The organism is Vibrio sp. 1CM24A (genome assembly GCF_023161725.1).
Taxonomy (GTDB): Bacteria; Pseudomonadota; Gammaproteobacteria; order Enterobacterales; family Vibrionaceae; genus Vibrio; species Vibrio coralliirubri.
Window position 1 is genome coordinate 634,388 of record NZ_JALNTS010000001.1, and the last position, 57,671, is coordinate 692,058.

A 57,671-nucleotide genomic window follows, 5' to 3' on the forward strand; every position below is an offset into this window, starting at 1 on the left:
ACCTACTTTGTCTGCACCATAGGTCGCACTATCAATGGCTAGTGCTGCACTTTTTAACGCAGGGTTATTGTCGAGAGACTGCTGATACAGCTCGCTTAAGCTGACACTTTCAGCCAATGCTCCGTAGCTCGTTAATGCTCCGGCCACCAGCACAGCTAGCGCCGAGAACTTCATAGAAGATCTCGGCGTTCTGCGATTAACGGCAACCGAACTTGGAAGCATTGAAGTTTGTTTTTTCATGGAATGACCCACCAACACATCAAATGGATGAACGGACTTGCGCCCTTTTGAGTCAAGTTTTGCGATTTAGGGAGTTGAGCTGTAGCGCCGTCGGAATCAAACTTGTTCTAAGTCATGATTTACTGGCAAATACCGAGGGTTTTGTGTCGGGTTCCACATAGAATTTGGATTTAATTAATTACTTATTAAATAGATTTAAATCAAAATTAGTCATAGCACCCACTGATAGAATCACCTCATTACCTATTCACTGAGTTAATCTCGTAAATGTCCGATTTGATTTGCACTCGTGGCTACATCACTTGGTTTCACCTAGAAAACGGGTTTGGTTTTGCTAAACCTGATCACGGTGATATTGATGTACTCATTCACATCAGTGTCATTGAATTTGATGGTGAAATTAACTTAGAGGAAGGTCAGCGACTTTATATGGAGCTTGAGGAAGTAAAAGGTAAGCCTCACTGGAATGCCGTCAAAGTGCTACCTCTGGCAAAACCATTCTCCGCATTTGAGTCAGTATGATGAAGACTCATCAACGAGGTCGCCCTACGCTGTCGCCAGTTGTGAAGCTTGCTAAACACGTTATAAAAGACTATCAAGATTACGTGAGCCTTAACCTTCGTTACCAAGCTCAGTTTCGTCAACACTACCCAGACCACAACGCAGAGCAGTTGGCTCTCATTGACGCCGACATCATCAGCGCCTCCGAGGAATATAAGATTTGGAGCAGTATTGACAACCTAATGCTGTCTGCGCAACGTCATTCTGATCCGATCAAGCAATGGCAAAGCATCCAAGAGAAGGTATTAGGTAATGTGCAGCAACTTATTAGCCTGTATCAGCTTCGGATTAGATCGCTTCCGGCGCAGCCAAGGTCAATACTTGTGTGTGATTTCGCGGATCAGCTTTGGCTCCATGAGCAAGCTGTCACGCAAAAAGGAATCTCACAAAAGGGAATATCTCAAACAGTAATCTCGCAAACAGTGAACCCTTGGCTCGAAAGTACATTAGTTAAGGCGACTGGCTTTCAGCAAGATGATTGGTTCTATACCGTTACCGAAAACTTCAAATCAAGCATCAGAGAGCTCAACGGAGCTTTGTTGAATGATTCAAAGAGTCTCAATCATTTCTGGAGTGACGATACTTCGTTTGTGCTTGAGCGCATCAAGCATCAAAGAAAGGTCATTCGCTTACTGATGCTGCATATTATTGACAACAAAATTGATTCGCTGCTACCAAGGCAAGCACAAAGCAGCGCGGGCAGGCCAACACTCCCCTTGCCTGTGCAATTAATGCGACAAGAGCAAGCGCTTCAAGATACGCACCTCGAATACAGACAGGCGTGTCATGCACACAACCAACCGGCACTAAGCATCGAAACACTGGCCGCCAAGGCGCTCGAGAAGAACAGCAAAGCAACAACCCAAACAAAAGCCGGTAGAAAACCAATGAGCGAACTGCAAAAACTCGTCAATCAGAGCCTAGTATTAGAAGATCAGATACTGTGCCAAGAACATCAGCTTAATGAGCGCACCATCGATTGTTCAAAATTGAAATCTAACCAAAGTAGCGACGTTGAAAGTGGCTCGGCAATAGATAAACCCGTTAAGAGAGGACGCCCAACACTCTCGCCTCAACACCAAATAACTCGATTAAAAGCCAAACTCGACAACATAAATCAAGCTATTGAACAGTTGAAATCAAAAACTAAGTCAGCAACCGCTGATACGATAGTGAGAAATATTTTGCAGTATCAAAGCCTTTGGCTGACCAATAAAATAGCGCACGCTGACCGCATATTGGCGATACAAGAGAGTCCACTTGAGCTTGCTCGGCGTCGCAAGTGGGATCAAAAGTTACTGACGATACGATCCACCTTAAGTAAGATTTAGACTTAACCTTGAGTGAGCTACGATGAGTTTCTACCTATTAAATCAAAATCTGCTTTTTAACAGTCAAAGCGGAAAGCTGTTAAACCTGGCGTCTTTGCAAGAGACACAACTGCGTTCCAATGAATGGAAGTTGCTGTCACTTTTCATTGAACATTCAGGTTCTGACCTCACATCAGCGTTTATTCTTGAGGCCATTTGGGAAAGTACGCGTGCAAAATCGAGTGTCGCCACCGCGGTAAAAAACTTGCGGGCCCAATTGGGAGATTCTAGCGAACAACCAAAGTTCATCCAAACTCAAGTGATGAAGGGCTACGCCTACATCGGAGAAACTCAAGCGCTCACTGAAACAGAATACCAATCATTGATTGCTCGCCACGCTTCGTTATGGTCAAAAACAGCAAACTGGGTTCAACATAACAAAACCTTTTTTATTCATAACCTTATCAGGTTCGCATGTGTTCTGTTTATCGGCTGGAACTTAGTCGGCTTATACCATAACGGCGCATTCAGTCGCCTAATCGCAGAGCCGACCATCGCGCCACCTATCCCGATGTTAATCCATCAAAACGCTGAGACGCCAAGTGATCAAGACATTCAAATCTGCCAATCGCTACTGATTGAAGCTCAACAGAGTGCGCTCTTCGATACTTTACCCTTTCATCGTGAAAGCTCTGCCCCGTCACTGCCGAGATTGTTTTGGCGAGATCACAATAAGGAGGTGCTTGTATGTCATCTATCACCACTAAAATAATCACAAGCGGTTTCATTATTGTGGCGCTGATTTCTTACGTCATCAAAGACATCTACATTTCTCAATACAGCCCAGAATCGGTGTTTGTCGATCAGTATTGGTCGTATAAGCACAGAAGATACCCAGGTCAATTTGGTTACTTGGCTCAGTTATGGGATATACGCGTCGTCGAGACAGAATCTGAAGTCCTCATGACTAAAGACAAGTCTTACCACGCCATGCACTTCAATTTTTTCGCCCCATCAGGTTCCGTTGCTCAGGTGACGGTGAAGTTCGACACTGAGTGGCAACGCTTTGAAAACAACCATATCCAATTTGATGTGATTGCAGACTCAATTCGTTTAGAAGAAGCATCAAGGAAAATTGATCAAGAAAAATTCCACGCATTCTCAAGAGACATAATCCTCCGTATGTTCTCAACGCCAAGAAAAATCATCTCTGTATCGTCACATGAAATCATCACTGAATTGCCGTATATAGGTTTGGTAAGGCAGATAAAAATAGACACACCGCATTTGCTTGAAGCGCATTAATCGAACTCGAAGAATAAACTTGGTTTGGCTCGCGTGGAAGTTGAAACTAGAAAAGTACTGCATACAAAGTAGGAAGTAGTCACTGCCATACATTTGGGGAGCTTAAAGTAATTTTGATATCATCTTGATGCTCAACATAGTCAGGGCATACTCACACATTTTCACCGACGGCAAACATAGCAATTGCAGTCATTGCCTCCCCCTCAAATAGATAAAAATCAGCATTACATTTTCAATTATGTCTTTTAAATCATTAAGTTGACAATTGAAAACAGAAAAGGATGAGAAAATCTCATCCTTTTCATCTGCACAACGAAAGCGTAATAAATTGAAACTGCTTAACCTCTTTACTCAAACAGATGGTTGTTCTCTCGTCCGTAATCTACGCACCAACTTATGATTTGTTGGAATATAGGATGATTGTCTTTACCATGAGAAAAGAACACATTTAGACCAAACATCCCTCCTCGCCCTAACTCCTCAAGCTTCAACTCAACGACTTTACCCGACTCTACTAGGGGTCTCATATAGTGCTTCGGCATCACCGCCCAACCGCCAAATTTCAACAACTCACAAAGTAGATCACTATTACTAACGGTATGTAAAACCGGCGATATTCTTGCCGAGGCGATATCCAAAGTAAGCATATTCTCGGTGATGTACTGAGTCTCTAAACGCAGGTGGTTCAGTGTTAGATTTGGCTCTCTAACCAACGGGGAATCACTTCTCGCAAAACACGCGAGTTCCACATCCCCAATCGATTTCCAAGCAATAGGCTGCTCTGGGTACAACGACGAACGGTTTGGCATAATCGCGATATCCGCTTCGCCGTTATCAAGCATCTTTAATGCACGCTCACGAGTGCGATGTTGCCAGTTAACGACCACTCCCGGGAGTGTTTGCTGCACCTTCGATTCAATCGAAGTCAGCAAGGCCAGTGGCGTGATCACATCGTAAACCAAGTTTATGGTGTGCACGTCGTTCTCAAATAAGCCTTGGCTTTGCACATACAGATCACGGTTTTGACGTTCAACGGTTTTAGCTCGCGGATACAATTGTTTGGCTTGATCGCTCGGAACCGCCTTTCTTCCTTGTATATCAAACAACGGATAGCCCACCATATCTTCGTACGCCATCACATGCTCACGCACCGTTGTCCTTGATTTATTGAGTATTTTTGCTGCTTGGCTATAAGAGCCTTGCTCATAAACCGCAATGAAAGCACTCAACTGTTCTAATGTATGCATATGATTTCAACCTTTCACTTGATAGGGAAAGCCTAACAAAACTGACTTTGTTGTTCGAGTTTACTGGTTAATTATATGAGCCATACCTTGTTCCTATACAAAGAGACGTTTATGAAAAAGCTAACATTAAGTGCATTAAGCATTGCATTAGTGAGTCAGTTCTCAGTCGCCGCCCCTGATGTTATCTTTACTAACGGTGATATCGTCACCATGACAGGCAGCGCTGAGCGCGCTCAAGCAGTAGCCGTTAAAGATGGCAAGATTGTCGCGGTCGGTGACACCCAGCAGCTATTAAGCTCAAAGGGCGACAATACTGAAATACGCGATCTCGCTGGCAACACCATGACACCTGGCTTTATCGATTCTCATGGCCACTTTGCACAGTATATTCCGGTCATTAACTCACCTTACGTTTACCCTTCACCTCTCGGTGAAGGCAACAGTATTTCTGACATTCAGCGTATCATTAAAGATCACATGTCGGACCCTAAACTCGATCCAGAAAGACTTCACTTTGCGATTGGTTACGATGACGCAGCCGTTGAAGAAAATCGCCATCCAACAAGATGGGAACTGGACGAAGTGACTGGCGAATACAAGTTGTGTGCACTCCATATTTCAGGGCATTTCTTAACCTGTAATTCAAAAGGTTTAGAGGCTATGGGTTACAACCAAGAGTCTGAAAACCCACCGGGAGGCGTATTACGACGTGATGAAAATGGCGTACTAACCGGGGTACTCGATGAGTCCGCAACCTACCCAATGTTCCAACACATTGCGGTTGCTGATATGGAAGAAGCTCTGACCAATGTGAAACTTGCTCAGGATATGTTCCTTGCTTATGGCATCACAACAGCGCAAGAAGGCAAATCGAACACTCAACTTACTCACACTCTAAAAGCCCTTGCCGACCAAGGCGCCTTCTACATGGACGTCATTACTTACCCTATGTGGAGCGAGTTTGAAGGTTCAATCGAAGTCATGCCAATCGGTGAGTATCACAACGGCGTGAAAGTTGGCGGGATGAAAATTACCACCGATGGTTCACCTCAAGGTAAAACTGCGTATTTGTCGACTCCGTACTGGGAGCCGCCACACAGCCATGCTTACCACTATCATGGCTACCCAGTCTTATCTCAGGAAGAAATCAACCAATGGGTCGATCTCGCTTACAGCCATAACGCACAGGTGATTGCGCATACCAATGGTGACGCTGCCGCTGATCTTTTCATTAATGCGGTTGAACACGCAGCCGAAAAGCATGGTGAAGCCGATCGTCGCCCAGTCGCAATTCACGCTCAAACCATTCGATTAGACCAAGTAAAGAGAATGGCGAAACTTGATGTGATTCCTTCTTTCTTTGGCGCGCATACCTTCTTCTGGGGAGATTGGCATAAACGCTCTGTGCTTGGCCCATGGCGTGCCGCTAACATCTCACCAATGGGATGGGCAAATGAGTATGATTTGATGTTCACAACGCACATGGATGCACCTGTGCTGTTTCCTGATCAACTGTTGAACATGTGGACCAATGTGAATCGCGTAACACGAAGTGGTGAGACTCTGGGTGAGCATCATAAAATTGAGCCATACCAAGCACTAGAAGCGATTACCATCAATGCGGCTTACCAGAACTTTGAGGAAGACTCTAAGGGAAGCATCGAAGTTGGAAAGCGTGCTGACTTAGTTATCTTAGCGGAGAACCCACTCACCGTTGACCCTATGGATATCAAAGACATCAAGATCTTAGAAACCATCAAAGACGGCAATACGGTTTACGTTAACCAATAGCCTACTTAATTCCCCCAGCTGAGATTATCCTTGGCTGGGGTATCACGACAAAACAACACTTTTTGTTTCTATTTCGATTTCTATTTTTCGTTGATGTGCCCAAATCTAAATTTGAGCCTATAGATTCTTGATTGCGTAACCCTTCAGTACTTCAACCAAACCTTTATACACATTGGTATTTTCAAAACTCGTTGGATAGAAGAATGAGAGCCCGAACTTCGCGCTGTGTGAAAGCAACTCATTGAACTCGATTCGGCGTAGCTGCTTCGTATTCACCGCTTCGGTCGCTAAGCTTTTTGGAAGTAACGCCCAGCCATTCACTTTCACTAACTCCAATAACATATCGTTATTACTAACGGTGCGAAAATACGGTGATATGCCCAACCACTCTGGCATGGTTTTGCTTTGGTTTTCACTGATGTATTGCGTTTCTAATTGAAGATCTTCAAGTCGAATCTCACCGATTTTGAACAAAGGACTATCAATCCGTGCGTAGGCAGCAATATCACCGTCACCAAGTTTGATGGCGCTGATTGGGTATTCCGACATGTTTTCCATTCGGTGCTGCATGATCGCAACTTTGTTGTGCGCTTGTGTCACATCAACCAAGATCTCATCTCGATTTCGATGCAGCCAATTGAGCACCATGTCCGGGTGAGCCTTCAAAACATGCTGTTCTATCTCCACCACTAAATCGTTGGGCATCAGAGTATCGTGATAAAAATCTAAACGGGTCAGCTCTTGTTGATAAGCATTCATCATTCTTAGATGCAATCGCTCACTGTTTTGCACCAGTAATTTTGATTGCTTATAAATAGAACGTGCAAAGCTGGTTGGTACTGCCTTTTTTCCTTCAATCGTAAATAAAATGGTTCGATAGCTGTCTTCTAGCGCTTTCACTTGTTCTCGAATGGTCGTTCTATCTTTACCAATCGCTCTCGCAGCCTTGCTATAGCTCTGTTCGTCATACGTCGCACAGAATGAGTTTAAGTGTTCATAAGAAAACATCCCTACCACCTTAGATAATTAATGTTTGGTTTTACCCATCATTATGCGTTATTAGAAACGTAATAACACTGCTAAATTAGCAACAAATGTGAGGCGAAGAGAGTTTTCACTCTGTATTTGAACGATAAAATTCGCTTCTCTATGTATTGGCAGTAAGCCCAGAAGTTAGCTATACACACTTATTTGAACAGAGTTACGCATTGCTAATGATGGGTTTACCGCCTCTCTTTTCTTATCACTTATCCGTGAATACAAAGAACTGACTTTCTAAGCGCTCACAGGAAGATTGATTTTCCAAAGCGCGATGGTCGACTGAATCCTCTCATAGAACAAGGCCGTTAGTTGAGAGCAATAGGATCCATTATGAAAAAGCTACTTCTCTCAACGGTTATTGCTGGCCTAGTCACCACACCTGCTTTCGCCGAAACCTCTACTAGCCCTATCACGCTCTATGTATCGAACGACATCATTACTCTTTCAGATCACGATCATAGCAACGTAGACGCTATCGCAGTTCAAGACGGTAAAATCCTCGACCTTGGCGATCAAAAAACACTCACCACTAAGTACCAATCTAAAGATGGTTTTACGATTGATAAATCATTTGAAGATCGCGTTCTTACACCGGGCTTCGTTGAACCTCACGTTCACCTTTGGCTGATGGCGTTATTGATCGGCACAGACTTTATTACTCCTGCTGATTGGGATTTACCGTGGGGCAACGTTGAAGGCGTAATAGGCCATGATAACTACTTAGCCCGTTTAACAGAGCTAGAAAGTGAACTGGCAGAAGGCGAACCATTGGTAAGCTGGGGCTACCATCACTATTTCCACGGCAATGAAATGAGCCGTGAGTTGCTGAATAACATTTCTGAAGACCGACCAATTATCATTTGGCATCGTAGCTTCCACGAATTGTTCTTCAACGATGCAGCGATGGAAATGCTAGGTTGGTCTGAAGAGGACTGGACTGGCGAAGGCTATAACTACGATCAGCTAGACTGGGAACGAGGCCATGCTTATGAAGCTGGAGCTAAAATCCTTCTCAATGATGTAATGGGGTTCTGGGTAAATAGCGGCATTTTTGCAACCGGGATGGAGCGAACCAAAGATTACATCCACTCTGGTGGTATCACTACCGCGATTGACCCTGGTGTTGTTGCAACACCTGAGATGTTCGAGCAAGTAGTCGACATTCTTGAAGACGGTAACTTCCCAATGGATTACTGGTTAATGCCAGCTGGTAACTTTACCTACATGATGGCAGAAAACGACCCAGCCAAAGGTAAAGCGATTGCCGAAGGTTTGACTCAGCACCCGTCTTATCAAGGCGAACAGATCAAATGGCTACCTAAATTCGTTAAGTTGTTTTCAGACGGCGCAATGTACAGCCAGTTAATGCAACTTAAAGATGGTTACACCGATGGTCACTCAGGTGAATGGTTGCAAGAGCCTAAAGATCTTGAAGCAAGTATGCGTCCTTACTGGGAAGACGACTACACGATTGTTATCCATGCCAATGGTGATCTAGGCTTTGAGACTGCACTGAACATTGTCGACAAGCTTAACAAAGAAAAAAGCAGAGACGATCACAGAACCAGCTTCCATCACCTAGGTATTACCGATAAAGACGACATCCCTAAAGCCGTTGAACTTGGCGCAAACTTTAGTGTAAACCCTTACTACACACATATTCTGGCTGAGCTTTACTCTGAACAAGGTATCGGTCAAGAGCGTGCAGAAGTGATGGCGCGTGGACGTTCATTCATCGATGCGGGTGGTATTTTATCATTGCACTCAGATTCACCAATGGCACCAGCGCAACCACTAGGGTTAGTTTGGGCTGCTGTAAACAGAATCGGTCTGTCTGGCAAAACGGTAATGGGACCTCAAGAGCGCATTACGGTTGATGAAGCAATGCGCGCAATCACGATTGATGCAGCATACACAGCACGTCTAGAAAATGAAGTGGGTACTATTGATATCGGTAAAACCGCTAACTTTACGGTACTCGACGACAACCCATACACGGTAAAACCTGAAGACATCAACAAGATAAAAGTTGAAGCAACGATTTACCAAGGTATCCCTGCTCCTGTAAAAAACAGCAACTCTGGTTTAGCCATGACTGAGCAAAATATGAAAGTTGTGAATGTAATCAACAGATACCACAACGCTCATGGTCATCACCACCATCATGATCATGACCACGATGTGTGTGCGACAAGCTTGTACTTCCAACATGCTCTTACGGCGATTCAACAGAAATAACGTAGGTACAATAACGATGAACATTGCTCTAAGCTGAGCGAAAGCATCTCAATAGCTTAAGCTTCATTGTTCTCAAAAAGTGATAGTGTGACCTCAGCGTCCGCTATCACTTTTTCTTTTTATGATGCATGTCTACCGATTCCGCTCTACAAAAAGCCCTTATTCAAATGGCCCTATACAAAACTCTCTAAACCAATCCGACACGCTCCCGAACCTTCAACCCCCTACCTCACTGATTTCCACATCCCAAACAAATATCCCGACACTTGGCAGATCATCGAGAACGTTTGCCGTTTGGTGACGTAACCTATTAGCCAGAACATAGCTCAACAAGTGCAGATTTCTAAATACTGGCTCTGGCGAATTGAACTCATTACATGAACAAGTGTGTTCGTCACACTTGGTACTTGGTACTTGGTACTTGGTACTTGGTACTTGGTACTTGGTACTTGGTAGGGAAAGATAAAAACCCCGCAACTCCTCATCAACAGTGCCACCCTATTAGATCCTTGCAGAGGCAAAGACTTTTGCATCACAGATAACTCGTCAAAATGCGTAGATCATTAGTCACCTTTCCTCTATGTCCGGTCGAGTACACACCTCCTCGTTTTAACTGGCTAACCTCTTTCGTGTCATCTCATCTCGCCTCATGAGAGCCACAAAAATCTGATTTAATTACGCTGTTTACCACCGTAACTGCACCATTCTCCATCCACCAATATTTTCTTTTGTTCTCCTTTAATGACACCGGTATTGAAACGTCTATCAAGCAGATGAAATACAATGAAAAATCATTAAATACAACAACTTAATTAAAACATAAAAACTTCAAAATTAGTTTTATCATCACCAAAATCGATAACATGACCCAGTCAATTACAACTCAGGTCAATACTATGTCTACCATTTGGGAATTAGATATGGGTTATCTAGAGTCACTTGGCAAGGAGCTACGCGGATACATTAAGGATGATGAAGTGACGGTATTACCCCAGCTTAGAACGCAATATCTTGCCGAGCTAAATGCAGTTATTGAAAAGATGGTTTCGTCTTCAGCGAAAACAGATCAAATGGAGGCATTGGTAAAGGTTTGCCAGCATATTGTGACAACGGTCAACACCTCTCGCTATCACCGACTTAGCCAGTGTATCGAGCGTATTCACTCACTCGTCAACAAGTTGCGCCACCAGCAGAACGCGGACTCTCAGCCTCTTAACGCTGATGCATTGTTCTTACTCGCGCAAAACCATGGCATTGCGATCTCAAGACACGACCTCAACGACGGTAAAGCAAGTTCGGTGTCTTTCGCTTACCAGCAAGGTTACCTATCCATTTCCGAAGCGTTTGATGCTTTGAGTGCACTGTTTAAACATCAACGCCATTCACGAGCGGCCAACATGCTGAACCGTCCTGCTTATCTATCTCAATGCGCCTAGCCAGATTACGTTCTAACAATAAGATTTAATTATGAAATATTTATCATTACCCTTTTGTTTAGCTCCACTTTTTTTATCGTCTTTAGCTAATGCAAGCCAGCCATACTCAGATACATTAACTGGTGATTGGGGAGGTGAACGCAGTAGCATTAAAGACAGCGGACTCTCGCTCGATGCTGAATACACCAACGTTTACCAATCGGCAGTTTCTGGCTCACCATCAAATTCAAATGAATTCACGCACCGTTTTGATTTATTGGCTGGGCTTGATACTGAAAATGCTGGCCTATGGAAAAACGGCACCTTTCGCACCCAGTTGATCTATCTAAACGGTGATGCGAACGACTTTGGCTTCTCCAGTTTGTCAGTACCTAATTCAGCCCATTACTCAGACAGCAGCAGCCCTTTCTTTTCATCCTTGTATTACACACACAAATTTGATGACAACACCAACCTCCTTGTTGGTAAGATCGACGCGTTTGAGCTACTACGAAATGCACCGTTTTACGGTGGAGCAACTCGTCATGGATTCATGAACATTGCTTTTTCTGCTCCACCAAGTGGCGTGACTCCCCCATCATTTATTGGCGGTATTCTGAACCACACCATCGGCGATACTCGAATCACAGCGATGATTTATGATCCAAGAGATCGATACGATGACAATTTAGGGTTCAATGATTGGTTTGATGATGGCGTGAACTTTTCATTAGGTGCTACTCACTCATTCAAACTGTTCGATAGAAGTTCTACGTTTGGTATGTCGGGTACATACAGCACTGAAGAAGGGGTGGATTACTCGTCTTTGGGTGAGACCGCAAAATATAAGTACAATATCCGAGCTCAAGCAACACACAATATCTACGAGAACAATGACGATACCATCGCAGTCTATCTAAGAGCAGCAGCGGCAGACGGTAATCCAAATATCATAGATGGAACGTTTGTTGGCGGCCTTGGAGGCAACGCTTTCTTCTTCGGCAGACCTCAAGATCAATGGGGCGCGGGCTACTATTACTACAACTTGTCTAATGCGTTACAAAACAGCATTAGCGATTTACCACTAGGAGCTGAATTAAAAGACGAGCAAGGTTTTGAGATCTACTACGCGTTCCAAGCAACGCCATGGTTAACCTTTACCGCGGATGCGCAATACGTTACACCCGCAGTCAGCACTCAAAGCAAAGTCGCGCTGTTTGGCCTAAGAACGAATATCGTTTTCTAGCGCTACGGCTTAAGCTAAGACGCTCTAAATAAAAAGAGCCTGATCATCAGTGATCAGGCTCTTTTTTGGGGTGTCACATTGAATCGAAATTCATCGCTTAAGGCGTGCCAACCTCAGATAAAGACACCAATTGTTTAGTGTATTCATGCTGCGGACTACCAAACAAAGTCTCAGTGTCGCCCTTCTCTATTACCTCACCAGCTTTCATGACGATGGTGTAATGACATAGGGATTTCACGACATTCAAATCATGGCTGATAAACAAATAGGTCAGGCCATACTTTTCTTGAAGTGACTTCAGCAAATCCAGTACTTGAGCTTGAACGGTTCTATCTAATGACGATGTCGGTTCATCTAGCAAGATAAACTCTGGCTTTAAAATCAAAGCACGAGCAATCGCAATACGCTGCCTTTGGCCGCCAGAAAACTCATTTGGATAACGGTGACGCGTTTCAGGATCAAGGTCGACCTCTTTCATTACATCGCAAATGCGTTGGTCGAGCTCGTGCTCATCCAATTGTTGATGCACTAACAAGCCTTCGCCAATCACCTGAGCGACCGACATTCTTGGATTCAATGCAGAAAACGGGTCTTGAAAGACCACTTGCATACGGCTTCTAAACGGAAGCATCTGTTTTCGGTCTAAACCTTGAAGCTGTTCACTCGAGTAGGTAATTGATCCTTCGCTATCCACCAGCTTAAGTATCGCCATACCGGTTGTTGATTTACCAGAACCACTTTCGCCAACTAAACCGATTGAGTGCCCTTTCTTCAAAGTGAACTCCATGTCGGTGACGGCTTTGACATGAGAAATGGTTCGCTTGAATAAACCGCCCGTGATCGGGAACCAAACGCGAAGTTGATTTACATCGAGTAGCGGTTTGCTGTCGGGCGATACAGGGACAGGCAAGCCTTTAGGGTCAGAGTTGATAAGCTTTTGCGTATAAGGATGAGCTGGCGCATTAAAGAGTGTTTTACAGTCATTGCTTTCAACCAAGCGACCATCTTTCATTACCGCTACTCTGTCGGCAATCTTACGAACGATGCTTAAGTCATGAGTGATAAAAAGCATCGCCATACCGAGTTCTTGTTGCAGGTCTTTTAACAAATCCAAAATCTGCGCCTGTACCGACACATCCAATGCGGTTGTCGGCTCATCAGCAATAAGTAACTCAGGTTCGTTGATCAGTGCCATTGCGATCATCACGCGTTGGCGTTCTCCACCAGATAGCTCGTGCGGGTACGCTGAGATCTTTTGCTCTGGGTAGCGAATACCCACCTTGGAAAGCCACTCTATCGCCAAGGCTTGCGCTTTATTGGTTCGCATACCACGGTGAATCGCGAGCGTTTCAACAAGCTGTTTTCCGACTCGATGAAGTGGGTTCAACGATACCATGGGCTCTTGGAAGATCATGCCAATACGGCCACCACGAATCCCGCGCAGTTGTCTTTCAGAACAACTCAGAATATCGGTGCCAGAGAAGTTAATCTTACCGTTCAAGTAATGCGACGAGCCTTTAGGCAGCAGTTTTAACACTGAATTAGCGGTAACCGATTTACCTGAACCACTCTCCCCCACCAGCGCCAATGTCTCACCTTTGTATATCTCTAACGAGACATCATGAGTCACTTGTTCTATCGAATTTTTTCGCCCGAAACCGACCGACAATTTATCGATGGTCAGAACTGGAGATGCATTAGCAGTCTCTGCTGTTGACCCTGAAGTAGGAACTGTATTTGAAGTCATAACCTATCCTTACTTCTGTTGATGTGGGTCGAAAGCATCACGTACCGCTTCACCCACGAAGACCAGTAACGTCAGCATCAGTGAAAGCACGACGAAGGCAGAAATGCCAAGCCAAGGCGCTTGTAAGTTAGCTTTACCTTGCGCCAACAACTCGCCTAACGAAGGCGAACCCGCAGGAAGACCAAAGCCTAAGAAATCTAATGAGGTTAACGTAGTGACCGAGCCTGAAAGGATAAACGGCATCATGGTTAATGAAGCAACCATCGCATTGGGTAACATGTGACGAAGCATAATGCGTTTGTCGTCAACGCCCATCGCTTGCGCGGCACGCACATAATCAAAGTTTCGGCAGCGTAAAAATTCAGCTCGAACGATGCCTACTAAACTCATCCAACTGAATAGCACCATAATTCCGAGCAGCCACCAGAAGTTCGGCTCGATAAAACTCGACAGAATAATCAACAAGAACAGGGTCGGCATGCCCGACCAAACTTCAATGAACCTCTGACCAAACAGATCCACCCAACCTCCGTAGTAACCTTGTGTCGCCCCAACAACCACACCAATCACGCTCGATACAATCGTCAGAATGAAACCAAACAGAACGGAGATACGGAACCCATAAATGATGCGAGCTAGCACATCGCGCCCTTTATCATCGGTTCCTAGCCAATTCACCGAATCAGGTTCAGAAGGCACTGCGCCCGAAATATCGAAGTTTATCGTGTCGTAGCTAAACGGAATGATTGGCCACACGATGTAACCGCTGTCTTCAATAAGTTCGATAACATAAGGGTCTTTGTAGTCGGCTTCGGTTTCAAACTCGCCGCCAAATTCGGTCTCGGCATACTCATTAATGACAGGCACAAACCACTGATTATCATAAGAAACTAAAAGTGGTTTATCGTTGGCGATGATCTCAGCGAACAGGCTCAATCCAAACAAAATGGTAAATATCCAAAGGGAGATAAAACCACGCTTGTTTGCTTTAAAACGTAACCAACGAGCTTCAGCTAAAGGGTTGTTAAACATTTATTATCAATACCTTTTTATTCATTCGCCATTAACGCGCTTCAAAATCAATTCGAGGATCAACCCAGGTATACGTCAGGTCGGAGATAATGCTCAGCACCAAGCCAAGCAAGGTCATGATATAGAGAGAGCTGAACACCACTGGGTAATCTCGCTGAATGGTCGACTCAAAGCCAAGCAGACCAATACCTTCGAGTGAAAACATCACTTCAATCAACATAGAACCCGTGAAGAAAATACTAATAAATGCACTCGGGAAACCAGCAATAATGATCAGCATAGCGTTACGGAAAACGTGCTTGTAGAGAATGCTGCTCTCGTCCAAACCTTTTGCTCGAGCGGTCACCACATATTGCTTATTGATTTCATCAAGGAAGGAGTTTTTGGTCAGCATGCTGAGTGTTGCAAAGCCACCGATGACCATGGCAAAAATAGGCAATGCTAAATGCCAGAAATAATCGCCTATTTGCTGATACCAATTGAGCTGATCGAAGTTACTCGACACGAGCCCACGCAATGGGAACCAACTGAAGTAGTTACCGCTCGCGAACAAAATAATCAGGATAATCGCAAACAAGAAGCCCGGAACGGCATAGCCGACAATTACCACCGCACTCGACCAAATATCAAAGCGAGAGCCGTGATGTATCGCCTTCATAATGCCTAAGGGTATCGAAATCACATAGATGATTAAGGTACTCCACAACCCTAAGGAGATGGAGACAGGTAAACGCTCGATGATTAAATCAATCACGTTACCGCCCTTAAACAGGCTTTCACCAAAGTTAAAGGTCGCGTAATTTTTCAACATATCGAAGTAGCGAACGTGAATCGGTTTATCAAAACCAAACTGCTTTTTGATCTCTTCAACCACTTCGGGATCAAGCCCGCGTGAGCCTTTATAACCACTCGCAGACGCTTGGTCACTTTCGCTTAAATCAACTTCTTGTCCACCACCAGAAAAGCGCTCCATGATGCCAGAGTTATGCCCTTCTAATTGAGCAACGGCTTGCTCTACCGGACCTCCAGGGGCAATCTGGATGATGAAAAAGTTGATGGTGATGATCGCCCACAGCGTGGGGATCACCAACAATAAACGTCGAAATATATACGCGGCCATGCTAACTAACTCCTAGCGACGTTTTTCAGGAAGCAATGCCGCCTTCTCTTCTGAAATCCACCATGTATCGATACCTAAATCGTATTTAGGCAATACATCTGGACGCTCAAACTTGTCCCACATTGCTACACGATATTCACCAACGTGCCATTGCGGGATGTTGTAGAAATTCCACTGCAATACACGGTCAAGTGAACGACCTAGTGTAAGAAGCTTTTCAGGATGCTGTTGGTTACGCGCAATTTCTTCTGTTAACGCGTCAACCACTGGATCGATAACACCTGCAGTATTGTAAGTAGAATCAATGTAGTTAGAGTTCCAAACGATCATTAAGTTCGGGCTAGGATAAGGGTTTGCGGAAAATGACGACGAAACCATGTCGAAATCACGATCACGCAAGCGCTTGATGTACTGGGTCGTATCGATGGTACGGATCTTCATCTCAATACCCATGCGCTTAAGGTTCTTTTGAACCGGCGTTGCGATACGTTCCGTGGTTGGGCTGTAAATCAGCAACTCAAATGACATCGGCTTGCCAGTCTTTTCGTTGGTCATCACTTTGTCTTTCAGCACCCAACCCGCCTCTTTCAACAATTTGAAAGCGGTACGCATTTGGCTACGAATACGGCCGCTGCCATCGGTGACGGGTGGTTGGAATTCTTCGGTAAAAACTCGTGGTGGAATTTGATCTTTGTATTGAGACAGCAGCTCAACTTCAGCTTCGCTTGGTAAACCTTTCGCTTCATAGTCAGTATTTTGGAAGTAGCTACGAGTACGCTTGTACTGACCATAGAACATGTTTTTGTTCATCCACTCAAAGTCCATCGCATAGGTTAACGCTTCACGAACTTTAGGATCAGAGAACACTGGAGATTGAATATTGAAGACAAAACCTTGAGTCGTTTCAGGTTTCTCGTGGTTAATCTCTTCTTTAATGATGTAGCCTTTATCGAAGTTCGCGCCCGTATAAGAGTTGGCCCAGAACTTAGCCGAGTTCTCGGTTCGAAGATCGAACTCCCCTGCTTTGAAGGCTTCCAACATTACCGTGTCGTCACGGTAGTAATCGTATTGCACCTGCTTGAAGTTATTACGGCCAACGTTAACGGGTAGGTCTGCTGCCCAGTAGTTTTCATCGAGACCGTATGTAACGCTTTGGCCTGATTTGTAGCTAATGATCTTATAGGGACCACTGCCTACTGGTGGCTCGCTTAGCGGCTCAGACAGCTTTCTGTCTTTCCAGAAATGTTTCGGCAATACACGAGTGCTTTGTGCAAAGCTAAACAGTTTTTCGCGGTTTGGACTGTTCATTTCAATACGAACAACCAAATCAGAGACCGCTTTTACTGACTTAATCTCTTTGTAATACACACGATACTGAGGCACGCCCTCTGTTGAAAACTTGTCAAAGGTAAAGGCAACATCATGCGCGGTGATAGGCTCGCCATCTTGGAATTTAGCATTTGGGTTGATGTCGATTTCCATCCAAGTGAAATCACTGGCGTAGCGAACCTTTGAAGCAATCAATGGATAGTACGCATCAATCTCGTCGCTCGGAGAAAACATCAAGGTATCGTAAATCTCTCCGGTGTAACTTGCAGCAACGCCGCGAGAACCGAATCGATTAAAGCTATCGTACGTACCTATGCTGCCATAGGTCACTTTGCCCTGCTTTGGCGCATCAGGATTAACGTAATCGAAGTGAGTAAAATCGGCTGGATATTTTGCTTCACCAAAACCAACCAGTTGTGTGGTTTCAATAACGGTGACAGCAGGAGTTGATTGGGTTTCAGAAGCGTAAGTAACGGAGGGTTGTAAAGCAATAAGCGGCAACATGATTGCACATGACTTCAATTTAAACCTGAAAAACTGAGTGCGTTGCGAGGCTTTGCGTCGAAAAACTGTTCCCATTTGACTCTCCCTTCAAATGTCATGAATTCTATATTCAAGTTGATTTATCGGCTTTGAATGCATGCCGTTAAATCAAGTATAGGTTCAAATCTAACATCATGTAATAACTAATAAAACCATCAGCACTCTATCTCTGACGGTTTATTTACAAATTACTCGTCACCGCTCGAAGTTATTGGATACAGTTAGCTTTGATTCCTTTGGTTCCTTTGATTCCTTTGAATAAGTTGATTAGCTTGGTGGCGTTGGAAAGCACGGGGGAAGGCAGATGTACTATGGTTGCGCTAGCCTGAATGACACAAGCCTCCACGACTTAGATTTCCTTTGATTCGCTTCTAAAGTGAAATTTAGGCTCTAAATAATCAACAAACTATACTTTTACTGGAGTATCCTTGCTGCCTAGGTCTAAATGGAATGACACTTTGAACAAACCAAACCAAATAACATTCGCAACGTTCAACCTTCTGAACTATCTCGAGCCACCGAATGCTTATTATGATTTTGAGAACATCTACAGCTTCGAAGAATGGCAGAAGAAGCAACATTGGATGGCTGAAGCGATTCGCTCATTAGATTGCGATGTGATTGGCTTCCAAGAGATATTTAGCCCGCAGTCTTTAGAACAATTGATGCGCGAGCTAGGCTATCCATACTTTGCGGTAGTCGATAGCGCACACGTTGAAGATGATTACCTCTACACCTCACCTGTCGTTGGGATCGCTTCCCGTTACCCGATTGAAAACGTACAGCCTGTTACGCCAGATTCGACGTTACTGAAAGCATTCAACCTTGGCGACAAATTCTCATTCAACAGAACGCCTGTTCACGCGACGATTACGTTACCCCATTTAGGTTCGACCGACTGTTATGTGGTGCACTTCAAATCACAACGTCCGACAGAACCAAAGGTAGAATCTGTCGATGCGGACAACGCTCTGCAAGGCGAAAAACCAAAAAGTGACACGCTCACTCGCTTTCACCAAGAACAGCTTGGCTCTTGGCTATCCAGTGTCCAACGCGGTCTAGAAGCTCAAATGTTGCATCAATACATCACCCATCAACGCTACCAAACCGAGCAACCTGTTGTGTTGATGGGTGACTTTAATAAGCCACTGTTTAACGATGAGTTTAAAGGGCTGTTGAGTTACTCAATCAACCGAGACGAAAACAGCAAGCATTGGCTGTCCCACTTTCGCTTGAAAGACAGCTGGGATCTTTACCATCAGTTACATGAAGAAGACTTGCTTGAACAGCGTAAACCAACCCATTACTACGGCGCTTCTGGGTCTGTACTGGACTACATTTTGATGTCGAATGAGTTCGATTGTCAGAACTCGTCTAGCTTAATGGAGATCTCTAACTACACAGTGTTAGACCATCACCTTATTAATCCTAGTTTTGAACACGACCAATTCAGTACCGACCATGCCATCGTGTCTGTTACAGCTCATATTCGTGAAGCCTAGAGTTAAACATAAAAAAGCCGCAGTCAAAAACTGCGGCCTTCCACTTTAGCCAAACGGGTTGAGCCAACCGACGCCCCATTTAGAAACCGATTTACCGTTTAGCAAAGTGTGAAACTTAGAATGTGTACATTGCGCCTAAGTAGAATGAATCGATCACGAGATCTTTATCATTTTCAAAAACTGAATCGCTCTCAATCACAAATGCATCCGCTTCATAGCCTAACCTAAAGCTGACGTTTTTAGCCTGTTTAGGTGTGTACTCCACTCCGAAACCATAGCGAATACCCTCACCACTATCGTCATCAAGCACCGGCAGCGACTGGTCTAAATCAATCGTCGACAAACCGATGATGCCAAAAGGGCGAATTCCATTGTCAAACGTGTAACCTAGATTAGCACTGATCGAAAATGCAGTTGGAGACCAAGTGTAAGTAGATTGGTTTAATGCATTTTTTGCAACAACGTCGCCATAATTCGTATATTGCGCCTCTAGCGAGACGATGCGATTAAATTGGTATCCAGCAATTATCTTATATGTCTCGTCTTCAGCATCAACAGTAATTGGTGCTTGAGTGTTTTTATAGAGCCCACCATCATCAACACCAGATGTACCGATTGCGCCGCCTAGGTAGAAACCACTGTCTGCTGCCATTACATTGTTTGCTGCAAATGCTGACATCATCGCGATGCTTAGAATAAATTTGTTGTTCATTACTGCTTAACCTTACTTAATGCAAATCAAGATTGTTCCGCCTTCCTGTGCTGCACAATCTTGTTAGAGTTATCCGACACCCCGTCGAATTGGCAAGCAGGTTAATCTCACAGAAAACAAAAAAATAAATAAAAATATAATCACTTTGTAACTTCAACCAACACAACCAGTAAAAACCAAATAACTCACTGAATAAGCTAGAAATAAAACCCTGTCATTTATTCAGAATAACCTTCCTTCCATTTTTCAAACCATCCCATTTTTAGATTTTATTCTCATGAGCTTACGCAGGCTTACTTTCAAGCGTGGTGTGATTTTGCATAATCCGCCCACTTCGACCATTAGCGCACTTAAATATTTACCCGCTCCAACAGCAGGCCGGTTTGCTCAATCTCCACAATTCAAAATAAGACGAACAGAAAACACGATGAACCACATAATAGACTTCAACGGCTTAATCATTGATATCGACGCTCGAACGATTACCAATCAGCAAGGAAACAAAATCATTTTGCGCCCACACCTATTATCAGTGCTCTGCTTATTATTGGAAAATGTGGGAAGACCGATTTCAAGAGAGCATATTGTTGATGTGTGTTGGGACGGGCAACTCTCGTCACCACATGTTCTTGCTAACGTCGTCTTTAACCTACGCAATGTCTTCGCGCGATTAAGAGCATCCAACGTCCAGATCATTACCATCAGTAAGTTTGGATATGCGCTATCGATTGAACCCACATAAAGGATTTATGCAATCAATGGCGGTGACTAAGATCACCAAAAAACGCCCCATCGAAACGTTTCGATGATCATTATCACACTCTAAAACAATCAAACGTGCAAATGATAAATCAGACACTATTATCACTATCGAAACGTTTCGATGGCTTTTCTTGAGTTGTCCTCAACCCATCAAGCGTTATTTTTCGATAGGTCGTGATATGAAAAAAAGTACTCTAATAAACTCTGAACTCTCTTACCTAGTGGCGACTCTTGGCCACACAGATGAAATCACGATTTGTGACGCGGGTTTACCAATTCCAGACCACGTAACTCGTATTGATCTTGCTTTAACTCACGGTGTCCCAAGCTTTCAGCAAACGGTAAAAACCATGCTGGATGAATCTCAAATCGAAGGTGTTGTGATTGCAGAAGAGTTTGCGAAAGTAAGCCCAGAACACCACGCAGCACTGATTGATTTAATCAAGACAGAAGAAGCGCGTTGCGGCAAATCGCTTTCGATTACTTACATCACTCATGAAGAATTCAAACAGCGAACGCATGAAAGCCGTGCAGTGATTCGCACTGGTGAATGCACACCATACGCAAATGTTATTTTCCAAGCTGGCGTAACCTTTTAGCTCAAGCTCAGCGTTTGAACCTAAGCGCAACGACAGCTCAGTGTCATCACTGAACCAAAACAATCAAATACAACTGGCCCCGAGTAAAGGAACCGACATGACTCAAGCCATTTTAGAACTTAGCTCAATTGAGAAAGCCTTCCCTGGTGTTAAAGCACTGGATAAGGCAAGCCTCAACGTTTATCCAGGACGCGTAATGGCGTTAATGGGTGAAAACGGTGCGGGTAAATCAACGCTTATGAAAGTGCTTACGGGTATCTACCACTTGGACGGCGGCACTATCGCCTACCAAGGAAAGCCTGCCGCATTTAAAGGACCTCGTGATTCACAACAAGCCGGCATTAGTATCATTCACCAAGAACTGAATCTAATTCCTGAGTTGACCATTGCCGAGAACATCTTCTTAGGTCGTGAAATCACGGGCACCATGGGTCGCATCTTGTGGAACGAGATGTACCAAGAAGCAGACAAGCTACTTAAACGCCTTAATGTGAAACACAGCTCGAAAACACCTCTAGGTCAGTTGAGCCTTGGTGAGCAGCAAATGGTAGAGATCGCGAAAGCACTATCGTTTGAATCTAAAGTCATCATCATGGATGAACCAACCGATGCGTTAACCGATACCGAAACTGAATCTCTGTTTAAGGTGATTAACGAACTGCGTGATGAAGGCTGTGGCATTGTTTACATCTCTCACCGTTTGAAAGAGATCTTCGAGATTTGTGATGACATCACCGTGCTTCGTGACGGTAAGTTCATTGGTCAGTGTGAAGTAAAAGACACCGACGAAGATGGCCTAATCGAAATGATGGTTGGCCGTAAGCTAGACGAGCAATATCCGCGTATCGGCCAAAGCCACGGTGAAACATGTCTTGAAGTGATTGGCCTGACGGGTTCTGGTGTTCACGACGTGAGCTTTACGCTAAAACGCGGTGAAATCCTGGGTGTATCTGGCCTAATGGGCGCGGGTCGTACCGAACTGATGAAAGTGATTTACGGTGCCCTTCCAAGTGAACGCGGCGTCATCAACCTAGAAAACAAAACCATCAACCCTGTAAGCCCGAAAGACGGCTTGGCCAATGGCATTGCTTACATCTCTGAAGACCGTAAAGGCGATGGCTTAGTTCTAGGGCTTTCTGTTAAAGAAAACATGTCGTTATGTTCGCTTGACCTACTAACAAAGAGCGGTCAAATCCAACATAAAGACGAAGTGATTGCGGTTGATGACTTCATCAAGTTATTCAACATCAAAACCCCGACTCGCGAACAGATTATTGGCAACCTTTCTGGTGGTAACCAACAGAAAGTGGCTATCGCTAAGGGCTTGATGACCAAACCAAAAGTACTAATTCTCGACGAGCCAACGCGCGGGGTCGATGTCGGTGCTAAGAAAGAGATTTACCAACTCATTAATAAATTTAAAGCCGACGGCATGAGCATCATCTTAGTCTCATCTGAAATGCCAGAAGTATTAGGAATGAGTGACCGCATCATGGTGATGCATGAAGGCCGTGTAAGCGGTGAATTTGATGCTAAAGAAGCAAACCAAGAATTATTACTGGCGTGTGCGGTCGGTAAAAAGATCAACGAGGACGCAGCATGAGTACTAAAACCATGAGCAAAACAACTGAAGCTCCAAAGAAAAAACCGTTAATCAGCAAAGAGTGGCTGATTGATCAAAAGTCATTGATTGCTTTGATCTTCCTGATTGTTGTCGTTTCTTTCTTAAACCCGAACTTCTTTACTGTCGACAACATCCTGAACATTCTGCGCCAAACCTCGGTTAACGCAATTATCGCTGTAGGTATGACGCTGGTTATCTTAACCGCGGGTATCGACTTGAGTGTTGGCTCTGTACTGGCACTTTGTGGTGCATTCGCAGCCAGCATGATTGGCATGGAAATTCCAGTGATGATCGCCGTGCCAACCGCTCTTGTAGCAGGTGCAGCATTAGGTGCAATCAGTGGCGTGATTATCGCCAAGGGTAAGGTTCAAGCCTTCATCGCAACGCTTGTGACTATGACTCTATTGCGCGGCGTGACCATGGTTTACACCGACGGTCGTCCTATCTCGACTGGCTTTACAGACACAGCAGACGCATTCGCTTGGTTCGGTACAGGCTACGCAATGGGCATCCCAGTTCCAGTATGGATCATGGTCGTGGTATTCGCAGCGGTATGGTACCTACTTAACCACACACGCTTTGGTCGCTACGTTTACGCTCTGGGTGGCAACGAATCAGCAACTCGCCTATCAGGCATCGACGTAGACAAAGTAAAAATCGGCGTTTACGCAATCTGTGGTCTGTTAGCAGCGGTTGCAGGCATCATCGTGGCATCTCGTTTGTCATCTGCTCAACCTACCGCAGGTATGGGTTATGAGCTCGACGCTATCGCCGCAGTAGTTCTGGGTGGCACAAGCTTGGCCGGCGGTCGTGGTCGCATCATGGGCACATTGATTGGTGCTCTGATTATCGGCTTCCTAAACAACGCCCTAAACCTGTTAGACGTATCTTCTTACTACCAGATGATTGCAAAAGCAGTGGTTATTCTTCTGGCGGTATTGGTCGACAACAAAAACAAATAAAACCTATTCACACTCTAGGTTAATACAAGTAACACCCTGTTTTACCTTAAAATATTAGAATCTATAAATAATGTAACTACGAGCTAGGACTCACCTCCTAGCTCACCCTACACAAAGGACTTACACCATGAAAAAATTAGCGACTCTTATTTCTGCTGCTCTTCTTTCTACAACGGTATCTGTGTCTGCACAGGCGCAAGATACAATGGCAATCGTTCTGTCTACATTGAACAACCCATTCTTCGTAACCATGAAAGATGGCGCAGAAGCGAAAGCGGAAGAGCTAGGCTACAAGCTTATCGTTCTTGATTCTCAAAACGACCCAAGCAAAGAGCTTTCGAACATTGAAGATCTAACCATTCGTGGTGTTAAAGCAATCCTGATTAACCCAACGGATTCAGACGCTGTGTCTAACGCGATTCGTATTGCTAACCGCTCAGACATCCCTGTACTAACGCTAGACCGTGGTGCAAGCCGTGGTGACGTAGTGAGCCACATCGCTTCTGATAACGTAATCGGCGGCGAAATGGCAGGCCACTTCATCATGGAAAAAGTGGGCGAAAAAGCGAAAGTAATCCAACTTGAAGGTATCGCTGGTACTTCTGCTGCTCGTGAACGTGGTGAAGGCTTCATGAACGCAGTAAACGGCAGCGACCTTGAGCTTCTAGCAAGCCAACCTGCTGACTTCGACCGTACTAAAGGTCTGAACGTAATGGAAAACTTGCTTGCTGCTAACCCAGACGTACAAGCAGTATTCGCTCAGAATGATGAAATGGCTCTAGGTGCACTTCGCGCAGTTCAAGCTTCAGGTAAAGAAGTAATGATCGTTGGCTTTGATGGCACAGAAGACGGCATCGCAGCAGTTAACCGCGGCCTACTTGGCGCAACGGTTGCACAACAGCCTGACCTAATCGGTTCTCTAGGTATCGAAATGGCAGACAAAGTACTGAAAGGCGAAACAGTAGACGAGTACGTACCAGTACCTCTAAAAATCATCGCTAAGTAATCGTTACTAAGTAACGCGATATAAAGCAGGGGTCCCCTATCCCCTGCTTTGCTTAGCTTAGCTTAGCTCATTAGCTCACTGACTTAACATAAAAGCAAAACCCGACAGTGCATCGCTGTTTCTCATTCCGCTCCTAAAGGAGAGCGCACTCAACACCATGAGAAAGACCCATGCATTTTCAAATACGATATATCATAAGGCTCGTATCATGACTCAACTGATTGTTTTAGGTAGCGTTAACGCTGACCACGTACTGCAAGTTCCTTCGTTCCCTCGTCCGGGTGAAACCTTGATTGGCGGTAACTATCAGGTCATTCCTGGCGGCAAAGGCGCAAACCAAGCCGTAGCGGCAGCAAGATTAAACGCAGACATTGGCTTCATCGCCTGTGTTGGTGACGACCCATTTGGCATCAACATTCGTCAAGATTTTGCTAAAGATGGTATCAACATCGACGGTGTGATCGTTGCGGACAACACGCCGACTGGCATTGCGATGATCCAAGTATCAGCAACCGGCGAAAACAGCATTTGTCTTTCTGCGGAAGCGAACGACAAGCTGACTTGCGATCAAATCGAGCCGCACCTAGAAAAGATTCGCGGCGCTAAATACCTGCTGACTCAGCTTGAAACGCCAATTGAAGGCATTGAATACGCAGCAAAAGTAGCAAAAGAGAGTGGCACGCAAGTCATTCTAAACCCGGCTCCTGCTCGTCCATTATCGGATTCACTGCTTGCTTGTGTTGACGTGATTACACCGAACGAAACTGAAGCAGAAGTGCTGACAGGCATTACCGTGACGGACAACGCGTCTGCTCATCAGGCTGCGTTGGCTCTGCATGCTAAAGGCATCGAAACGGTAATGATCACGCTAGGCGCGAAAGGCGTGTGGGTGAGTCATCGCGGTCAAGGCAATGAAGCCAGCGAAGGTAAATTAATCGCAGGTTTCCGTGTTGAAGCAACAGATACAACTGCCGCAGGTGACACCTTTAACGGCGCGCTAGTGACAGGCTTGCTTGAAGATATGCCACTAGAGCGTGCGATTAAATTTGCCCACGCTGCTGCTGCTATCTCTGTAACACGCTTTGGTGCTCAAACCTCGATTCCAAGCCGTGCTGAAACTGATGCGTTTTTAGCAGAGCAACTGTCTGCTTAGCTTGATACCTATTTGAAGGCTTAACTCCTGAGCTAAATCGTGGTTAACGGATGTTAGCCTTCAAATTCGGTAACAACAAATAACAAGAATAAGCCCCTGTTTTCAGGCAGAATATCGCCCAACGTGGAAGGTTATTCCCACAAGGATTTTTTATGGCAACAATGAAAGACATCGCACGGCTCGCAAAGGTTTCGACTTCTACCGTGAGCCACGTGATCAACAAATCACGCTTTGTCAGTGAAGAGATTGCTGAGCGTGTTAACAGTGCGGCTAAAGAACTCAACTATGCGCCTTCTGCATTGGCTCGCAGTTTGAAAATGAAGCAAACCAAAACCTTGGGAATGCTAGTGACCACATCCACCAACCCCTTCTTTGGTGAAGTGGTAAAGGGTGTGGAACGTCGTTGCTACGAAAAAGGCTACAACCTTATCTTGTGTAACACCGAAGGCGATAGCGAACGCATGAAATCCTCTATCGATACCTTGCTGCAAAAGCGTGTCGATGGCCTGATGCTAATGTGTTCTACCCTTGAAGGTGAACATATCGATGTATTCGAGCGCTACCCAGAACTGCCTGTTGTAGTAATGGATTGGGGCCCAATGTTGTTTGCGAGCGATAAGATCCAAGACAACTCGCACCAAGGTGGCTACATGGCAACTAAGCACCTGATTGATAACGGTCATTCTCAAATTGGTTGTATCACAGGGCCACTGCACCGCAATCAAGCTTCGTCTCGTTATCAAGGCTTCAAGCAAGCAATGGAAGAAGCCAATTTAGAGATCAACCCTAAGTGGATTGTTGAATCCAACTTTGAATGTGACGGTGGTTTTGACTCTTATCAGACATTGAAAACTCGTGGCGAAATGCCGTCTGCCTTGTTCGTCAGTAACGATATGATGGCGATGGGCGTGATTCACGCTGCGGCGCAAGATGGCACATCGATTCCGAATGATCTGTCTATCATTGGCTACGATGACATCCACCTGTCGAAGTACATGACACCCGCGTTAAGCACTGTCCACCAGCCAAAACATCGTTTAGGTAAAGCCGCAGTGGATACGCTTTTGAGCAGATTACAAACTCCAGATGCTTATCCGCAAGTCGTTGAACTTGAACCTACTCTTGTTGAACGAAGCAGCGTAAAAGCGCTTTAATACTCGCCACACTCATCACACCGTTGAAAGCTAGCTTATTGAGCTAGCTTTTTTGTCTTTGAAACATAATAACGCCGCTTAATCGCCCCTAAAATGCCGTTAATATGCGAAACTTACACGCTAAAGTATGTATTTACGCACTCAGCAACTATTTGCGCACTTAACGACTGATTATCATCTACACTAACATTGAATAACAACGACATGGAGAGCGCTGTTTTATGATCGCGGGTTGGTTTGACAATATATCCCTACAGAAAAAGCTATTAGTCAGCTTTTTGATTCCTATCGCTTTGATGCTTATCGTGGCTTTTTCTGTCCATGAAAACACCCGAACGGTTGTAAAAGACAATAGTTGGGTTGTACACACACATAAAGCCATCGCTCGGGCTCAAGAACTTCTCAGCTTAACAGTCGACATAGAAACGGCTGAACGTGGTTACTTGATCACGGGTGATCCTGTTTTTTTAGAACCCTACCATTTAGCTCTTGATGTATGGCCTCAAAAACTCCAAACCCTTGCGAATCAAGTGAGTGATAACCCACCTCAAGTAGAACGCCTATATAGAATCGATGATATTCATAAAACATGGCTGAAACAGTCTGGAGAGAAAGAGATCAATCAACGCAGCCTTGTCAATAAAGGCGAAGCTGAAATACAAAGTGTCATCGACCTCACTCAGCAGCAAACCGGAAAAAAATTGATTGATGAGATCCGCCAAGAGATTGCTCAATTCATTGAAATTGAACAACAACTTATTATTCTCAGGGTCGAAAAATCGGAGAGCTCAGCCAATCAAACCAGCTACATATTAATCCTCGGAACACTGTTTTCCGTGTTCATCTCACTCCTTGTTGCTGCGTGGGCGTCAAAGCGTATTAATCGAAGATTACACACCCTACTTGAGGCCACTAACCAAGTTGCCGCTGGCCATTTGGATCAAGGTGCTGCAACTCTGGAGTTGAGTTCGAATATAAACACCCAAGACGAAATCGCTCATCTCAAACAAAGCTTTCAAAAAATGACAGCCAATTTGATCAGTAATGACAGTGAAATGAGAGCGAAAACTCAGGAGCTAATCGCCGAACGAACCAAAGCTGAAGCCGCAGTAAAAGCTAAGGGCGATTTTCTGTCTACCATGAGCCACGAGATCAGAACGCCAATGAACGGCGTTCTTGGAATATCTCAAATCATTGCAAGCCAGACCCAAGAACCCGAAACAAAAGAGAACATCAACATCATTCTCGATTCTGGTCACCACTTGATGACGATACTCAACGACATTCTGGACTTCTCAAAAGTCGAAGAAAACAAGCTTGAGCTAGACGTGGCTCCCTTTAACTTTGTTCAAGTCATGCAGCCGGTATGCAGCGCACTAAAACCCTTAGCGGATGAAAAAGGCATTCGCCTGTTGATCGAAAATAACATACCGAAAAACATCCAACTCGTCGGAGACTGTGCAAGGCTACGTCAAATCATGTTCAACTTGGGTGGCAATGCGACCAAATTCACCAAAGAAGGTCATGTGTCCATTCAAGCTGACCTCAATCGCCCCAACAACCAGTTGATTCTGACCGTGACAGACACCGGGGTTGGTATCCCGAAAGATAAACACGAGCAAGTATTCAATTCGTTCGAACAAGCCGACACTTCCACAACAAGGAAGTTTGGCGGAACAGGGCTTGGCCTCGCAATCGTTAAGAACCTAGTCAACCTCATGAACGGAGAAATCACATTAACCAGTGCTGTTGGGCTTGGCACAAAATTCCAAGTCTCTCTGCCTATCACATGGCAAGAAAGCAAAGCGAAAGACATCGCAACTCATGTAGTCGATGCAGAAACCCTCAGTTATGACTCGTTAAGTATCCTGTTGGTGGAAGATAACCGTATTAATGCCATTGTTGCACAAGGCTTCTGTGAAAAACTCGGCCATCATGTCGATCATGCGGAGAACGGAAAATTGGCGATTGAACGCCTCAAAACCACTCAATATGACCTTATCTTGATGGACAATCATATGCCTGAAATGAACGGGGTCGAAACAACACATCACATCCGCGAAAAACTGAAACTCGATACCTTGATATTCGCTTACACGGCCGATGTATTCCGTGAGGCGCATGACAACTTTATTCAGGCGGGTGTCGACCATATTCTGACCAAACCTCTGCAGCAAGAGAGTTTCTTCGACGCCCTACAACAGTTCTCAAGTCGATTACCGAAACAAATCGCAGCCGAAGGTTCGAGTGAGAATGAAAATATTGTCGAGCTTCATCGTAAGCCTATTGAAACGTTAAGGTTAACGGAAGAAGAGATCAGCCATTCAGAAGTGATACACATACTGAAAGACGACACGGAAGGGTTCAGCTTACTCATCGACTCAACCATTATTGAGTTCGAACAGTCGGTTGATCGTGTCATCGAATATTATTTAGCGAAGGAGTTGGAGCCACTTTGTCGTACTCTGCACTCCATTAAAGGCATGTCGCTAAACTTAGGTCTTAACATGCTTTCTAAGCAGGCATTGGAGCTAGAAGTCGAAGCCAAAAATCAACAACTGCCGGATATTGAACGACTGCAAAAACTGCTCAATCGCCTTATGGTCAATATCCATCAAGCTCAGCGGATGAAAAACGCCCATTCAGTCGAACATCTGAATCAAATCAACGATCAAGCATAAGAACGCTTGGTTCCCAAGCTAAAACGCAAGGCTTAATCGCCTTGCGTTTTTCGATCTTATACCGCGCTAGTCTCTGTTCTAACGATTTAACGGTCTAACGGTTTAAGAGAGCGGTGATTTGCTGAATCTCATCTTCAACATCAACGCCATTGTATTGCGGCGCAATCGAGAGATCTTGAATACTCACAGTTTCTATAGATTGCTTTTCGTTAAGTTGAGTCACTAACTCCCCTTTGGGTGAGTAGACTCTGCTTCCACCAGAATAAGTCGCGGTAAACGAATCAACCACATCCTGCCCAACCCGATTACATGTCACGACATGACACCCCTCTTCTAAAGCCCTTGCTTGAGCAATAGCAAAACTGTGCTGCCCGCCGAAATTGGCAGGGTGAAGAATAACATCGACCGACTGATAGGCTCTCATGATCTCTGGGAACCAAATATCAAAGCAAATCGCGACACCAAACTTCAAGCCTTTGTGCTCAAACGTGAGGCGTTCCTCCCCTCTCGAGAAATACTGCTTATCAAATTTGGTTTGACTGATTTTTCTGTATTTGTGTCGTAAACCGGAAGCATCCACAACCACCACACTGTTGTAATATTGGCCGCTATCTTTCTCGGCAATGCCCGCAACAATCAAGGTGTGATGTTTCGCTGCCATCTGAGTTAATGAATCAATCGTACTGCTTTCGGTGAAGTCTTCAGCCAATTCGTGAATTTCTTCAGCCTCGTTAAAAATATACCCAGTCGTGAACAGTTCAGGCAGTAAAGTAATATCCCCGACTGACAGCTCCGCTTGCAAAAGATCAGAGACCGAATCAATGTTCTTTTGTTTGTTTTTGTATTCAACTTCAAGCTGAATAAGGGTGATACTGACATTATTCAAAATCGAATCCTTGCTAGGTAATACTTCAAACTAGAGACTAAGAACGACAGAGTAAGACAATCCCCTATCGCTTTCTTATTCGCACGCCAAAGGTTGAAGCAGGTGCACAGTCCTGTACGTATTTCAAATCTGCCTACGGCGCTAATTTAGGCTCTGATAAAATGGGAGGCGTGCTGTCCATATAGGTTAAGAAATTCGCCCACACCTCATGCGTGCGCTGCTTGGTTAACCTTGTCTTGCAGGAAAGCGCCATAACCCCTCGAATGGAACCATCACGCCATTGGGTGTACACCGAGTCACAATGCGCTGTCATGTACACCTGCCAGCTCTCCTGAGCCTTCTTAATTGATGCCACCAGCTCAGCATCATAAGCATTGTGCTCAAAGCTGGCTGCAAGGTATTTATCCAGTTCCGCTTGTGCAGATTCCAACTCAATTGCCGCACACTGATTGATCTCGATGGTATTCATCGCATTCTCGCAATCAACAACACCGTCATCGGCCAACGCAGAGAATGAGAAGCACACCGCTATGAGTGCTGATATCAGTTTTTTCATAAACATCCCTTATGCTGTCACCACCAAAACGAATCGTGTCGTGACTTTATTAATTTAAACATGGCTCAATATTTAGCTCATTCAGTTCATTCAGTTCATTCAGTTCATTCAGTTCATTCAGCTCGGCCAAATAACAACAAAACTTATCAGGATATAAGCATTTGTTATCCGCATGAATCATCAAAAATGACGCCTCGATAACTCAAATAAACGAGATAACATCAAGATTTTGCTGGTAAAACTAGAAAACATATTATTTATATCAATAATTCGTGCCTACATTCACAATATTAATTATTTATATTGCTACATAATCGTTAACTTTATAAATTAAATCGAATGCTCACATAAATCGGTAACGCTTCTCCAACTATGGATATCAAGTACCAAAACATTGCCAAGACTTCATTTTACTTTGCCATCTCTTTCTTTTTTTCCATGGCAATGCTCATTCCTTTTACACCGTATCACTACCAAACATTAACCGAAGACACATCAAGGTTAGTCGAAACCAGGTTAGAAGGGATCCAATCAAGGTTCGACCGTTTTTTATCTGAAGTTAGACCTGAACAGTCTTGCGAGGCGATCGTTAGACAGCTTCGACAAAACGTTTTTGAAGCCGATTGGGTAAAAGAAGCAGCGGTATTCAATAAAGAGAACCGATTTTACTGTTCAACCACCGATGGTGACGTTTCATTTCGCCTATACAGCACCATCAGGCAGCGGCTCAACGACGACCCGAATTTAACGACCCTGTCGTATTCCAACTCGGCCATCACGCAAGTTCAGTCCATTATGCTCATTTTCTCGAACAAAGAAGATGCCGGAGTGAGCCTGATGATTCCGCCACACTTCATCTATGACCTTGTTGAAACAAACCTGAGCAACCATGGAATACAGGCTAAAGTTGAAGTGATCAAAAGAGATATCCACCCTACCGATATTGACTCATCAATCGCCAAGGTGCGGATACAATCAAACACCTACCCATTGACCATCACCTCATACATTGGGTATCAATTTTATCTTCACTTCATGTTGAGCTATTTGTGGTTTGGCTTTTTGATGGCCGGAATCACCACCATTATTCTCCTTTCCATCAAACATAAAAAGCAGAGCCAACGTAGCTTAGAATATTCGCTTTCAAGTGCGCTAAAAAACCAGCACCTTCATGTTCACATGCAGCCTATCGTTAACCAAAACACCAATGAGATCGTCGGCTGTGAGTCACTATTACGATGGAACGACCCAATTGAAGGTAACGTCTCCCCGGCTATTTTCATCCCGCTTGCTGAAAGCTTAGGCTTGATTGAGGAGCTCACCTACTTCGTGCTGCGCAAAGTATTAATGACGTTGAAAAGCAATCAAGACGTGTTCGAATCAAAGTACATCAGCGTTAACATCAGCCGCAACGTCGTGTCCAACAGTAACTTCTCTAACAAGGTGATCAGCATCTTTAAAAGACACCCTGAAATCCTCAAGCAGGTGGTATTTGAAGTAACAGAAGATGGTGAATGTTCTGATGCCGACATGCTCAAAATTAGAGACAACCTAACCAAGCTATCGAACATGGGCGTAAGAGTCGCGATTGATGATTTTGGTACAGGCTACGCAGGGTTAGATTTCGTAAGACAGTTCCCGTTCAGCATTCTCAAGATCGATCGTGTGTTCGTGAAAAACATATCCGACGAATCCAGCTTTGGTCTCCCTTTGCTAGAATCCATGCTTCAACTATCACGCACCTTAGGCATGCAAGTGATCGTAGAAGGTGTCGAGTATGAGTCACAAGTGAAAATCTTATCTAAGCTAGGTGTCGACTATATCCAAGGCTTCTATTTTTATAAACCGATGCCAATAAACCTGACTATCAGCTTACTCAAGCAGCAGCATTTTGAGTCCGATAACATTGAGGAACAAACCAACCAGACATTTCCTGTTACATAAGCCACTGAAAAACCGCGAAAGAAAACGTGAAGGCTATGGGTCTCCTTTGATGAACATTTAAATCATCGCATCATTGAATGCATCACAAGGGATATCATGGAAAAGACACTTCAAACTAAACTGGCAACTAGCCTACTACTGCTGAGAATCGGCATTTTTATCGTCTTCTTATTCTGGGGCTTGGATAAGATCCTTGTCCCTGAGCACGCGACAAAAGTACTGTCTGGCTTTTACGGCATCGACTTCTCGAACAATGCGATGATGGCTCTGGGTGTCGCGCAGCTCGGATTTTTAGGCGCATTCGTCGTAGGTATGTGGAAAAAGTACACTTACGGAGCCATTTTAGTCCTGCATGCAGGCTCTACCTTTTCCTCTTTTGGAAAATACATGGACCCGTTCAACAACCTACTGTTCTTCGCTTCTTGGCCAATGCTCGCAGCCTGTATCGCAATCTTCTTACTTCGTGACTACGACACTTATAGCGTTTCCAACTAACACAAAGGGCGCCGTTATTGGCGCCCTGTTTGGTTAGCTTTCTACAAAACAACAAACCCAACACTGACATAAAGTGCCAAGTGTTTGGGTTTCTGACTTAGTTGTTTGTTTTTTTGAAATCGTGCACTGGATATTTGATGATGTGAGGTTTAGGCTGACTCTTAGGTACTTGTTATAAGCGCGTTTAGTCTAACAAAGAACCTCTAGCCAAAGACTTCGTTACTGCCAAGTTTTGATACCAGTTGTTAAACACCAGTTCAAAGTCTTTCAGTACGATGCTACCGAAATCATAATTTCGATACTGCTGACACAACCTAAAAAACTGCCGACTATTACTAATTGGGACTCTGAACCGAATTAATGAACTGTGCGCTGTAACCAACTTATAACGGCTGTCAAAAGTTACCCTTAACCCCGCTTTGCTTAATTGAGCTCTAAGTTCATTTCTAAACTGTTCCAAAGAATCACTGACAGGAAAACCTTGCAGTAGAATGCAATTGGGGGACGCACTAACACCTTGATATTTTATTTCTATCTGTTGATTTGAACTCAAGACCGAACGAAATATTTCGGTATAAGAATGAATATTGATTTCGCTGAGTTCAAACTCTGGTACGCATGAAATTACCGACAGAACGGTTAGGTGCAGTTCTTCAAGCGGATGGTAGTATTGGTTGGGTTCTATTTCACATACTGCTTTCTGAAAGCTCATGATTTCATCAAGAACAGAACGATTACCCTGCTTTAAATATGCCAAAGCTGTAATCCCCCTTCGGGTATCACTAGCAATATCTAATAGATTCGAGTCTAGCTCATAATCGTTGTGAACTGATGCTAGCTCAAACCTTTGCCACATCTCGTCATAAATACTCTGAATCATTAGTTCCCCAAAGCGTATAAATACCAATTTAGGTGCGAACAACGCTACCACCTAAACCAATGCGCCGTAAACACAAAGCCCAAGCTTAAACTGAAAATGCTAAGCGTTGGGAATCACTCTTCAATGCTTGTTATAGCGAATCACTTGACACCAGAAAGTGCTTTGAAACCAACACATATGAAAGCGAAATATTTATAGCTTCACGAGTCTCATAAAAATACTTACTCTGACGAAGTGCTTGCTCTTTAAAGTTATCAAGTAAATCGATGATTCCTAGTAAGTCAGCTGAATCTGTATCTGATTTTTTATAGTTACACATTGCTAATTCAAAAAAACCAATAGAGCTCTTCATACTCTCATAGTTGTTTTTATTCTTGTATATTGAATTCCATAAAGATTGGTAGTTATCCGGTAATTCACCAGGAACATTGATGCTTTTTGTTATAGCAATAATCTTTTGAATTTTATAATTGGTTTCTGGCTTCAAGCTATGTGAGATATAGGACTTAACAATAAATGAACGTACTGTTTTATAAACAAAATATACCAAGGAAAAGAGTACGCCATAGATCGCGCATGTTATTAAAAAAGGTACAAAAAATTCATAACCCAATAACCTTCCTACTAGTTCCATGTATAGTTTCCTTTTGACTCTCTATAACGCCTTGCTAAGATGCGGTTAACACCACTTAATCCGGGTAAAGCTACCGTAATCACTAAATTCAATTAAACCACAAATGCCACGTGTTGCGAATCAATCTTAAGCAACTTGTATACCGCTTGGTTGAGGCTAAAATGACCAAAACAAAAACCACTTAAGAGACCTATTACATGACCACTAGAATTTTAGCCGATGTTGTTGCAAGCATTACTGAGTTGAAAGCTAACCCTATGAAAGTTGCAACTAGTGCTTACGGTGAACCGGTTGCTGTACTGAACCGAAATGAACCAGCATTTTATTGCGTACCTGCCGAAGCGTACGAAATGATGATGGACAGACTCGAAGATCTTGAACTACTAGCTATCGCTAAAGAGCGTGAATCTGAAGATAGCATTTCGGTAAATATTGATGACCTAGAAACTCGACTTTAAAAAGAGCGCACTCAAAGAGTGGAAAAAGCTTGGCTCTACGCTTCAACAACAATTTAAGAAAAAACTAATCGAGCGCTCAGATAACCCGCATGTTCCGGCTTCAAAACTCTCTGGAGCTGATTAAGCTGCGCCAATCGGGCTACCGTCTCGTCTACAAAGTTGAAGACGATGTCATCATTGTGACCGTCTTAGCAGTCGGAAAACGCGAACGTAGCGATGTTTACCGTAAAGCTATAAAAAGGTTAGATGATTGATTGCGGTAGAACGCCGCGTTAGGTAGAGACTTCCGCTCCTACCCGATAACTTTCCAATTTACTACGAACCAAATTTGATAAGTCCAAATACCGGTCAGCTCCATTTTTTGGTAGTTTATCTGGTCTTTCAAACGAAGAAGGTTCTTTTAGCTCTTCACTTTCCCAGAATTGATCGCCAGTTGAATCAAATAGCGTGCCATCGGGTAACTCGTTTGAGTAATGAAAGCCAACTTGATCTTCACCCAAAAATACCTTCCATAGAACTAGCTTTCCGCCAAAATAGTCGTTAATTATTAGCGCAGATATTCCACATTGCCCACGACTTGGATTAGATTGAGTCCAGTTTTCTGGTTCCTCAGTGCTTTCTAAAGACCAACTATCCTGAAGAGCTTTTAATACATCACTTATACTTGGTTTCATATTCTCTACTTAAAACTCCTTAGCTACCTAACGCTCTGTTAAGGTGAGCAACGCTAGCACCTAACCAAAACCATTGCGCCATAAACACGAAACCCAACCTTGAACTAAAAAATACCAAGCGTTGGGAATCACTCTTAAATGCTTTGTTATATGATTCTTTTTAGATTGCGTCTAACTGCATTCGTTTCTCATTGAATAGCTTTGTAAAGCCCTTAGCGGAAAAAAGAACTTTGAAATCTTTTTTATAAGTTGTTATCTCAACTAGGTTCTTCTTTTTAAACTGTGACACTATGTATTTTCTGCCAGCTTCAGTAGACGGAAAAAAGGTTCGCCACGAACCATTGCATGCTTGTGAGTACTTAACAAGCTTGTCATTTACATACAGTGGATCGTGACCCACGACTTTATCACCATCAGTCTTACATTTAGCTTCATCCCAGAACTGTAAATAGACGTTTAAATCTCCACGTTGATTGGAGCTCAAGTTTGCATAATACCCATCATTGATTGAATCTCGGATGAGGTATTGTCCATTTTGAGCAATATACCATTCATTAATTTCATCACTGGTATCAGCATAAACACCAGAAGGTAGCGCAGCTAGGCTCAACAATATTATTTTTTTAAACATATCATTCTTCCAATTTAAATAATGAACTTTTAATTGATGGTATCACTATGTGAGTCTCGTGTCATATGGCGCCGCGTTAAGTAGTGAGCAACGCTACCACCTAACCTAAACCATTGTGCCGTAAAAAAATTCCGAGCGTTGCGAATCTGTCTTAAACGCTTTGTTATATGCGCACTTGCGGGTTAGGGTTGGTTTTTGAAATGAATGCTGCTCCTAAAAGCATTGGTCTATACTCAAAATGGAATCCATCTAGTCCAGTATTTCCATAGCCATAAAGCTCTGCCGCATACAAACCATTAGTAATATCTCTAAACAATGACGCATCAAAAAATTGCCCACTTTCTAGTAACAACCAACAGTGAACTTTCTGCGATGCATCTGAAATACCCGTATTTAACTGAGCTTTCAGCATACCTAAGTCGCATCCCATGTGTGGTTGACCATTAACAAGTACATCGCCAAAAACCAATTCCGATTTATACCCTTGTTGGGCAAATGCTTCTTTTAGATGTGAATGCACATACAAACAAGCCCCTGCCATATGGTCGTAATTTAACTTAGGTTGTACGCTATCAATGATTTGAAACAACGCTTCCATGTCTTGACGAGTAAGCGCTCTATAATCAGGAATTGACGGAGACAAGCCTAATAACTCAGATTCACCTAGAGCTAACTCAAGGCTCATAACATGATGTTCATGTTTTTTTCTAATATTTTTAAACATATCACTCTCTAAATTTAAACGACTAGCATATAACGCCCTGTTAAGGTGTGAGCAACGCAATACCGATGCTTCCGCAAACCACCTTAACCACTAAACACAACGCATGGTAAAAATGCCACGCGTTGCGAATCACTCTTAAACAGTTTGTTAGAGCTACTTTGCCACAGTTATTAACTGAGCAGTTACATCATCATAGGAATGGCTAATTTCAGTTACATAATTATTGCCAACATCATTGAAAAAACCTGCGATGGCTTCAACTGACAGATAATAGACTTTCTTATTCTTATCTGAGTCTGAAGCAAAGAATATTCCTTCCAAACCACCTTGTTCACTTAGGCTTATTTGAAAGACAAAACTATGAATTAACCTACTAGCAATAAACCAAAGATCTCTGGTTTCAGTATTCTTGCTATTTAAATTGTAATGTTCATCAACTCTGTAGTTGTTTAACCAAGTAACCTCACTTCCCTGATGTGGGAACCAAGTAACAGTATACTTGTTACTTTTCAGAGCATCTGTAACCTTAATAGTATCGAAGAGCTTCCTTATTGAGTAAAAACCGATAAAAATGTCTTTTTCAATTTGCGCTAATGTATCTTCACTTAGGTCAATTTCAGACTTCATCGTGAGCAACCTTTGTGCGCTTTCTAGCAAAGGCTGCTTCCAATAAGAACTTTCGTAAATCACTAGTTTTACCTTGTAGCTCTAACGCCGCGTTAAGGCGCGACGGGCGCTTGCTACACTGTTGAGCGAAGCGAAACCAGCAAGCGTTTGGAGTCGCTCTTAAACGCTTTGTTATGTGCGTCTTAAAGTTGTTCTAAGTATTCTTTAAGCTGCTCAAGTATCCACTTATCTTCGGAAGCAATAAAACCATTTTCATCAAGTTTATCGAGAAATTCAGTTATCTGAGGATGATAGCTAATTAAGCCCAAAATTAGTGATACAACGTCATCTCGATTCCGATCAAAAGCAAGCTTGATAGCACAAAAAATCCGGTTTAATTCTGAAAGTGTTAACAGCTTTAATCGACTTTTGAATTGTTCTTTTTGTAAATCGGAAACTGTTGGGAAATACCATGACAAGCGATAACCAACTTCACCTATAATGTCGCTATCACTATCGGATGAAAAGAATATGGATATAAGCCTTTTCCATGAATCTTCTTTTGATGATTGAATAGAGTCAACGACTTGCTCTTGAATAACGACCAGTTTCTCCACGTCCTCTTTCGTCACCGGAAGTTCATAATATTGATGCGCTAACTTTATTAACTCGTTTAGCCCTTGCCCTATTTCAAGTACATTACTTTTATTGATTTTTTGCTTGATTATAGGTGGCTTGTCGTTTTCAAGTATCACACTAGCGTGTTTCGTAAGATCAAACCAAGACGCTTTTTTAAGGGTTGGAGAGTAAACTACACCAATAGCAGGAATACGTAATTGTTGCCAGTATTCAAAATGAGCCCTACTAGATTTAAATGAGAAAATCCCTGAATGATTGTCTACAAAAGAATCTCCACTTTTAACTTGAACACCTAGTAGCAAACCTGTAGCTATGCCATCATCAGAAACTAACTCTAATTGTCCATCAACACCTACATCAGTTGATGACGTTTCTCTGAATATGACTCCCTCTGTCGAAAATACATATCCTGCATAGTGGACTCCAGCCCTACTGACCAATTCACTTTTGGGTGCTTTCACTTTCAATACTTCTCCTAAGCACATAACAGCTATATTAGACAGAATAATTCTGCATTTTGCCCCTGAAACAATTCTGTCTAGTTTCCAAAACACACTACACTTAGCCCAATAACTCATTTAATAACATCATCTTACCTACTTTTCTTCGTATCAAACATGACAAAAAGCAGAAATTTTCCATATAGTTTCGGCAAAATGCAGAAAACTCCCTAATGTGTGAGTAAACCGCAGTTCAGGCAATGAAGGTGTTATCTTGGGAATCGTGTTCTCAAACAAAAACGCCAACATGATTGTCGGCATTTTTGCTTTAGGTATGGATAAGTGAGAGGTAGTAACTACTTCGCCATGGTACTCAAAAACTCGGCTTCGAACTCTTCATCGGCTTCTCGGGTTAGGCATTCCACCAGCCAGTCGATGCTTTGATGGTCGAGCTTACTGTTCACCACGAAAGCTTGCTTTACGCCAGACTGACCCAGCTTGGCAGAGCCGTAGTTCTTGAATGATTTATTGCCGTGGTAATGGAGTGATTTAATCGCTTCTGCGTCAGGTTCTGGCAAGGCATCGAGGGTATTAGCAAGCTGAATCACCAGTTCCATTGGGTTCTTGGATGACGAGATACGATACAGAAAACCGCCCTCCACTCTTTGGCGTACCCAGTAATCAAAGCCGCTGCAATCCATCACCTTGTCACTGACCAGTGCGGCTTCACTGCGATAACCACACGGCTCTACTACAACAGGTGTGTGTTTGAATTCTGGCTGACCAGATGCCGCATCGGTATGAGGCAAGATCAAGTCACATGGTTTGCTGTCTTTGGCGGTCGGTGCGTTCCAGTGGATAGGCATGAAGACTTGTTCGCGGCGCATCTCTTTGGTCACTACTAAGCGGGCTTGGCACTCCCCTTGTGCGCTGCGCACTTTCACCACTGGATTAATAGTGGCGTGGTTGAAAGCATCTAGCCCGAACTCATCCAAGTTCAGTTCTGAAACCGTATCTGGGTGCATTGCAACAAAAGGCTCTGGGGTGTGTTCACCTAAACCTGCGGCCAAGCCAGTGCGGCTCATGGTGTGCCATTGGTCTCGGATTCGACCTGTGTTCATGATAAGTGGGAATTCCAGGCTGGTATCGGCAATCGGTTTGTCGTGCTCAACTGCAATAAACTGCGCTTTGCCTGATTCAGTAAAGAACTCGCCATTGGTGAACATGCGCTGCTCAATGATCTCTGGCTGATACTCTAGCACTGGCCATTGCTGTGGAGTAAGTTCGCCATAGCCTTTCTCATCAAGTTGAGTGAGTCCAATTAAGCACAAGTCACGTGCTTTGCCTGTTTCATTGCCGAGCGCTGTCATCTCGCAATACTCTTTGAAGATCTCACCTTCGTGGCGGAACTCGAACTGCTCTTTGAATCCCATTTTTTGTGCGACTTCTTTTAGTATCCACCAATCGGGTTTGGCTTCCCCTGGGCTTGGTAACACACGGCGTTGACGTGAGATTCGGCGTTCAGAGTTGGTCACAGTGCCCGACTTCTCACTCCACCCTTGTGCGGGTAGCACCACATCGGCCAAGCGAGTGGTTTCCGTATCGGCAATACAATCAGACACCACCACAAATGGGCACTTCTCTAATGCGGCTTTGATCTTTTCGCTATCAGGTAGGCTCACGACTGGGTTGGTTGCCATGATCCAAACTGCTTTGATTTTTCCTTCATTCATCGCATCGAACAGGTCAATTGCTTTTAAACCCGCATGTGTGGCTAAGCTGTCGGTTTGCCAAAACTCACTGACGGTTTGGTGTGATTGCGGGTCACCAAATTCAAAATGCGCCGCTAAGGTATTAGCTAAACCGCCCACCTCACGCCCACCCATCGCGTTCGGCTGGCCCGTTACAGAGAATGGCCCCATGCCCGGTTTACCGATTTTCCCAGTGGCTAAATGGCAGTTAATAATGGCATTTACCTTATCGCACCCTTGTGTGGATTGGTTCACGCCTTGGGAGTAAATGGTCAGCACCTTCTCGTTCGATGCAAACAAACTGTAGAACTGTTTTAGCTGCTGCTCTGTTAACCCTGTCAGCTCAGGAACGCTTTTGTCGCCCCAGCCTGATTCGGTATAGCGATATTGAGTTGCAGATCGAATCGATTCAGTAAAGCCTTGAGTGTGGTTTTCTATGTAGTCTGCATCTAGCTTGTCGTTATCGTCGAGATAACCCAAGAGACCATTGAATAGTGCTACATCTGAGCCGGATTCCAATGCCAAGTGAATGTCCGCGATTTCACAGGTGTCGGTATAACGAGGGTCGATGACGATCACTTTCAATTCAGGGTTGGCTTGTTTCGCGGCTTTTAATCTTTGGAAAAGTACCGGGTGACACCATGCTAAGTTGGAACCTGTAATCACGACTAGTTCGGCTTGCTCGAGATCTTCGTAGCAAACTGGCACTGTGTCTGCGCCAAATGCACGCTTATGCCCGACTACGGTTGAAGCCATACATAGCCTAGAGTTACTGTCGATGTTGCCACTGCCGATGAAGCCTTTCATCAGTTTATTGGCAACATAGTAGTCTTCGGTCAGCAGTTGCCCAGACACATAGAACGCAACCGAATCGGCCCCAAATTCTTCGATGGTTTGATTGAATTTGTCTGCGACCAACTGAGTGGCACTGTTCCAATCCAGCTCTTGTTTTTGCTCATTCTGAATATAAGCAGGCTGTGTAAGACGACCCAAAGGCGTGACGGTGTCGCCGAGCGCGATCCCTTTAGTACATAGCTTTCCATAGTTTGATGGATGATCTTTATCACCACGTACTTCTAGTTTTCCTAGCGATGTCGGTCTCGCTTCTATTCCACACCCTACACCACAATAAGCACAGGTCGATTTTATCCAGCCGCTGTTTGAATCGGTCATCCGTTTCTCGCTCAATTATCCATAATTGTAATAACTGAAACCAAGCAAATAACACGCCACTTAATAACAGCTGATGAATATCAAATAATTTCACTTAAAAACAATAACTTAATAAAAACACAAATATCAACAACGAACCAATTAGAACTTAACCAAGATAGAAACTTAATTTTTGCACCATCTTGCGGAAAGTTGCACCACAAATGCTCATTTATATAAATCTAACAAAAATTTTACATACCACTTTAGGGGTAATTGCGCGCTACCTCTATTTTTTAAATCACTGAAAATTATAAGTTAATTTTTATTTAAATGAACGAACCGTAATCTGGCATCCTCCTTGCTCCACTAAAAACCAAGACTTAGAAAAAACATTTTTGTTTTTCTTGATGATTATGAATTGAGTGGAATCTCAACCCGGTATTCATCTGCTAACTACTAGAAATTAGATGCTAGTGATGGTGATGCCGAGAATAAGGAATGGATTATGAGCAAGAAGAAAATCGTCGTTGTTGGTAACGGCATGGTTGGACACAAATTTATCGACAACATCCTGCAATCAGACAGTGATGAGTTTGATGTGATTACTTTTAGTGAAGAGCCAAGGCTAGCATACGACCGTGTTCAGCTGACGGCTTACTTTAATGGTAAAAGCGCTGATGACCTGTCATTGACCAGTGAAGAATATTACCAAAGCAACGGCGTGAACTACTTGTTGAACCAGAAGGTTGCTAAGCTAGACACCGCCAATCAACAAGTCATCACTGAAAGTGGCCATGTTGAAAGTTACGACAAGCTGATCTTGGCTACGGGCTCTTTCCCTTTTGTTCCCCCTATTCCCGGTAATGACCAAGAACACTGTCACGTTTATCGTACTATCGAAGATTTAGACGCCATCGAGCTTTCAAGCAAAGGCAGCAAATCTGGCGTGGTGATTGGTGGTGGTCTGCTTGGCTTAGAAGCCGCAAACGCAGTCAAGAACCTTGGTTTGGAAACCCATGTGGTTGAATTCGCGCCTCGCCTAATGGCCGTTCAATTAGATGACGGCGGCGGTGCCCTACTGCGCAGAAAGATTGAAGACCTTGGTGTGCAAGTTCATACCGAGAAAGCGACCTCTGAAATAGTCGACGGTGAAAACGCTCGCTACCGTATGAACTTCGCCGATGGCACCCATTTAGAAACCGATATGATCGTATTCTCTGCCGGTATTCGCCCTCAAGATGCTCTAGCTCGCAGCTCTGATGTCGAGATTGGCGAACGTGGCGGTATTGTGATCAACAATCACTGTCAAACCAATATCGACAACGTCTACGCCATTGGTGAATGTGCCCTTTGGGACAACAAGATCTTCGGCTTAGTCGCGCCGGGTTATTCGATGGCAAAGATTGCGGCTTCGCATATTGTCTCTAATGGTACTGACGACGCTGCATTCACTGGCGCAGACATGAGCACCAAGCTCAAACTTCTTGGCGTCGATGTGGCCAGTATTGGTGAAGTACACGGCAAGACAGAAGGTGCTCAATCGTATACCTATAATGATGAAATTGAACAAGTTTATAAGCGCCTGATCATTTCGGCTGACGGCACGAAAATTGTCGGTGCCGTCTTGGTCGGTGATGCAGAAGCCTACGGTTCGCTACTTCAAATCAAGCAAAATGATATGCCCCTTCCTGAAAACCCATCGGTATTGATTCTACCTAACGTGGCCGATGATTCAGGCTCAGCAATGGGTGTTGAAGCTCTGCCTGATAGCGCTGTGATCTGTTCATGTTTTGATGTAACCAAAGGCGATATTAAAGACGCGGTCTCTGCTGGCTGCACCACGATGGCGGCTTTGAAAGAAACCACCAATGCTTCAACAGGTTGTGGCGGCTGTTCTGCTCTTGCGAAACAAGTTCTCGATAGCGAACTGAGTAACTTGGGTGTGGAAGTCTCTAACGATATCTGTGAGCACTTTGCTTACTCTCGCCAAGAGCTGACTGACATCATCCGCGTCAACAAAATCAAGACCTTTGATGAGCTGTTAGATTCTCACGGAAACGGATTAGGCTGTACCGTGTGTAAACCAGCTGTCGGTTCGATTCTGGCTTCGTACTGGAACGATTACATCCTTGAAGATCAACACATCGAACTGCAAGACACCAACGACATCTACCTTGGCAACATGCAAAAAGACGGTACCTACTCAGTGGTTCCGCGTATTGCTGGCGGTGAAATCACACCGGATAAATTGATCGTACTTGGTGAAGTCGCTAAAGAGTTCGACCTGTACACCAAAATCACCGGTGGTCAGCGTGTCGACTTGTTTGGCGCACAGCTTAACGAACTGCCTATCATCTGGAAAAAGCTGATTGATGCAGGTTTCGAAACGGGTCACGCCTACGGAAAATCGGTTCGTACCGTGAAATCGTGTGTGGGTAGCACTTGGTGTCGATACGGTGTCGACGACAGTGTTGGCTTAGCGATTCGACTAGAGAACCGCTACAAAGGTTTGCGCTCGCCACACAAGATCAAGTTTGCGGTTTCTGGCTGTACTCGTGAATGTGCAGAAGCACAATCGAAAGACATTGGTGTTATCGCAACAGACAAAGGTTGGAACCTCTACATCTGTGGTAACGGCGGCATGCGCCCTCGCCATGCAGACCTATTCGCCACTGATTTGGACGAAACCACACTCCTTAAATACATCGACCGCGTTTTGATGTTCTACACACGTACCGCAGACCGCCTACAACGCACATCGGTTTGGATGGAAAACCTCGAAGGCGGCATTGAATACCTCAAGCAAGTCGTGATTGAAGACAAGCTCAACGTTGCTGAAGAACTCGAAGCGGACATCGCACTCAACATCGAGAAGTACCAGTGTGAATGGAAAACCACCATTGAAAATCCTGAGAAGATGAAGCGCTTCCAGCACTACATCAACAGTGAAGAAATGGACACTAGCCTCTCTTTCATCAAAGAGCGAGAGCAGCGTTTTCCTAAGCCGAGCTTGAGCTCTTCTTCAGATTCACAACGCGATGAAATGCTAACCAAGGCTGATCAAATCGAAGTCACGGAAGTTTCGTAAGACGAATTGACGGTCTGTGAATCAGTAACAACTAAACCCAATATCGATAGCCGACAGTGGCGCAGCCCAAGAAAACTGCTGTCGGCTATCACCCAAATTAAATTGATTATTAGCTTTATGTTTAGACTAGGAGAAAGTCATGGAAAATTGGACAACCGTATGCAGCACCCGCGACCTAACCCCAAACGGGGGAATTTGCGCCAAAGTAGACGATAACCAAGTGGCTATTTTTTACTGCAAGCGTAGCGACACACTTTATGGGCTCTCTAATTACGACCCCATCGGCAAGGCGAATGTGATGTCACGTGGTATAATTGGTTCATTAAGCGGTGAGCCTTACGTGGCCTCACCTCTATACAAGCAGCATTACCACTTAGAAACTGGCGAATGTCTTGAACAGCCTGAGCTCAAGCTCGTGAAATTTGAAGTTCGCAAGCAAGGAGAACAAGTTCAAGTTCTCGCACCTCTTGCTATCGCCAGTTAACTCAAACGCCGACACTATCATGCAAACGCTTATCGGCGTGCGCAATTTCGGCACAGGGTTTATGCACATTAAAAGCGTTCGAAGTTCGGAAGTAACGCAGATGCACAAACCAGGTAATTTTCCAGATTTAAAGGATTTAAACCATGGATAACACTAAATTTTCGCTGCTTTCATTTACGGGTAAGATGAAGGTCTTACACCTAAGCTGGATGGCCTTTTTCATTACCTTTGTTGTGTGGTTCAACTTTGCCCCACTACTGCAAATGGTAAAAACCACGCTTGGTCTTTCTACTGAAGAGATCAAAACCCTCCTGATCCTCAACGTTGCATTGACCATTCCGGCGCGTGTCGCAATAGGCATGCTAACCGATAGATACGGCCCAAGGTTGGTCTACTCTTCGCTACTCGCGGTCTGTTCTATCCCTTGTTTCATGTTTGCTCTGGCAGACTCTTTCATTCAAGCAGCAATCGCTCGTTTCCTACTGGGCTTCATTGGTGCAGGTTTCGTTGTCGGTATTCGTCTTGTGTCTGAATGGTTCCCACACAATGAACTGGGTACTGCAGAAGGTATTTACGGCGGTTGGGGTAACTTCGGTTCAGCGGCAGCAGCATTCACACTTCCAACCCTCGCTCTAGCGTTTGGTGGTGAAGACGGCTGGCGTTATGCGGTTGGTATTACTGGCGTAATGAGCTTAGCGTTCTCGTTTATCTTCTACAAAAACGTGTCAGATACACCAAAAGGTTCAACTTACTTCAAGCCTGCTCAAGTAACAGCGATGGAAGTGACATCAAAGGGTGACTTTTTCTTCCTACTTATTATGAAGATCCCTATGTATGCCGCTTTAGCGCTACTGACTTGGAAGCTATCACCAACCAACATCAACATGTTGTCAGACATGGCGGTTTACTCAGTGTATGCCGGTTTAGCTGCGCTTTACGTGTACGAAGTGTCGCAAGTTTGGAAAGTAAACAAGAACGTATTTAAAGAAGAAGTGCCAGAGATTCACCAGTACAAATTCAAGCAAGTTGCGGTACTTAACGTATTGTACTTCGCAACATTTGGTTCTGAACTGGCTGTGGTTTCTATGCTGCCACTGTTCTTCTCTGAAACCTTTGAATTAACACCGGTTCTTGCAGGTATGGTTGCATCGGCTTATGCCTTTATGAACCTAATGTCTCGCCCAGGTGGTGGTTGGATTTCAGATAAATTCGGTCGTAAACCAACACTGCTTATTCTAACGATTGGTCTTGCTGTGGGTTACTTCGCAATGGGTCAAGTCGACAGCACATGGCCTGTATGGCTAGCGGTTGTTGCTGCAATGGCATGTTCTTTCTTCGTACAAGCGGGTGAAGGTGCGGTATTCGCAACGGTTCCTCTAATCAAGCGTCGTATGACAGGTCAAATTGCAGGTATGACGGGCGCTTACGGTAACGTGGGTGCGGTAGTTTACCTAACTGTGTTGTCATTCGTGAGCTACCAAACCTTCTTCTTAGTGATTGCTGCAACAGCGGTACTTGGCTTTGTGACTCTACTGTTCATGGAAGAGCCTAACGGTCAAATCGCCGAAGTAAACGACGATGGCAGTGTCACGCTGATTAATGTTTCAAATTAGTCTCAGTACTATGAAGCATTGATATTATTGAATCGGGAGAAGCACCTTAGCGGATACATCAATGCTAGGTGCTTCGTTCAAAGGCTCTAAGTTCACTAGGGCTTTTGTTCTTCCTAGGATGTTCTGTCAAGGAAGCGGGAAGAAGAGCAGTTAAGAAGAAGACCAGTTATGACAATTTCATTCAGCCAAGGGCAAGTCATCGCGCCAGAATCCAGCAACCAGTTAACGCTTAAGTTTGGTGGTTATTCGAATCAAGGCGTACGTGATGAAAACCAAGATGCCATCATTGTAAAACACCCCAAAACTCGCGCAGAGCAAGAGTTGAAAGGCAGTGTTGCCTGCATAGCAGACGGCGCAAGTTGCAGTGAACACGGCCAGAAAGCCAGTCACACCAGCGTGATGCAGTTTATCGACGACTATTACGCAACTCCCCAAAGCTGGAGCATTCAGCGTTCGGCGCAAAAGGTTTTAACGTCCCTCAATTCTTGGCTCTTCAACACGTCTGTTTCTAATATTCATCCCGCACAACAAGTGAACCACAATGCTCTCGTTTCGACGTTCAGCAGCGTGATCTTAAAATCGAACACCGCACATATATTCCACGTTGGCGACAGTCGCATTTACTTACTCAGAGATGGAGAATTACGCCAACTGACCCGCGACCACACCCGTAAAAATATGGGACAGAAGCATTATCTAACACGCGCCTTAGGCATGGATAACCAACTCAACGTTGACTATCAAACCCTGCCTATCAAGAAAAACGACTGCTTTATCCTGACATCTGATGGGGTGCACGAGTTTGTCTCTCCCAACACCTTCAAGGAACACATCGACAAACCCGGAGCGGATTTCGAATACGCAGCGCAAACCATTTGTAACACCGCTTTAAGCCACAATAGCTCAGACAATGTCAGTTGCTTGATTGTGCAAGTCAGCCATCTGCCTAAGCCTTCGCTGATTGAGTTCCATGAAAAGCTGGCTAAACGTGCCATCCCACCCGCTTTAAAGCTCGGGCAAAGTATCGACAACTTCATGGTACTTGAGGTGTTATATGCCGGCTCTAGAAGCCATGTGTATCGTGTGATGCAAAAAGAGACACAAACCGAGTTCGTGCTGAAAGTCCCTTCTGTTCAATATCACGATAGCCCTTCTCAACTCAGAGCTTTCTTTAATGAACAATGGGCGGGAATCTTGTTAAAAAACAAGAGAGTAATGAAGGTTTATCCGACGCCAGAGAACTCGCAATTCTTATACCAAATCTGCGAATGGGTAGAAGGCATCACGCTAAGACAATGGATGTACGACAATCCAAAACCGTCACTCAATGAAGTGCGCGACATACTAGAAAAGATCACTCAAGGCATCCGAGTATTACAACGTGCAGACATGGTGCACCGAGACTTAAAGCCTGAAAACATCATGATTCAACGTGATGGTGAGGTTAAAATCATCGACCTTGGTGCGGTGTTAGTGAGAGGCCTTGAAGAGGGAGAGCTCACCGACAAGGACGACACACCATTAGGCGCGGTCAATTACATTGCACCCGAGACCATCAAGCACAACAGCGCGACCACCAGCTCAGATCTATTCTCTATCGCCGTGATCGGCTATGAAATGCTAACCGGCGAACTTCCCTACTCTGAAATGACTGCCCAATCGCTTAAACAATCTCGCCACTATCAATGGGAATACCAACCCATCACACAGAAACGAGCTGATATACCGGCTTGGGTTGATTTGGTTTTACAGAAAGCCTGCGCCGAATCGCCAAGCGAACGTCATCAAGTGTTGGGAGATTTTGTGGCAGACCTTTACACACCAAACCAAAGCTTGGTCAAAAGCAAAGCCAAGCAACCTTTGATAAACCGAAACCCAATCCAGTTTTGGAAAGTGTTGGCTTTGTTGCTCGGCATTGTTGCCATTGTAGAAATGGGCTTGTTGCTGAGTTCGAGTTAATTACAGGTTCGGGTTAATTCCAAGTTCGAGCTAAACGCAAGGCTTCTAGCTAACCGTAAAGATCGAGCTAGCCTCGTCTAACTAAGCTTCTCGGCACTAGCTCAATGCCCGCTTGGTAGCGTTTAGCTGACGCGTTCAAAGCAAGTGCAAAGGCGCTGTCTGCAATCACTTCGAATTGCTGTGGCAGTGAGTGGACTTTAAAAGGTAAGAAATCCAATAAACGGTTATCACCAAAGGTTGCTAGCTTTACTTGGCTGATCAGTTCTGGCTTTTCGACCATCACATCCAACACACCTTCTAGTAAGGTATAAGACATAGTGACAATTGCATCAGGCACTGTGCCTTTAGCAATCCAGCCCTCAAAAATCTCGCGCCCTGATTCTCGGTCAAAGTGCTCGCCATAACCGACAACCATCGGCTTGTTTTCTGTTAGCCCTGTTTGTTGAGTATGTGCTTTATTCGCCGCTTCAAAACCCAACTGACGTTCACGTGAAATGTTCAGATCAGGCAGCGCACCAATTAAGCCAACACTGTGAATGCTGTGATCAAGAATCGAGTGCGTCAGTTCAAATGCAGCCTCGAAATCTTCACTGATCACGCAGGCAAAGTGCTCATCATCTAAAGGACGGTCTATCGCAATAACGGGGGTGCCTGAGTTTTGCAACTTCAAGTAGAACTCATTGGCGTCTGGCATTGAGCTCGCCACCAGCAAAGCATCGATACGACGGCTAACAAGCGCTTCCGCAACTTTACGTTCGGTTTCAGCGTCATCATCAGAGCAACCAATCAAAATCTGATAGCCCACTTTACGTGAGTTCTGCTCTATCAATTTTGCTAAACGCGCGTAACTGCTGTTTTCCAGATCAGGAATAATCAAACCAAATGAACGGCTATTACCAGCGCGCAGCGACGAAGCAGCATGATCTGGTCGGTAGTTATACTCTTCCACCACTGCCATTACTTTCTGCTGTGTCTTTTCACTGATTCTGTATTTCTGCGCCTTGCCATTAATCACATAGCTGGCTGTGGTTTTCGACACACCAGCTAGTTTGGCAATTTCATCTAGTGTCATATGGGTGACCTGTATTTTGTGCGTAGGATCATATAACCAATCTTCTGATCCTTGGATTAGTTGAATTATATGCTGAATCGATTCAGTATAAAAGCTGAAAGGATTCAGCAAAATCTGAAAAGTGACTTCAATCATCCTTTTGAATGGATTGAGCGTCATTTGTCGTGATTCAGCTTCTTGTTGTTAACGAAACTGGAATTACGACACGCAGCAAAACTATTTTGAAAACCAAAATCGGCTTTGCTGAATTTTTTTACACTGAATGCTGAACCGATTCAGCAAACATAAAGCAAAGGGCAAATATTGCTCTAGACTGAATCGTAGCGATACACAAATTCTCAAGCGATACGCTAAAGAGGCACCATGCTTAAATTATCAAAATCTGACATCACTCTAGGCCAAACTGCCGAAGACAAATTCAAAGCAATCCAAAACATTGCTGGCGACCTGACAGCTAAAGGTTTAGTTGACTCTGGTTACGTTGAAGGAATGTTGAACCGTGAAAACCAGAACTCTACGTTCCTAGGTAACGGCATCGCGATTCCTCACGGAACGACGGATACTCGTGGCCTAGTTAAAGAGACAGGCGTTGCGGTACACCACTTCCCTGAAGGTATTGACTGGGCAGACGGCAACCGTGTTTACGTAGCAATTGGTATTGCAGCGAAATCTGACGAGCACTTGGGCATTCTTAAGCAGCTAACGAAAGTGCTAGCAGCTGACGGTGTTGAAGAGAAATTAAAGCAAGCGAAATCAGAAGACGAAATCATCGCCCTACTTAACGGCGAAGTTCAACTAGAAGCCGACCTAGACGCTTCTTTGGTTCAGCTACTGTTCCCTGCGAGCGACATGATTCAAATGTCTGCAGTTGCGGGTGGCCTACTTAAGAACACAGGTTGCACAGACAACGCATTCGTTGCTGACCTAGTAACAAAAACACCAACTCACCTAGGCCAAGGCCTGTGGTTGTTGGGCAGCGACAAAGGCGTAACACGCACTGGCGTATCTTTCGTTTCAACAGCGAACCATTGTGAATACGAAGGCACACCAGTTAAAGCATTGGTAGCATTCGCAGCTTGCAACAGCGCGCACCAATCTATTCTGGCAAACCTAAGCAAGATGGTTTTCGAAGGTAAGCAACAACAACTGTTAACCGCTGACGCAGCGCAAGTCATTGGCCTTCTGAAAGGTGAAGCGGTTTCTACAGCTTCTCAAGACGATGACAACTGCGCAGTATTCAAAATCAAAAACGCACACGGCCTGCACGCTCGTCCGGGTGCAATGCTAGTCGCTGAAGCGAAGAAGTTTGAATCAACAATCCGCGTGTCAAACCTAGATGGCGACGGAAAAGAAGTGAACGCGAAGAGCTTGATGAAAGTGATCGCACTTGGCGTTAAACACGGCCACCAGCTTCAGTTTGTTGCTGAAGGAGATGACGCAGCACAAGCACTTGAATCGATTGGCAAAGCTATCGCTTCAGGCCTTGGCGAAGGTTAAGGAGTCGATATGTCTGATAAACAAATCAAAGCGGTCACTGTAACGCTTAACCCTGCTCTAGACCTGACAGGCGCTATCAACGCACTTAACGTTGGTTCAGTTAGCCTAGTAAACAAAGGCTCTTTGCACGCAGCGGGCAAAGGCGTAAACGTCGCAAAAGTTCTTTCAGAGCTTGGCGCGAAAGTGACCGTAACAGGTTTCCTTGGTCGCAATAATGAAGAAGCGTTCTGCCAACTGTTTGAACAGATGGGCGCAGCTGACCGCTTCATCCGTGTTGATGGCGCAACTCGAATCAACGTAAAACTGGTTGAAAACTCAGGCCAAGTAAGCGACATCAACTTCCCAGGTGTTCCTGTTGATGCTGACGCAATTAAAGCGTTCGAAGAAACCCTATTAGAACTTGCTGAAACGCACGATTACTTCGTGATTGCAGGCAGCTTGCCACAAGGTATCTCTCCTGAGCTTTGCGCTTCTTGGGTTCAACGCTTACACGATTTAGGTAAGAAGGTTCTATTTGATAGCAGCCGTGACGCACTTAAAGCCGGTATCAATGCACAACCATGGTTGATCAAACCAAACGATGAAGAGCTGTCTCAGCTGTTCAATGCAGAGCTGACAACTCGTGACCAATGCCAACACGCGGGCCAAGCCCTAAGTGAAAAAGGCATCGAGAACATCGTGGTATCACTTGGCGCTGAAGGCGTGATGTGGCTTAACCAAGGTGAATGGTTACATGCTCAACCACCGCGCATGCAAGTAGTAAGCACGGTAGGCGCAGGTGACACATTGGTTGCTGGTCTATGTTGGGGTCACATGCAACAGATGCCAAAACCAGAACTTATTAAATTCGCAACCGCCCTATCTGCTCTAGCAGTTTCACAGGTAGGCGTGGGCATCACCAGCCAACAAGAGCTGGATTCAGTACTACAAAATATCCAATTACAGTCGCTTAGTGCTCCAACTAGCCAGTTAGACACAAGCAAATAGGACAAAAGGTTTATTATGAATATTACCATTATCACAGCTTGCCCTAGTGGCGTAGCAAACAGCATCATCGCAGCAGGCTTGTTAGAGCAAGCGACAAAAGCACTGGGTTGGAACGCCGCTATTGAATGTCAATCAAGCGTATTACCTGACTCAACTGTATCGCAAGACGCTATCGACAGCAGCGACGTTGTAGTTATCGCAGCCAACACAAACGTTGATAAAGCGCGCTTTGTCGGCAAGAAAGTATACCAAGCAGCTATCTCTGAATGCACAGCTGATGCAAAAGCGTTTCTAGAGAAAGCGGTAGCAGAAGCAACGGTATTAGACGCTTCTCAAGTTCAAAGCACTGTTGAAGTGACTGGTACGTCACCTGCTACAGGTAGCAAAAAGATCGTAGCGATCACCGCTTGTCCAACTGGTGTTGCACACACCTTTATGGCCGCTGAAGCGCTTGAAGCCGAAGGCAAACGCCTAGGTCACCAAATCAAAGTAGAAACTCGCGGCTCTGTAGGTGCGAAAAACCAACTGACAGACCAAGAAATCGCAGACGCTGATCTAGTTATCATCGCAGCAGATATCGACGTTCCTCTTGATCGTTTTAACGGCAAAGCGCTATACAAAACAACAACAAGCCCTGCTTTGAAGAAAACAAAGCAAGAGATGGAAAAAGCGTTCGCAGAAGCTAAACCATACCAACACACTGCTTCTTCAAATTCAGCACCTGCTGACGAGAAGAAAGGCGTGTACAAGCACCTAATGACGGGTGTTTCACACATGCTTCCTGTGGTTGTTGCGGGTGGTTTGATCATCGCACTCTCTTTCGTATTCGGTATCGAAGCGTTTAAAGAAGAAGGCACACTGGCTGCAGCACTGATGACTATCGGTGGTGGTTCTGCATTCGCTCTAATGATTCCTGTTCTGGCTGGTTTCATTGCATTCTCAATTGCTGACCGTCCGGGTCTGGCTCCAGGTCTAATCGGCGGTATGCTGGCTAGCTCAACAGGCGCAGGCTTCCTAGGTGGTATCGCAGCAGGTTTCATTGCCGGTTACGCAGCGAAATTCATTGCCGACAAGGTTCAACTTCCACAATCCATGGAAGCCCTCAAGCCAATCCTGATCATTCCGTTTATCGCGAGTTTGTTCACTGGTCTTGTGATGGTTTACATCGTGGGTGGCCCTGTTTCTGGCGTGATGAGCGCAATGACAACTTTCCTAAACAACATGGGAACGTCTAACGCGATTCTTCTGGGTGTGATTCTAGGCGCAATGATGTGTTTCGACCTTGGTGGTCCGGTAAACAAAGCGGCTTACACATTCGGTGTTGGTCTACTGGCTTCGCAAACTTACGCACCAATGGCGGCTATCATGGCAGCAGGTATGGTTCCAGCTCTAGGTATGGGTCTTGCGACTTTCTTAGTGAAAGACAAGTTTGAAGCGGGCGAGCGTGAAGCGGGTAAAGCATCATTCGTTCTTGGCCTATGTTTCATCTCTGAAGGTGCAATCCCATTCGCAGCGAAAGATCCAATGCGTGTTATCCCAGCTTGTATGGCAGGTGGCGCACTAACTGGCGCTCTATCAATGATGTTTGGTGCTCAGCTAATGGCTCCACACGGCGGTCTATTCGTACTACTAATTCCTGGTGCTATCTCTCCAGTTCTAATGTACCTAGTGGCGATTGCAGCAGGTACAGCAGTAACAGGCTTTGGTTACGCAGCTCTTAAAAAGATGAGCGATTCTAAGGCAACTGCAGAGGCTTAATCCCCCAAGCTCTTTAATTTAGAGCGCTCCTGATGCATTGATAATTTCAATGCAACAAATAAAACAAAGGCTCCTCAATTGAGGAGCCTTTTTTAATGAATCACCAATACTCTCTGACTAAAACAATCCCCCTCGGTTACCTTTTGTTTACCTTGGCTCCTTTACTGTCCTTGATAAGAAAAATGAACAACAAGGAAATAGCATGAAATTATTCGCTTCAATACTCACAACTGTCGGTATTACTGGCGCAGTTTGGGGGCTATTACATACTCAGCCCGCGATTGCGGATGCCTTAACCGAGCAACCAATAGCCGAGTTGTCACAAAGCAAGTCGTCAACAAGTACGCTATCCATAGATAAGTCCGTAGAGGTAAAACAACAGGCCACTGCAAATACGACTTACCTGCAAGGTTTGAGCAAGACTATCCCTTTAGAGGACGTACCTGCTCTATGGGTCGATTTCTACCAAAACCTAGAAACAAATGATGAGGAGATCGCACAGCAACAGAAAGTCGTCGTGATCTATCAGGACATCAGTTCCGACTTCAGCACGGCTACTGTCACCATTGGCTTCCCGACTAAGCAATCAACATCAAACAAAAACAATCGCTTAATCCAAATTCCAAACAAAGCCAAAGGTACGCTTCTACTTAATAAAGGCGAACATACTGAACAAGAATTAGCACAGGCTTGGGAAGAAATCGCGATATTAAAAGAAGTGGACATGGTTATAGAACACCACCAGCTGAATCAGCATGGGTTGCCAGATTCTAGCGAGTTATACGTCTATTATAAGAACAACCAGTAAAGGATTTAGTTATGGATTTCACTATGGATAGCATTGGGAATTTTCTCTCTCAAACATTCACAGAAACGAGCATCATCCTTACCGAGACTTGGGTAGATGACAACTTTCTACTGCTTGCTCTGGCTCTGTTTATCTTTGAGCTTATCCGCTATGCCTTTAAGAAAAAGCTCAGCTGGAATATGTTGGGAGACAGCGCGACCAACTTAGTCACCTTGTTCTTCCTATTGGTTACCGTTTTCTTTGTCGGGTTAGCCTATGTGGGCGCGTTTGTTTACGCTTACGAGAACTTCAGCCTGACTCAATTGCCAATATCTGGTTGGACAATTCTTGGTTGCTTGATCTTGGCCGATCTCACGTATTACTGGGAACACAGATTCTTGCACAGTAATGGCTTAGCGTGGGGAACGCACTCGGTTCACCACAGCTCGCCTTACTTTAATATCTCGGTTGCTTACAGGTTTGGGCCTTTAGATTGGTTCTTCCCGTTCTTTTTCCATTTGCCGTTGATTCTGCTTGGTTTCAATCCGTTTGTGGTTCTGATGTGTGAAACCTTTGTTCAACTGTTTCAGACACTGCTGCACACTGAAACCGTCAAACGACTGCCCCGCCCTGTTGAAGCCGTGTTTAATACGCCTTCACACCATAGAGTGCACCACGCAACCAACAAACAGTATCTTGATAAGAACTATGCAGGCATCTTCATCATTTGGGATCGTATGTTCGGTACCTTCGCCAAAGAAGAGGAAGAAGTCAGATATGGTGTGTTCCCTCGAATCAACTCTGTGAACCCATTTAAGGTATATTTCCACGGCTACGTTAAACTGTGCCAACAGTTATGGCATGCGCCGAATTGGAACTACCGATTACAACTTCTTATCCAGCCACCTATCTGGGCTTGGAAAAGAGAACGAGAAACAAAGTAAGGACACTTATGAGCATTAACGCCCTGTTGATTGAAGACGACAGCGACTTAGCAGAAGCCATTGCAGACTATATGGAACTCGACGGTTTCGAATTCGATTTTGCTTACAATGGCAGTGCGGGTCTCAATCTTGCGCTAGAGGGGCGTTATGACATCATCTTAACGGACATCAACATGCCCAAAATGGACGGGCTCGATGTCTGCCAATCTCTTCGACAACAAGGCGTCACGACACCTATCCTTATGTTAACGGCAAGAGACACTCTACAAGACAAAATCGCCGGATTCGAGGTAGGTTCAGATGACTATCTAGTGAAGCCTTTTGCAATGGAAGAGCTCAAAGTACGGTTGATGGCATTAGTGCGTCGCGCTCAAGGCTCCGTGACGTCATTGTCTGTGGCAGACCTCAAACTGGACTTGGATAAGCATCAAGCCATTAGAGACAGCAAGCTATTGAAGCTCTCCCCTGTGTGTTGGCGAATGCTCGTAATGTTAGTGCGAAACAGCCCCAACGTGGTGAGCAAAGCAAAACTTGAAGAAGCATGGGAAGACGAGATGCCAAGCTCAGATAGCATGAAAGCGCATTTGTTTAAGCTTCGACAAGTGGTTGATGCGCCCTTTGATTCAAAGCTAATCCACACGGTTCATGGGATTGGTGTTGTCTTACATGGGGAGCCATCATGAAACACG

51 protein-coding genes (2 of these 51 running past the window's edge) are annotated in these 57,671 nt (G+C 44.5%); 32 read left to right on the forward strand and 19 right to left on the reverse strand.

What is annotated here, in order from left to right; all coding sequences use genetic code 11:
• A protein-coding gene (locus tag MSG38_RS02620; RefSeq protein ID WP_248400924.1) for a TolC family outer membrane protein crosses the window boundary here: on the reverse strand, positions 1–240 show its 5' portion. The gene continues 1,173 nt to the left of window position 1, outside the view; the window shows 240 of its 1,413 coding nt (coding positions 1–240); the start codon lies at positions 238–240; its stop codon lies off the left edge, out of view.
• Between the two features lie 267 nt (positions 241–507).
• Here MSG38_RS02620 and MSG38_RS02625 point away from each other — a divergent pair, with 267 nt between their 5' ends.
• The 4 genes from MSG38_RS02625 to MSG38_RS02640 are packed head-to-tail and all read left to right on the forward strand — an operon-like array spanning position 508 to position 3,416.
• On the forward strand, positions 508–762 hold the full coding sequence (locus MSG38_RS02625) for a cold shock domain-containing protein (protein WP_248400925.1): 255 nt from the start codon (positions 508–510) through the stop codon (positions 760–762).
• Positions 759–2,132: a hypothetical protein gene (locus tag MSG38_RS02630; RefSeq protein WP_248400926.1), complete on the forward strand. Its 1,374-nt coding sequence runs from the start codon at positions 759–761 to the stop codon at positions 2,130–2,132. Before MSG38_RS02625 ends, MSG38_RS02630 begins: the two co-directional genes overlap by 4 nt.
• A 22-nt stretch (positions 2,133–2,154) precedes the next feature.
• Complete coding sequence (locus MSG38_RS02635; protein WP_050646134.1) at positions 2,155–2,883, forward strand: helix-turn-helix domain-containing protein; 729 nt, start codon at positions 2,155–2,157, stop codon at positions 2,881–2,883.
• Positions 2,859–3,416, forward strand: a complete 558-nt coding sequence (locus MSG38_RS02640) for a hypothetical protein (protein ID WP_248400927.1) — start codon at positions 2,859–2,861, stop codon at positions 3,414–3,416. The genes MSG38_RS02635 and MSG38_RS02640 overlap by 25 nt, the downstream gene beginning before the upstream one ends.
• A 347-nt stretch (positions 3,417–3,763) precedes the next feature.
• Here the strand turns inward: MSG38_RS02640 and MSG38_RS02645 are convergent, their stop codons facing one another.
• Positions 3,764–4,663 (reverse strand): LysR family transcriptional regulator, encoded by a 900-nt coding sequence (locus tag MSG38_RS02645; protein WP_050633533.1) that lies wholly within the window; start codon positions 4,661–4,663, stop codon positions 3,764–3,766.
• Between the two features lie 111 nt (positions 4,664–4,774).
• Here MSG38_RS02645 and MSG38_RS02650 point away from each other — a divergent pair, with 111 nt between their 5' ends.
• Complete coding sequence (locus MSG38_RS02650; protein WP_050633534.1) at positions 4,775–6,454, forward strand: amidohydrolase; 1,680 nt, start codon at positions 4,775–4,777, stop codon at positions 6,452–6,454.
• A 117-nt stretch (positions 6,455–6,571) separates the two neighbouring features.
• Here the strand turns inward: MSG38_RS02650 and MSG38_RS02655 are convergent, their stop codons facing one another.
• Positions 6,572–7,462 carry a LysR family transcriptional regulator gene (locus tag MSG38_RS02655; protein WP_050650549.1) on the reverse strand — a complete coding sequence of 297 codons (891 nt, stop codon included), beginning with the start codon at positions 7,460–7,462 and terminating at the stop codon, positions 6,572–6,574.
• Positions 7,463–7,825: 363 nt separating this feature from the next.
• Here MSG38_RS02655 and MSG38_RS02660 point away from each other — a divergent pair, with 363 nt between their 5' ends.
• The 3 genes from MSG38_RS02660 to MSG38_RS02670 all read left to right on the forward strand — a co-directional run bounded on the left by MSG38_RS02660 (position 7,826) and on the right by MSG38_RS02670 (position 12,394).
• Complete coding sequence (locus MSG38_RS02660; protein ID WP_248400928.1) at positions 7,826–9,733, forward strand: amidohydrolase; 1,908 nt, start codon at positions 7,826–7,828, stop codon at positions 9,731–9,733.
• Between the two features lie 896 nt (positions 9,734–10,629).
• On the forward strand, positions 10,630–11,169 hold the full coding sequence (locus tag MSG38_RS02665; protein WP_248400929.1) for a hypothetical protein: 540 nt from the start codon (positions 10,630–10,632) through the stop codon (positions 11,167–11,169).
• 31 nt (positions 11,170–11,200) lie between these two features.
• Positions 11,201–12,394: a carbohydrate porin gene (locus MSG38_RS02670; RefSeq protein WP_052879697.1), complete on the forward strand. Its 1,194-nt coding sequence runs from the start codon at positions 11,201–11,203 to the stop codon at positions 12,392–12,394.
• Positions 12,395–12,491: 97 nt separating this feature from the next.
• Here MSG38_RS02670 and yejF read toward each other — a convergent pair whose 3' ends face one another.
• The 4 genes from yejF to MSG38_RS02690 are packed head-to-tail and all read right to left on the reverse strand — an operon-like array spanning position 12,492 to position 18,201.
• A complete protein-coding gene (gene yejF, locus MSG38_RS02675) occupies positions 12,492–14,141 on the reverse strand; it encodes a microcin C ABC transporter ATP-binding protein YejF (RefSeq protein ID WP_248400930.1) in 1,650 nt (549 codons plus the stop codon).
• A 9-nt stretch (positions 14,142–14,150) separates the two neighbouring features.
• Complete coding sequence (locus MSG38_RS02680) at positions 14,151–15,173, reverse strand: ABC transporter permease (protein WP_048608646.1); 1,023 nt, start codon at positions 15,171–15,173, stop codon at positions 14,151–14,153.
• Positions 15,174–15,204: 31 nt separating this feature from the next.
• Positions 15,205–16,293 carry a microcin C ABC transporter permease YejB gene (locus MSG38_RS02685; RefSeq protein ID WP_004730359.1) on the reverse strand — a complete coding sequence of 363 codons (1,089 nt, stop codon included), beginning with the start codon at positions 16,291–16,293 and terminating at the stop codon, positions 15,205–15,207.
• A 12-nt stretch (positions 16,294–16,305) separates the two neighbouring features.
• Positions 16,306–18,201: an extracellular solute-binding protein gene (locus tag MSG38_RS02690; protein WP_048613443.1), complete on the reverse strand. Its 1,896-nt coding sequence runs from the start codon at positions 18,199–18,201 to the stop codon at positions 16,306–16,308.
• Between the two features lie 422 nt (positions 18,202–18,623).
• On the opposite strand from MSG38_RS02690, the gene MSG38_RS02695 reads away from it, so the two are divergent.
• The gene (locus tag MSG38_RS02695; RefSeq protein ID WP_248400931.1) at positions 18,624–19,667 is read left to right on the forward strand and encodes an endonuclease/exonuclease/phosphatase family protein; all 1,044 of its coding nucleotides are present in this window, start codon (positions 18,624–18,626) and stop codon (positions 19,665–19,667) included.
• Positions 19,668–19,782: 115 nt separating this feature from the next.
• On the opposite strand, the gene MSG38_RS02700 is transcribed toward MSG38_RS02695, so the two are convergent.
• Complete coding sequence (locus MSG38_RS02700; protein ID WP_248400932.1) at positions 19,783–20,379, reverse strand: porin family protein; 597 nt, start codon at positions 20,377–20,379, stop codon at positions 19,783–19,785.
• 427 nt (positions 20,380–20,806) lie between these two features.
• On the opposite strand from MSG38_RS02700, the gene MSG38_RS02705 reads away from it, so the two are divergent.
• The 8 genes from MSG38_RS02705 to MSG38_RS02740 all read left to right on the forward strand — a co-directional run bounded on the left by MSG38_RS02705 (position 20,807) and on the right by MSG38_RS02740 (position 30,320).
• Positions 20,807–21,121, forward strand: coding sequence for a winged helix-turn-helix domain-containing protein (locus tag MSG38_RS02705; RefSeq protein ID WP_248400933.1), 315 nt, complete (start codon positions 20,807–20,809; stop codon positions 21,119–21,121).
• Between the two features lie 199 nt (positions 21,122–21,320).
• Positions 21,321–21,740, forward strand: coding sequence for a D-ribose pyranase (gene rbsD / locus MSG38_RS02710; protein ID WP_017060853.1), 420 nt, complete (start codon positions 21,321–21,323; stop codon positions 21,738–21,740).
• Positions 21,741–21,837: 97 nt separating this feature from the next.
• Entirely contained in the window at positions 21,838–23,343 is a 1,506-nt protein-coding gene (gene rbsA / locus MSG38_RS02715) for a ribose ABC transporter ATP-binding protein RbsA (RefSeq protein ID WP_009844906.1), read from the forward strand.
• Positions 23,340–24,326, forward strand: coding sequence for a ribose ABC transporter permease (rbsC, locus tag MSG38_RS02720; RefSeq protein WP_017082395.1), 987 nt, complete (start codon positions 23,340–23,342; stop codon positions 24,324–24,326). The genes rbsA and rbsC overlap by 4 nt, the downstream gene beginning before the upstream one ends.
• A gap of 127 nt (positions 24,327–24,453) precedes the next feature.
• The gene (gene rbsB / locus MSG38_RS02725) at positions 24,454–25,332 is read left to right on the forward strand and encodes a ribose ABC transporter substrate-binding protein RbsB (RefSeq protein ID WP_017058470.1); all 879 of its coding nucleotides are present in this window, start codon (positions 24,454–24,456) and stop codon (positions 25,330–25,332) included.
• 208 nt (positions 25,333–25,540) lie between these two features.
• A complete protein-coding gene (gene rbsK / locus MSG38_RS02730; RefSeq protein ID WP_019823674.1) occupies positions 25,541–26,485 on the forward strand; it encodes a ribokinase in 945 nt (314 codons plus the stop codon).
• A 152-nt stretch (positions 26,486–26,637) separates the two neighbouring features.
• The gene (locus tag MSG38_RS02735) at positions 26,638–27,639 is read left to right on the forward strand and encodes a substrate-binding domain-containing protein (protein ID WP_048613455.1); all 1,002 of its coding nucleotides are present in this window, start codon (positions 26,638–26,640) and stop codon (positions 27,637–27,639) included.
• Positions 27,640–27,860: 221 nt separating this feature from the next.
• Positions 27,861–30,320, forward strand: coding sequence for a CHASE3 domain-containing protein (locus MSG38_RS02740; RefSeq protein WP_065676252.1), 2,460 nt, complete (start codon positions 27,861–27,863; stop codon positions 30,318–30,320).
• A gap of 94 nt (positions 30,321–30,414) precedes the next feature.
• Here MSG38_RS02740 and MSG38_RS02745 read toward each other — a convergent pair whose 3' ends face one another.
• Both MSG38_RS02745 and MSG38_RS02750 read right to left on the reverse strand, forming a co-directional pair.
• Positions 30,415–31,206, reverse strand: a complete 792-nt coding sequence (locus MSG38_RS02745) for a carbon-nitrogen hydrolase family protein (RefSeq protein WP_048608667.1) — start codon at positions 31,204–31,206, stop codon at positions 30,415–30,417.
• A 133-nt stretch (positions 31,207–31,339) separates the two neighbouring features.
• Positions 31,340–31,762, reverse strand: coding sequence for a lysozyme inhibitor LprI family protein (locus MSG38_RS02750; RefSeq protein ID WP_248400934.1), 423 nt, complete (start codon positions 31,760–31,762; stop codon positions 31,340–31,342).
• A 372-nt stretch (positions 31,763–32,134) separates the two neighbouring features.
• Between MSG38_RS02750 and MSG38_RS02755 the strand changes: the two genes are divergently transcribed.
• Both MSG38_RS02755 and MSG38_RS02760 read left to right on the forward strand, forming a co-directional pair.
• A complete protein-coding gene (locus MSG38_RS02755; RefSeq protein ID WP_248400935.1) occupies positions 32,135–33,706 on the forward strand; it encodes an EAL domain-containing protein in 1,572 nt (523 codons plus the stop codon).
• Between the two features lie 96 nt (positions 33,707–33,802).
• Positions 33,803–34,201 carry a hypothetical protein gene (locus tag MSG38_RS02760; protein WP_248400936.1) on the forward strand — a complete coding sequence of 133 codons (399 nt, stop codon included), beginning with the start codon at positions 33,803–33,805 and terminating at the stop codon, positions 34,199–34,201.
• Between the two features lie 184 nt (positions 34,202–34,385).
• Here the strand turns inward: MSG38_RS02760 and MSG38_RS02765 are convergent, their stop codons facing one another.
• Together MSG38_RS02765 and MSG38_RS02770 are read right to left on the reverse strand one after the other, a co-directional pair.
• On the reverse strand, positions 34,386–35,081 hold the full coding sequence (locus MSG38_RS02765) for a hypothetical protein (protein ID WP_108194780.1): 696 nt from the start codon (positions 35,079–35,081) through the stop codon (positions 34,386–34,388).
• A gap of 130 nt (positions 35,082–35,211) precedes the next feature.
• On the reverse strand, positions 35,212–35,715 hold the full coding sequence (locus MSG38_RS02770; RefSeq protein ID WP_248400937.1) for a hypothetical protein: 504 nt from the start codon (positions 35,713–35,715) through the stop codon (positions 35,212–35,214).
• Between the two features lie 197 nt (positions 35,716–35,912).
• Between MSG38_RS02770 and MSG38_RS02775 the strand changes: the two genes are divergently transcribed.
• Positions 35,913–36,173, forward strand: a complete 261-nt coding sequence (locus MSG38_RS02775; RefSeq protein WP_248400938.1) for a type II toxin-antitoxin system Phd/YefM family antitoxin — start codon at positions 35,913–35,915, stop codon at positions 36,171–36,173.
• A gap of 89 nt (positions 36,174–36,262) precedes the next feature.
• Positions 36,263–36,427 (forward strand): type II toxin-antitoxin system RelE/ParE family toxin, encoded by a 165-nt coding sequence (locus tag MSG38_RS02780; RefSeq protein ID WP_248400939.1) that lies wholly within the window; start codon positions 36,263–36,265, stop codon positions 36,425–36,427.
• 18 nt (positions 36,428–36,445) lie between these two features.
• Here the strand turns inward: MSG38_RS02780 and MSG38_RS02785 are convergent, their stop codons facing one another.
• From MSG38_RS02785 to MSG38_RS02815, 6 genes are all read right to left on the reverse strand, one after another.
• Entirely contained in the window at positions 36,446–36,847 is a 402-nt protein-coding gene (locus MSG38_RS02785; protein ID WP_061025733.1) for a hypothetical protein, read from the reverse strand.
• Positions 36,848–37,007: 160 nt separating this feature from the next.
• The gene (locus tag MSG38_RS02790) at positions 37,008–37,478 is read right to left on the reverse strand and encodes a hypothetical protein (protein WP_248400940.1); all 471 of its coding nucleotides are present in this window, start codon (positions 37,476–37,478) and stop codon (positions 37,008–37,010) included.
• Positions 37,479–37,641: 163 nt separating this feature from the next.
• Entirely contained in the window at positions 37,642–38,202 is a 561-nt protein-coding gene (locus MSG38_RS02795; protein ID WP_248400941.1) for a hypothetical protein, read from the reverse strand.
• Positions 38,203–38,355: 153 nt separating this feature from the next.
• Complete coding sequence (locus tag MSG38_RS02805) at positions 38,356–38,829, reverse strand: hypothetical protein (protein WP_248400942.1); 474 nt, start codon at positions 38,827–38,829, stop codon at positions 38,356–38,358.
• A gap of 182 nt (positions 38,830–39,011) precedes the next feature.
• Positions 39,012–39,908, reverse strand: coding sequence for a DUF4365 domain-containing protein (locus MSG38_RS02810; RefSeq protein WP_248401084.1), 897 nt, complete (start codon positions 39,906–39,908; stop codon positions 39,012–39,014).
• A 335-nt stretch (positions 39,909–40,243) separates the two neighbouring features.
• Positions 40,244–42,826 carry a nitrate reductase gene (locus MSG38_RS02815; protein ID WP_248400943.1) on the reverse strand — a complete coding sequence of 861 codons (2,583 nt, stop codon included), beginning with the start codon at positions 42,824–42,826 and terminating at the stop codon, positions 40,244–40,246.
• Between the two features lie 472 nt (positions 42,827–43,298).
• Between MSG38_RS02815 and nirB the strand changes: the two genes are divergently transcribed.
• The 4 genes from nirB (at position 43,299) to MSG38_RS02835 (ending at position 49,937) form a co-directional block, all read left to right on the forward strand.
• On the forward strand, positions 43,299–45,881 hold the full coding sequence (gene nirB, locus MSG38_RS02820; protein ID WP_248400944.1) for a nitrite reductase large subunit NirB: 2,583 nt from the start codon (positions 43,299–43,301) through the stop codon (positions 45,879–45,881).
• A gap of 139 nt (positions 45,882–46,020) precedes the next feature.
• A complete protein-coding gene (nirD, locus tag MSG38_RS02825) occupies positions 46,021–46,365 on the forward strand; it encodes a nitrite reductase small subunit NirD (RefSeq protein WP_055319440.1) in 345 nt (114 codons plus the stop codon).
• Positions 46,366–46,508: 143 nt separating this feature from the next.
• Positions 46,509–47,978, forward strand: a complete 1,470-nt coding sequence (locus MSG38_RS02830) for a NarK family nitrate/nitrite MFS transporter (protein WP_248400945.1) — start codon at positions 46,509–46,511, stop codon at positions 47,976–47,978.
• A gap of 168 nt (positions 47,979–48,146) precedes the next feature.
• A complete protein-coding gene (locus MSG38_RS02835; RefSeq protein ID WP_248400946.1) occupies positions 48,147–49,937 on the forward strand; it encodes a bifunctional protein-serine/threonine kinase/phosphatase in 1,791 nt (596 codons plus the stop codon).
• Positions 49,938–50,004: 67 nt separating this feature from the next.
• Here the strand turns inward: MSG38_RS02835 and cra are convergent, their stop codons facing one another.
• Positions 50,005–51,009, reverse strand: a complete 1,005-nt coding sequence (gene cra / locus MSG38_RS02840) for a catabolite repressor/activator (RefSeq protein ID WP_248400947.1) — start codon at positions 51,007–51,009, stop codon at positions 50,005–50,007.
• 363 nt (positions 51,010–51,372) lie between these two features.
• Here cra and fruB point away from each other — a divergent pair, with 363 nt between their 5' ends.
• From fruB to MSG38_RS02875, 7 genes are all read left to right on the forward strand, one after another.
• The gene (gene fruB / locus MSG38_RS02845) at positions 51,373–52,506 is read left to right on the forward strand and encodes a fused PTS fructose transporter subunit IIA/HPr protein (RefSeq protein ID WP_050646611.1); all 1,134 of its coding nucleotides are present in this window, start codon (positions 51,373–51,375) and stop codon (positions 52,504–52,506) included.
• 9 nt (positions 52,507–52,515) lie between these two features.
• Positions 52,516–53,493 (forward strand): 1-phosphofructokinase, encoded by a 978-nt coding sequence (pfkB, locus tag MSG38_RS02850; protein ID WP_248400948.1) that lies wholly within the window; start codon positions 52,516–52,518, stop codon positions 53,491–53,493.
• A 15-nt stretch (positions 53,494–53,508) separates the two neighbouring features.
• Positions 53,509–55,251 (forward strand): PTS fructose transporter subunit IIBC, encoded by a 1,743-nt coding sequence (gene fruA, locus MSG38_RS02855; protein ID WP_248400949.1) that lies wholly within the window; start codon positions 53,509–53,511, stop codon positions 55,249–55,251.
• Positions 55,252–55,453: 202 nt separating this feature from the next.
• Positions 55,454–56,059: a hypothetical protein gene (locus tag MSG38_RS02860; RefSeq protein WP_248400950.1), complete on the forward strand. Its 606-nt coding sequence runs from the start codon at positions 55,454–55,456 to the stop codon at positions 56,057–56,059.
• An 11-nt stretch (positions 56,060–56,070) separates the two neighbouring features.
• Positions 56,071–56,982, forward strand: coding sequence for a sterol desaturase family protein (locus MSG38_RS02865; RefSeq protein WP_248400951.1), 912 nt, complete (start codon positions 56,071–56,073; stop codon positions 56,980–56,982).
• 8 nt (positions 56,983–56,990) lie between these two features.
• Positions 56,991–57,665, forward strand: coding sequence for a response regulator transcription factor (locus MSG38_RS02870; protein ID WP_248400952.1), 675 nt, complete (start codon positions 56,991–56,993; stop codon positions 57,663–57,665).
• Positions 57,662–57,671, forward strand: the 5' portion of a protein-coding gene (locus tag MSG38_RS02875) for a HAMP domain-containing sensor histidine kinase (RefSeq protein WP_248400953.1). It continues 1,283 nt past the right edge of the window; 10 of the gene's 1,293 nt are visible here — the first part of the coding sequence; it begins with the start codon at positions 57,662–57,664; the stop codon falls past the right edge of the window. The genes MSG38_RS02870 and MSG38_RS02875 overlap by 4 nt, the downstream gene beginning before the upstream one ends.

Excerpts from the sequence above, each read along its gene's own strand:
- MSG38_RS02865 (WP_248400951.1), top strand. The coding sequence starts at position 56,071 with ATGGATTTCACTATGGATAGCATTGGGAATTTTCTCTCTCAAACATTC.
- MSG38_RS02705 (WP_248400933.1), top strand. The coding sequence starts at position 20,807 with ATGAACCACATAATAGACTTCAACGGCTTAATCATTGATATCGACGCT.
- MSG38_RS02765 (WP_108194780.1), bottom strand. The coding sequence starts at position 35,081 with ATGATTCAGAGTATTTATGACGAGATGTGGCAAAGGTTTGAGCTAGCA.
- MSG38_RS02830 (WP_248400945.1), top strand. The coding sequence starts at position 46,509 with ATGGATAACACTAAATTTTCGCTGCTTTCATTTACGGGTAAGATGAAG.
- MSG38_RS02740 (WP_065676252.1), top strand. The coding sequence starts at position 27,861 with ATGATCGCGGGTTGGTTTGACAATATATCCCTACAGAAAAAGCTATTA.
- MSG38_RS02635 (WP_050646134.1), top strand. The coding sequence starts at position 2,155 with ATGAGTTTCTACCTATTAAATCAAAATCTGCTTTTTAACAGTCAAAGC.
- MSG38_RS02785 (WP_061025733.1), bottom strand. The coding sequence starts at position 36,847 with ATGAAACCAAGTATAAGTGATGTATTAAAAGCTCTTCAGGATAGTTGG.
- rbsD (WP_017060853.1), top strand. The coding sequence starts at position 21,321 with ATGAAAAAAAGTACTCTAATAAACTCTGAACTCTCTTACCTAGTGGCG.
- MSG38_RS02835 (WP_248400946.1), top strand. The coding sequence starts at position 48,147 with ATGACAATTTCATTCAGCCAAGGGCAAGTCATCGCGCCAGAATCCAGC.
- cra (WP_248400947.1), bottom strand. The coding sequence starts at position 51,009 with ATGACACTAGATGAAATTGCCAAACTAGCTGGTGTGTCGAAAACCACA.
- MSG38_RS02735 (WP_048613455.1), top strand. The coding sequence starts at position 26,638 with ATGGCAACAATGAAAGACATCGCACGGCTCGCAAAGGTTTCGACTTCT.
- MSG38_RS02795 (WP_248400941.1), bottom strand. The coding sequence starts at position 38,202 with ATGTTTAAAAATATTAGAAAAAAACATGAACATCATGTTATGAGCCTT.
- fruB (WP_050646611.1), top strand. The coding sequence starts at position 51,373 with ATGCTTAAATTATCAAAATCTGACATCACTCTAGGCCAAACTGCCGAA.
- MSG38_RS02630 (WP_248400926.1), top strand. The coding sequence starts at position 759 with ATGATGAAGACTCATCAACGAGGTCGCCCTACGCTGTCGCCAGTTGTG.
- MSG38_RS02700 (WP_248400932.1), bottom strand. The coding sequence starts at position 20,379 with ATGAACAACAAATTTATTCTAAGCATCGCGATGATGTCAGCATTTGCA.
- MSG38_RS02640 (WP_248400927.1), top strand. The coding sequence starts at position 2,859 with ATGTCATCTATCACCACTAAAATAATCACAAGCGGTTTCATTATTGTG.
- MSG38_RS02645 (WP_050633533.1), bottom strand. The coding sequence starts at position 4,663 with ATGCATACATTAGAACAGTTGAGTGCTTTCATTGCGGTTTATGAGCAA.
- rbsA (WP_009844906.1), top strand. The coding sequence starts at position 21,838 with ATGACTCAAGCCATTTTAGAACTTAGCTCAATTGAGAAAGCCTTCCCT.
- MSG38_RS02780 (WP_248400939.1), top strand. The coding sequence starts at position 36,263 with ATGTTCCGGCTTCAAAACTCTCTGGAGCTGATTAAGCTGCGCCAATCG.
- yejF (WP_248400930.1), bottom strand. The coding sequence starts at position 14,141 with ATGACTTCAAATACAGTTCCTACTTCAGGGTCAACAGCAGAGACTGCT.
- pfkB (WP_248400948.1), top strand. The coding sequence starts at position 52,516 with ATGTCTGATAAACAAATCAAAGCGGTCACTGTAACGCTTAACCCTGCT.
- MSG38_RS02860 (WP_248400950.1), top strand. The coding sequence starts at position 55,454 with ATGAAATTATTCGCTTCAATACTCACAACTGTCGGTATTACTGGCGCA.
- MSG38_RS02665 (WP_248400929.1), top strand. The coding sequence starts at position 10,630 with ATGTCTACCATTTGGGAATTAGATATGGGTTATCTAGAGTCACTTGGC.
- MSG38_RS02805 (WP_248400942.1), bottom strand. The coding sequence starts at position 38,829 with ATGAAGTCTGAAATTGACCTAAGTGAAGATACATTAGCGCAAATTGAA.
- MSG38_RS02790 (WP_248400940.1), bottom strand. The coding sequence starts at position 37,478 with ATGTTTAAAAAAATAATATTGTTGAGCCTAGCTGCGCTACCTTCTGGT.
- nirB (WP_248400944.1), top strand. The coding sequence starts at position 43,299 with ATGAGCAAGAAGAAAATCGTCGTTGTTGGTAACGGCATGGTTGGACAC.
- MSG38_RS02755 (WP_248400935.1), top strand. The coding sequence starts at position 32,135 with ATGGATATCAAGTACCAAAACATTGCCAAGACTTCATTTTACTTTGCC.
- rbsK (WP_019823674.1), top strand. The coding sequence starts at position 25,541 with ATGACTCAACTGATTGTTTTAGGTAGCGTTAACGCTGACCACGTACTG.
- rbsC (WP_017082395.1), top strand. The coding sequence starts at position 23,340 with ATGAGTACTAAAACCATGAGCAAAACAACTGAAGCTCCAAAGAAAAAA.
- MSG38_RS02650 (WP_050633534.1), top strand. The coding sequence starts at position 4,775 with ATGAAAAAGCTAACATTAAGTGCATTAAGCATTGCATTAGTGAGTCAG.
- MSG38_RS02660 (WP_248400928.1), top strand. The coding sequence starts at position 7,826 with ATGAAAAAGCTACTTCTCTCAACGGTTATTGCTGGCCTAGTCACCACA.
- MSG38_RS02690 (WP_048613443.1), bottom strand. The coding sequence starts at position 18,201 with ATGGGAACAGTTTTTCGACGCAAAGCCTCGCAACGCACTCAGTTTTTC.
- MSG38_RS02775 (WP_248400938.1), top strand. The coding sequence starts at position 35,913 with ATGACCACTAGAATTTTAGCCGATGTTGTTGCAAGCATTACTGAGTTG.
- MSG38_RS02655 (WP_050650549.1), bottom strand. The coding sequence starts at position 7,462 with ATGTTTTCTTATGAACACTTAAACTCATTCTGTGCGACGTATGACGAA.
- fruA (WP_248400949.1), top strand. The coding sequence starts at position 53,509 with ATGAATATTACCATTATCACAGCTTGCCCTAGTGGCGTAGCAAACAGC.
- MSG38_RS02750 (WP_248400934.1), bottom strand. The coding sequence starts at position 31,762 with ATGAAAAAACTGATATCAGCACTCATAGCGGTGTGCTTCTCATTCTCT.
- nirD (WP_055319440.1), top strand. The coding sequence starts at position 46,021 with ATGGAAAATTGGACAACCGTATGCAGCACCCGCGACCTAACCCCAAAC.
- MSG38_RS02680 (WP_048608646.1), bottom strand. The coding sequence starts at position 15,173 with ATGTTTAACAACCCTTTAGCTGAAGCTCGTTGGTTACGTTTTAAAGCA.
- MSG38_RS02685 (WP_004730359.1), bottom strand. The coding sequence starts at position 16,293 with ATGGCCGCGTATATATTTCGACGTTTATTGTTGGTGATCCCCACGCTG.
- rbsB (WP_017058470.1), top strand. The coding sequence starts at position 24,454 with ATGAAAAAATTAGCGACTCTTATTTCTGCTGCTCTTCTTTCTACAACG.
- MSG38_RS02770 (WP_248400937.1), bottom strand. The coding sequence starts at position 35,715 with ATGGAACTAGTAGGAAGGTTATTGGGTTATGAATTTTTTGTACCTTTT.
- MSG38_RS02870 (WP_248400952.1), top strand. The coding sequence starts at position 56,991 with ATGAGCATTAACGCCCTGTTGATTGAAGACGACAGCGACTTAGCAGAA.
- MSG38_RS02760 (WP_248400936.1), top strand. The coding sequence starts at position 33,803 with ATGGAAAAGACACTTCAAACTAAACTGGCAACTAGCCTACTACTGCTG.
- MSG38_RS02670 (WP_052879697.1), top strand. The coding sequence starts at position 11,201 with ATGAAATATTTATCATTACCCTTTTGTTTAGCTCCACTTTTTTTATCG.
- MSG38_RS02625 (WP_248400925.1), top strand. The coding sequence starts at position 508 with ATGTCCGATTTGATTTGCACTCGTGGCTACATCACTTGGTTTCACCTA.